The sequence below is a fragment of the Pseudomonas sp. NPDC078700 genome (genome assembly GCF_044542375.1).
Lineage (GTDB): Bacteria > Pseudomonadota > Gammaproteobacteria > Pseudomonadales > Pseudomonadaceae > Aquipseudomonas.
Genome location: NZ_JBITUI010000004.1, coordinates 461,374 through 517,185, shown reverse-complemented (window position 1 = coordinate 517,185; position 55,812 = coordinate 461,374). Strand labels below are relative to the sequence as shown.

58 protein-coding genes (2 of these 58 cut by a window edge) are annotated in these 55,812 nt (G+C 54.5%); 18 read left to right on the top strand and 40 right to left on the bottom strand.

From position 1 onward, the window contains the following. Positions 1-2,863, bottom strand: partial view of a response regulator gene (locus ACIGCM_RS16520; protein WP_397503156.1) — the 5' portion only. Its footprint begins 641 nt before the window's first position; only the first 2,863 of its 3,504 coding nucleotides appear in the window; it begins with the start codon at positions 2,861-2,863; its stop codon lies off the left edge, out of view. A gap of 221 nt (positions 2,864-3,084) precedes the next feature. On the opposite strand from ACIGCM_RS16520, the gene ACIGCM_RS16515 reads away from it, so the two are divergent. Together ACIGCM_RS16515 and ACIGCM_RS16510 are read left to right on the top strand one after the other, a co-directional pair. Continuing rightward, positions 3,085-3,474: a response regulator gene (locus ACIGCM_RS16515; protein ID WP_397503155.1), complete on the top strand. Its 390-nt coding sequence runs from the start codon at positions 3,085-3,087 to the stop codon at positions 3,472-3,474. Between the two features lie 117 nt (positions 3,475-3,591). Further along, positions 3,592-4,002, top strand: a complete 411-nt coding sequence (locus ACIGCM_RS16510; RefSeq protein ID WP_397503154.1) for a DUF1330 domain-containing protein — start codon at positions 3,592-3,594, stop codon at positions 4,000-4,002. Between the two features lie 25 nt (positions 4,003-4,027). Here ACIGCM_RS16510 and ACIGCM_RS16505 read toward each other — a convergent pair whose 3' ends face one another. The 6 genes from ACIGCM_RS16505 to ACIGCM_RS16480 all read right to left on the bottom strand — a co-directional run bounded on the left by ACIGCM_RS16505 (position 4,028) and on the right by ACIGCM_RS16480 (position 9,710). Beyond that, entirely contained in the window at positions 4,028-4,810 is a 783-nt protein-coding gene (locus ACIGCM_RS16505) for an N-acetylmuramoyl-L-alanine amidase (RefSeq protein ID WP_397503324.1), read from the bottom strand. A 228-nt stretch (positions 4,811-5,038) separates the two neighbouring features. Further along, positions 5,039-7,069 carry a diguanylate cyclase gene (locus tag ACIGCM_RS16500; RefSeq protein ID WP_397503153.1) on the bottom strand — a complete coding sequence of 677 codons (2,031 nt, stop codon included), beginning with the start codon at positions 7,067-7,069 and terminating at the stop codon, positions 5,039-5,041. Further along, positions 7,070-7,948 carry an endonuclease/exonuclease/phosphatase family protein gene (locus ACIGCM_RS16495; protein WP_397503152.1) on the bottom strand — a complete coding sequence of 293 codons (879 nt, stop codon included), beginning with the start codon at positions 7,946-7,948 and terminating at the stop codon, positions 7,070-7,072. 24 nt (positions 7,949-7,972) lie between these two features. After that, on the bottom strand, positions 7,973-8,602 hold the full coding sequence (locus tag ACIGCM_RS16490; RefSeq protein WP_397503151.1) for a thiol:disulfide interchange protein DsbA/DsbL: 630 nt from the start codon (positions 8,600-8,602) through the stop codon (positions 7,973-7,975). Between the two features lie 165 nt (positions 8,603-8,767). Continuing rightward, positions 8,768-9,373 (bottom strand): c-type cytochrome, encoded by a 606-nt coding sequence (locus ACIGCM_RS16485; RefSeq protein WP_397503150.1) that lies wholly within the window; start codon positions 9,371-9,373, stop codon positions 8,768-8,770. A 46-nt stretch (positions 9,374-9,419) separates the two neighbouring features. Further along, positions 9,420-9,710: a c-type cytochrome gene (locus ACIGCM_RS16480; protein ID WP_397503149.1), complete on the bottom strand. Its 291-nt coding sequence runs from the start codon at positions 9,708-9,710 to the stop codon at positions 9,420-9,422. A 260-nt stretch (positions 9,711-9,970) separates the two neighbouring features. Here ACIGCM_RS16480 and yihA point away from each other — a divergent pair, with 260 nt between their 5' ends. Continuing rightward, positions 9,971-10,642: a ribosome biogenesis GTP-binding protein YihA/YsxC gene (gene yihA / locus ACIGCM_RS16475; RefSeq protein ID WP_397503148.1), complete on the top strand. Its 672-nt coding sequence runs from the start codon at positions 9,971-9,973 to the stop codon at positions 10,640-10,642. Positions 10,643-11,026: 384 nt separating this feature from the next. On the opposite strand, the gene polA is transcribed toward yihA, so the two are convergent. Then, positions 11,027-13,828 (bottom strand): DNA polymerase I, encoded by a 2,802-nt coding sequence (gene polA / locus ACIGCM_RS16470; RefSeq protein ID WP_397503147.1) that lies wholly within the window; start codon positions 13,826-13,828, stop codon positions 11,027-11,029. A gap of 217 nt (positions 13,829-14,045) precedes the next feature. Between polA and ACIGCM_RS16465 the strand changes: the two genes are divergently transcribed. Then, entirely contained in the window at positions 14,046-14,330 is a 285-nt protein-coding gene (locus ACIGCM_RS16465; protein WP_339489237.1) for a DUF2782 domain-containing protein, read from the top strand. 44 nt (positions 14,331-14,374) lie between these two features. Further along, positions 14,375-15,325, top strand: coding sequence for a homoserine kinase (locus tag ACIGCM_RS16460; RefSeq protein WP_397503146.1), 951 nt, complete (start codon positions 14,375-14,377; stop codon positions 15,323-15,325). Positions 15,326-15,374: 49 nt separating this feature from the next. Here ACIGCM_RS16460 and znuA read toward each other — a convergent pair whose 3' ends face one another. Beyond that, on the bottom strand, positions 15,375-16,322 hold the full coding sequence (gene znuA, locus ACIGCM_RS16455) for a zinc ABC transporter substrate-binding protein ZnuA (RefSeq protein ID WP_397503145.1): 948 nt from the start codon (positions 16,320-16,322) through the stop codon (positions 15,375-15,377). Positions 16,323-16,388: 66 nt separating this feature from the next. On the opposite strand from znuA, the gene ACIGCM_RS16450 reads away from it, so the two are divergent. From ACIGCM_RS16450 to ACIGCM_RS16420, 7 genes are all read left to right on the top strand, one after another. Then, a complete protein-coding gene (locus tag ACIGCM_RS16450) occupies positions 16,389-16,874 on the top strand; it encodes a Fur family transcriptional regulator (RefSeq protein WP_397503144.1) in 486 nt (161 codons plus the stop codon). After that, positions 16,871-17,656 (top strand): zinc ABC transporter ATP-binding protein ZnuC, encoded by a 786-nt coding sequence (znuC, locus tag ACIGCM_RS16445; protein WP_397503143.1) that lies wholly within the window; start codon positions 16,871-16,873, stop codon positions 17,654-17,656. The genes ACIGCM_RS16450 and znuC overlap by 4 nt, the downstream gene beginning before the upstream one ends. After that, positions 17,656-18,444, top strand: a complete 789-nt coding sequence (gene znuB, locus ACIGCM_RS16440) for a zinc ABC transporter permease subunit ZnuB (RefSeq protein ID WP_397503142.1) — start codon at positions 17,656-17,658, stop codon at positions 18,442-18,444. The genes znuC and znuB overlap by 1 nt, the downstream gene beginning before the upstream one ends. A 52-nt stretch (positions 18,445-18,496) precedes the next feature. Next, positions 18,497-19,372: a hypothetical protein gene (locus ACIGCM_RS16435; RefSeq protein ID WP_397503141.1), complete on the top strand. Its 876-nt coding sequence runs from the start codon at positions 18,497-18,499 to the stop codon at positions 19,370-19,372. 276 nt (positions 19,373-19,648) lie between these two features. Next, positions 19,649-20,656, top strand: a complete 1,008-nt coding sequence (locus ACIGCM_RS16430; RefSeq protein WP_397503140.1) for a methionine ABC transporter ATP-binding protein — start codon at positions 19,649-19,651, stop codon at positions 20,654-20,656. Further along, positions 20,656-21,321 carry a methionine ABC transporter permease gene (locus tag ACIGCM_RS16425; protein WP_397503139.1) on the top strand — a complete coding sequence of 222 codons (666 nt, stop codon included), beginning with the start codon at positions 20,656-20,658 and terminating at the stop codon, positions 21,319-21,321. The genes ACIGCM_RS16430 and ACIGCM_RS16425 overlap by 1 nt, the downstream gene beginning before the upstream one ends. Before the next feature lie 92 nt (positions 21,322-21,413). Continuing rightward, positions 21,414-22,187, top strand: a complete 774-nt coding sequence (locus ACIGCM_RS16420) for a MetQ/NlpA family ABC transporter substrate-binding protein (RefSeq protein ID WP_397503138.1) — start codon at positions 21,414-21,416, stop codon at positions 22,185-22,187. 111 nt (positions 22,188-22,298) lie between these two features. Here ACIGCM_RS16420 and ACIGCM_RS16415 read toward each other — a convergent pair whose 3' ends face one another. The 3 genes from ACIGCM_RS16415 to ACIGCM_RS16405 are packed head-to-tail and all read right to left on the bottom strand — an operon-like array spanning position 22,299 to position 23,831. Then, entirely contained in the window at positions 22,299-22,577 is a 279-nt protein-coding gene (locus ACIGCM_RS16415; protein WP_339489250.1) for an XRE family transcriptional regulator, read from the bottom strand. Positions 22,578-22,609: 32 nt separating this feature from the next. After that, positions 22,610-22,915 carry a type II toxin-antitoxin system RelE/ParE family toxin gene (locus tag ACIGCM_RS16410; RefSeq protein ID WP_397503137.1) on the bottom strand — a complete coding sequence of 102 codons (306 nt, stop codon included), beginning with the start codon at positions 22,913-22,915 and terminating at the stop codon, positions 22,610-22,612. Positions 22,916-22,967: 52 nt separating this feature from the next. Next, a complete protein-coding gene (locus ACIGCM_RS16405; RefSeq protein ID WP_397503136.1) occupies positions 22,968-23,831 on the bottom strand; it encodes a LysR family transcriptional regulator in 864 nt (287 codons plus the stop codon). Positions 23,832-23,941: 110 nt separating this feature from the next. Between ACIGCM_RS16405 and ACIGCM_RS16400 the strand changes: the two genes are divergently transcribed. Then, positions 23,942-24,367, top strand: coding sequence for a VOC family protein (locus ACIGCM_RS16400; RefSeq protein WP_397503135.1), 426 nt, complete (start codon positions 23,942-23,944; stop codon positions 24,365-24,367). Between the two features lie 52 nt (positions 24,368-24,419). Here ACIGCM_RS16400 and ACIGCM_RS16395 read toward each other — a convergent pair whose 3' ends face one another. From ACIGCM_RS16395 to ACIGCM_RS16375, 5 genes are read right to left on the bottom strand one after another with little or no spacing between them, the layout of a single operon-like run. After that, positions 24,420-25,055: an SCO family protein gene (locus tag ACIGCM_RS16395; RefSeq protein ID WP_397503134.1), complete on the bottom strand. Its 636-nt coding sequence runs from the start codon at positions 25,053-25,055 to the stop codon at positions 24,420-24,422. A gap of 11 nt (positions 25,056-25,066) precedes the next feature. Then, positions 25,067-25,966 carry a heme o synthase gene (gene cyoE, locus ACIGCM_RS16390; RefSeq protein WP_397503133.1) on the bottom strand — a complete coding sequence of 300 codons (900 nt, stop codon included), beginning with the start codon at positions 25,964-25,966 and terminating at the stop codon, positions 25,067-25,069. Between the two features lie 23 nt (positions 25,967-25,989). Beyond that, positions 25,990-27,048 carry a heme A synthase gene (locus ACIGCM_RS16385; RefSeq protein WP_397503323.1) on the bottom strand — a complete coding sequence of 353 codons (1,059 nt, stop codon included), beginning with the start codon at positions 27,046-27,048 and terminating at the stop codon, positions 25,990-25,992. A 30-nt stretch (positions 27,049-27,078) separates the two neighbouring features. Then, positions 27,079-27,675, bottom strand: a complete 597-nt coding sequence (locus ACIGCM_RS16380) for a hypothetical protein (RefSeq protein WP_397503132.1) — start codon at positions 27,673-27,675, stop codon at positions 27,079-27,081. Next, positions 27,650-28,381 carry an SURF1 family protein gene (locus ACIGCM_RS16375; RefSeq protein WP_397503131.1) on the bottom strand — a complete coding sequence of 244 codons (732 nt, stop codon included), beginning with the start codon at positions 28,379-28,381 and terminating at the stop codon, positions 27,650-27,652. The genes ACIGCM_RS16380 and ACIGCM_RS16375 overlap by 26 nt, the downstream gene beginning before the upstream one ends. A gap of 86 nt (positions 28,382-28,467) precedes the next feature. Between ACIGCM_RS16375 and ACIGCM_RS16370 the strand changes: the two genes are divergently transcribed. Then, positions 28,468-28,671, top strand: coding sequence for a twin transmembrane helix small protein (locus ACIGCM_RS16370; protein WP_397503130.1), 204 nt, complete (start codon positions 28,468-28,470; stop codon positions 28,669-28,671). Positions 28,672-28,757: 86 nt separating this feature from the next. Here the strand turns inward: ACIGCM_RS16370 and ACIGCM_RS16365 are convergent, their stop codons facing one another. The 4 genes from ACIGCM_RS16365 to coxB are packed head-to-tail and all read right to left on the bottom strand — an operon-like array spanning position 28,758 to position 32,962. After that, the gene (locus ACIGCM_RS16365) at positions 28,758-29,645 is read right to left on the bottom strand and encodes a cytochrome c oxidase subunit 3 (protein ID WP_397503129.1); all 888 of its coding nucleotides are present in this window, start codon (positions 29,643-29,645) and stop codon (positions 28,758-28,760) included. 34 nt (positions 29,646-29,679) lie between these two features. Then, the gene (locus ACIGCM_RS16360) at positions 29,680-30,234 is read right to left on the bottom strand and encodes a cytochrome c oxidase assembly protein (protein WP_397503128.1); all 555 of its coding nucleotides are present in this window, start codon (positions 30,232-30,234) and stop codon (positions 29,680-29,682) included. A 9-nt stretch (positions 30,235-30,243) separates the two neighbouring features. After that, positions 30,244-31,833 (bottom strand): cytochrome c oxidase subunit I, encoded by a 1,590-nt coding sequence (ctaD, locus tag ACIGCM_RS16355; protein WP_397503127.1) that lies wholly within the window; start codon positions 31,831-31,833, stop codon positions 30,244-30,246. A gap of 1 nt (position 31,834) precedes the next feature. Beyond that, a complete protein-coding gene (coxB, locus tag ACIGCM_RS16350; protein ID WP_397503126.1) occupies positions 31,835-32,962 on the bottom strand; it encodes a cytochrome c oxidase subunit II in 1,128 nt (375 codons plus the stop codon). A 528-nt stretch (positions 32,963-33,490) separates the two neighbouring features. On the opposite strand from coxB, the gene ACIGCM_RS16345 reads away from it, so the two are divergent. Next, positions 33,491-34,147: a hypothetical protein gene (locus ACIGCM_RS16345; RefSeq protein ID WP_397503125.1), complete on the top strand. Its 657-nt coding sequence runs from the start codon at positions 33,491-33,493 to the stop codon at positions 34,145-34,147. Between the two features lie 48 nt (positions 34,148-34,195). Here the strand turns inward: ACIGCM_RS16345 and ACIGCM_RS16340 are convergent, their stop codons facing one another. From ACIGCM_RS16340 to ACIGCM_RS16290, 11 genes are all read right to left on the bottom strand, one after another. Continuing rightward, positions 34,196-34,906 (bottom strand): carbonic anhydrase, encoded by a 711-nt coding sequence (locus ACIGCM_RS16340; RefSeq protein ID WP_397503124.1) that lies wholly within the window; start codon positions 34,904-34,906, stop codon positions 34,196-34,198. Positions 34,907-35,224: 318 nt separating this feature from the next. Continuing rightward, positions 35,225-36,166, bottom strand: a complete 942-nt coding sequence (locus ACIGCM_RS16335; RefSeq protein WP_397503123.1) for a carbohydrate kinase — start codon at positions 36,164-36,166, stop codon at positions 35,225-35,227. 85 nt (positions 36,167-36,251) lie between these two features. Continuing rightward, positions 36,252-37,736: a xylulokinase gene (xylB, locus tag ACIGCM_RS16330; protein WP_397503122.1), complete on the bottom strand. Its 1,485-nt coding sequence runs from the start codon at positions 37,734-37,736 to the stop codon at positions 36,252-36,254. Positions 37,737-37,843: 107 nt separating this feature from the next. Beyond that, positions 37,844-39,325, bottom strand: coding sequence for a mannitol dehydrogenase family protein (locus ACIGCM_RS16325; RefSeq protein WP_397503121.1), 1,482 nt, complete (start codon positions 39,323-39,325; stop codon positions 37,844-37,846). A gap of 21 nt (positions 39,326-39,346) precedes the next feature. Then, the gene (locus ACIGCM_RS16320; protein WP_397503120.1) at positions 39,347-40,447 is read right to left on the bottom strand and encodes an ABC transporter ATP-binding protein; all 1,101 of its coding nucleotides are present in this window, start codon (positions 40,445-40,447) and stop codon (positions 39,347-39,349) included. Between the two features lie 15 nt (positions 40,448-40,462). Continuing rightward, positions 40,463-41,296, bottom strand: coding sequence for a carbohydrate ABC transporter permease (locus ACIGCM_RS16315; RefSeq protein ID WP_397503119.1), 834 nt, complete (start codon positions 41,294-41,296; stop codon positions 40,463-40,465). Positions 41,297-41,306: 10 nt separating this feature from the next. Then, a complete protein-coding gene (locus ACIGCM_RS16310) occupies positions 41,307-42,233 on the bottom strand; it encodes a carbohydrate ABC transporter permease (RefSeq protein WP_397503118.1) in 927 nt (308 codons plus the stop codon). 82 nt (positions 42,234-42,315) lie between these two features. Beyond that, positions 42,316-43,626, bottom strand: coding sequence for an ABC transporter substrate-binding protein (locus tag ACIGCM_RS16305; RefSeq protein WP_397503117.1), 1,311 nt, complete (start codon positions 43,624-43,626; stop codon positions 42,316-42,318). A gap of 225 nt (positions 43,627-43,851) precedes the next feature. After that, on the bottom strand, positions 43,852-44,760 hold the full coding sequence (locus ACIGCM_RS16300; RefSeq protein ID WP_397503116.1) for an AraC family transcriptional regulator: 909 nt from the start codon (positions 44,758-44,760) through the stop codon (positions 43,852-43,854). Between the two features lie 132 nt (positions 44,761-44,892). Continuing rightward, complete coding sequence (locus tag ACIGCM_RS16295; protein WP_397503115.1) at positions 44,893-45,951, bottom strand: PA0069 family radical SAM protein; 1,059 nt, start codon at positions 45,949-45,951, stop codon at positions 44,893-44,895. A gap of 134 nt (positions 45,952-46,085) precedes the next feature. After that, complete coding sequence (locus ACIGCM_RS16290; RefSeq protein ID WP_397503114.1) at positions 46,086-47,090, bottom strand: bile acid:sodium symporter family protein; 1,005 nt, start codon at positions 47,088-47,090, stop codon at positions 46,086-46,088. An 82-nt stretch (positions 47,091-47,172) separates the two neighbouring features. Between ACIGCM_RS16290 and ACIGCM_RS16285 the strand changes: the two genes are divergently transcribed. Next, entirely contained in the window at positions 47,173-47,961 is a 789-nt protein-coding gene (locus tag ACIGCM_RS16285; protein WP_397503113.1) for an AraC family transcriptional regulator, read from the top strand. A gap of 34 nt (positions 47,962-47,995) precedes the next feature. Here the strand turns inward: ACIGCM_RS16285 and mazF are convergent, their stop codons facing one another. The 4 genes from mazF to prlC all read right to left on the bottom strand — a co-directional run bounded on the left by mazF (position 47,996) and on the right by prlC (position 51,146). Beyond that, a complete protein-coding gene (gene mazF, locus ACIGCM_RS16280) occupies positions 47,996-48,334 on the bottom strand; it encodes an endoribonuclease MazF (protein WP_397503112.1) in 339 nt (112 codons plus the stop codon). Then, positions 48,334-48,576, bottom strand: coding sequence for an AbrB/MazE/SpoVT family DNA-binding domain-containing protein (locus tag ACIGCM_RS16275; RefSeq protein ID WP_397503111.1), 243 nt, complete (start codon positions 48,574-48,576; stop codon positions 48,334-48,336). The genes mazF and ACIGCM_RS16275 overlap by 1 nt, the downstream gene beginning before the upstream one ends. 249 nt (positions 48,577-48,825) lie before the next feature. After that, a complete protein-coding gene (locus ACIGCM_RS16270; RefSeq protein WP_397503110.1) occupies positions 48,826-49,101 on the bottom strand; it encodes a YheV family putative zinc ribbon protein in 276 nt (91 codons plus the stop codon). Further along, the gene (prlC, locus tag ACIGCM_RS16265) at positions 49,098-51,146 is read right to left on the bottom strand and encodes an oligopeptidase A (RefSeq protein ID WP_397503109.1); all 2,049 of its coding nucleotides are present in this window, start codon (positions 51,144-51,146) and stop codon (positions 49,098-49,100) included. Before prlC ends, ACIGCM_RS16270 begins: the two co-directional genes overlap by 4 nt. Before the next feature lie 402 nt (positions 51,147-51,548). On the opposite strand from prlC, the gene ACIGCM_RS16260 reads away from it, so the two are divergent. Next, positions 51,549-52,091: a gamma carbonic anhydrase family protein gene (locus ACIGCM_RS16260; RefSeq protein ID WP_397503108.1), complete on the top strand. Its 543-nt coding sequence runs from the start codon at positions 51,549-51,551 to the stop codon at positions 52,089-52,091. 81 nt (positions 52,092-52,172) lie between these two features. Here the strand turns inward: ACIGCM_RS16260 and ACIGCM_RS16255 are convergent, their stop codons facing one another. Beyond that, the gene (locus tag ACIGCM_RS16255) at positions 52,173-52,565 is read right to left on the bottom strand and encodes a hypothetical protein (RefSeq protein WP_397503107.1); all 393 of its coding nucleotides are present in this window, start codon (positions 52,563-52,565) and stop codon (positions 52,173-52,175) included. Positions 52,566-52,573: 8 nt separating this feature from the next. Next, positions 52,574-53,887, bottom strand: coding sequence for a sulfite oxidase (locus tag ACIGCM_RS16250; RefSeq protein WP_397503106.1), 1,314 nt, complete (start codon positions 53,885-53,887; stop codon positions 52,574-52,576). Between the two features lie 235 nt (positions 53,888-54,122). Between ACIGCM_RS16250 and ACIGCM_RS16245 the strand changes: the two genes are divergently transcribed. After that, positions 54,123-54,788: an HAD family hydrolase gene (locus tag ACIGCM_RS16245; protein ID WP_397503105.1), complete on the top strand. Its 666-nt coding sequence runs from the start codon at positions 54,123-54,125 to the stop codon at positions 54,786-54,788. Here ACIGCM_RS16245 and ACIGCM_RS16240 read toward each other — a convergent pair. Together ACIGCM_RS16240 and ACIGCM_RS16235 are read right to left on the bottom strand one after the other, a co-directional pair. After that, positions 54,785-55,045, bottom strand: a complete 261-nt coding sequence (locus ACIGCM_RS16240; protein WP_397503104.1) for a DUF1161 domain-containing protein — start codon at positions 55,043-55,045, stop codon at positions 54,785-54,787. The genes ACIGCM_RS16245 and ACIGCM_RS16240 overlap by 4 nt on opposite strands. Positions 55,046-55,127: 82 nt before the next feature. Then, positions 55,128-55,812, bottom strand: partial view of an aminopeptidase gene (locus ACIGCM_RS16235; RefSeq protein ID WP_397503103.1) — the 3' portion only. It continues 389 nt past the right edge of the window; 685 of the gene's 1,074 nt are visible here — the last part of the coding sequence; the start codon falls outside the window, past its right edge; the stop codon is at positions 55,128-55,130.

The window sequence follows — 55,812 nt, the reverse complement described above, 5'->3', positions numbered from 1 at the left end:
CCTGCATGTCGGGCAGTTTGAGGTCGATGATCATGCAGTCGAACACTGTGGTGCGCAGCAGCTCCAGAGCTTGCTGACCAAACTCCACGGCGGTGATTTCGATATCGTCATCACCAATCAAGTGAGCAATGCTTTCGCGCTGCAGGGCGTCATCTTCAACGAGCAGCACCCGCTTAACTTGTTGGGAAAGCTTGGCTTCGAGTTTGGCAAAGACCGCTTTCAGGTTTTCACGGGTGGTGGGCTTAACCGCATAACCAATAGCCCCGAGTTGCAAAGCCGCCTCCATACGGTCTTCCACAGAGATCACATGCACTGGGATGTGTCGGGTCATCGGGTTGTTTTTCAGGCGCTGCAGCACGGTTAGACCAGAAGCATCGGGCAGGCGCATGTCGAGCAGAATGCCACGGGGCAACAACTTCGACGCCAGTTCGACACCTTCATCGGCACCGTGGGCGACCAGGCAGCTGTATTCGAGTTCGTGGGCCAGGTCATAGAGGATTTGCGCAAATTTAGGCTCATCTTCAATCACCAGCACGCAGCGACCCGCCTCTGAAACGCGCTCACGGTCATCGGCAAAATGCGGCAGCATCACCGGCGCGGTCACAACCGGAACAGGTATCGAAGGTTGCGCTACGATGCTGGGCTGCGGTGCGGGCGTTGCTTCTGCGCCGGTGCCGGTAATTGCATTGGCAGCCGTTTCGTCATAGGTTTCTGGCAGCAGCAGGGTAAAGGTGCTGCCCGCCCCCGGTGTGCTGGAGATACTGATTGAGCCACCCAGCAAGGCCGCCAGATCACGCGAGATGGACAAGCCCAGCCCGGTGCCACCGTAGCGTCGGTTGATGGCACCATCGGCCTGGCGGAAGGCTTCAAAAATGCTTTGTTGCTGGTCTTCACGAATGCCAATGCCAGAGTCCTGCACGGCGAAGGCAATGCCTGCTCCCGGCTGACGGCTCACGGTAAGTGTGACACAGCCTTTTTCAGTGAACTTGATCGCGTTGGATAGCAGGTTTTTCAGGATCTGTTCAATGCGCTGCTGGTCACTGAACATTGCGTCTGGAACGCCGGCAAGCAGCTCAATGTTGAACTCAAGGTTCTTGTCGTTGGCCAGCGGCTCAAAGACATTTCGCATGCCTTCAATGACACGCTCGATCTTCAACTCATGCAGGCGGACTTCAAGTTTGCCTGCTTCTACTTTGGAGATATCGAGGATGTCATTGATCAGGTTGAGCAGGTCATTGCCGGCCGAGTAGATGGATTCGGCAAACTTGATCTGTTCAGCGCTGAGGTTGCCATGGGGGTTGTCCGCCAGCAGCTTGGCCAGAATCAGCGAGCTGTTAAGTGGCGTACGCAGTTCGTGGGACATATTGGCAAGGAATTCAGACTTGTACAGGCTGGCGCGCTGCAACTCTTGCGCCCGCTCTTCAAGCAGCACTTGCACACGGCCAAGGGAAGTATTGCGCTCATCAAGGGTGTCGCGTTGATCCGCAAGAATCTGTGCTTGATCAGCCAGTTGCTCGTTGGTTTGCTCAAGTTCAGCTTGTTGGGTTTCAAGATGAGCTTGTGATTCTTTGAGTACGCGCGATTGCTCCTCAAGCTCCTCGTTAGCCGTGCGCAGCTCTTCCTGTTGAACTTGCAGTTCCTCGTTGAGCTGCTGGGTTTCTGCGAGCATTTCTTGCAGGCGCTGGCGGTTGCGCACCAGGTCAATCGAGGTGCCAATGGGTTCGGCAATCAACTCAAGGAACTCGATCGCCCGTGGTTCAATCGGTTGTAAAAAGCCGAGTTCAAGTACGCCATTGACTGAGTAACCGTTGGTGATAGGCAGCAAGACAATGCTCACCGGTGCAGTGCTGCCCAAGCCTGAAGTGACTTTCAGGTAAGCATTGGGCAGGTTGTCCAGCTTCAGCAGTTTGTTTTCGCTGGCGGTCTGACCCACCAGAGACTCAGTGCTGCTGAAGTCTTGAGGCGCATTTTCAAGCTCACGACTGAAGCCATAACTGGCGGTGCGGCTGATATCGCCCTGCTCCGAGCGCACATAGAACGCGCCAACGGAGATGTTCAGGTATGACGCCAAGGTATTCAGCGCATTGCGGCCTAACGCCTGCAGGCTGGTCTGCCCCAGGATTTGTTCGGCCAACAGTGTTTGGCCGGTGCGTAGCCATGCCTTCTGCTCTATGACTTCGGTGCTCAGGCGCTGTTGGTCAAGAATCTGAGCATGCTCTGTAGCCAGTCCGAGTAGGTCGCGACGGCCGAAATAGGCGAGCAGAGCACTTAAGGTCAGGCTGCCTAAAATGTATAAAAATACATACAAGGTGACCGAGTCGTTGACCCTCTGGTTACGTACTTGGCGGCGCTGTTGTTCAATTTGAATAAAGTTGTCGTATTCGCTGCGGGTGTTGTCCGTGATGCGCTTGCCGCGTCCGGAGCGCACGGCACTGACAATGTCGGCGCCGTCATCACGCAGTTTGATCATGCCCTTGGCGTAGCTGTCCCAATCATTGTGCAGGGCCTGGATGCGCCTTAAGCGCGCGGTCTGGTCAGGGTTGTCTTTGACCATTTCCTTGAGGTTATCCAGCTCAGCCTTGATCAGAGGCCGGGCTTGCTCATAAGGCTGTAAAAAACTGTCTTCGCCGGTGAGTAAATAACCACGCAAGGAGGTTTCCAGGTCAACCGTCAGCTTGATCGACTGGCTGGCACTGGTAATCACTTGATCGGTGAATTCAACGTTCTTCTGCGCGTTGATCAAGTAGGAGATCAAACCGATAAAAAATACGGCCGTAACCAAACCGATACCAAGCGGCAGCGCGATGTTGCGGCGAACGAGCTGACGAAAACTCTGTTCACTGTTGGGTGCTGGGTTGGTCATGGTTAGCCCTAAAGGTTAAAAGCTCAGATTTTGCAGGAATATGCGCAGATAATGATACTTAAGAACAGTGACAAGTGAGAAAATACAAGAGTTGCAATGTTGCACTATAAATTTATTAACCATTGCACATAACCAGCAGTGAGGCCTGAGCCGCAAGTTTGCGCTTCAGATGCTGCTAGAACGCCCCTCATATAAGTACCGTTCACTTACAAGGTCAGCACATGCAAAACAGCTCCGACGCCTCAAGCGCAAATCCGCATGCCATTTTGGTGGTTGAAGATGATGCCGTGGTCAGAACATTGACCCTAGAAGTGCTTGAAGCGTTCGGCTATCAAGTATTTGCCGCCGAGGATGGTGACAGCGCTTTAGGTATTTTGCGTAGCGAGCAGGCCTTGAGCCTGCTGATGACGGATATTGGCCTACCGGATATCAGCGGCATTGAGTTGGCGCAGCAGGCTAAGACACTGCGCCCAGACATTGCCGTACTACTGGCCAGCGGCTATGACGCCCAGCAGCATCAAGATCTGGCGAGTCATGGTGTCGTGGCAACCATTACCAAGCCATTCCAGCTTGATCAGTTGCGTAACACCTTGCAGGCAATACTGGCGTAATTCCTCGTACGGGCGAATCTATTGCAATGACAGTTCACCCATAAGCCCGGTCAATTAGGCTTGACCTAGATACTGGCTCAGGCACTGTTGGTCCAGTTTCATTGTGGATAACTACCTATGCCAAGTTTAAACCCAAGCCATGAGCAGCTTGCCGACTTTGTCCAGCGCATGCCCGACGATACGCCAATCCTGATGCTAAACCTGCTGCGCTTCAATGCGCAGGCTAAGTACCCCGAGGGCAGCAGTCAGACGCCTTGCACAGGTCAGCAAGCCTATGGGACCTACAGCAAGACGGCCTTGCAAAAGGTGCAGGGCGTTGGCGGCAGTGTTGAGTTGCTGGCCAATGCTCATGTCGCGCTGATTGCGCCTGACGATGAGCACTGGGATCAGGTGTTGTTGGTGCGTTACCCGTCGAAGCAAGCCTTCTTGAGCATGATCAGCGATCCGGAGTATCGAGCTGTTACCCAGCATCGCACAGCCGCTCTGGCTGACTCTCGTTTAATCGGCACAACCCCCGCCAAGCGTTAGTGTTTCTGCCCGCGATTTGCTGCTGTTAGCCTTCAAGTTTGCTGTTAAGTACTAACAATAGGGCGGCGGTTTCTGCATCCGCTTGGCCCGCATAATTGCTCGGCCGGTACTTCATCTGAAACGCGGCCAGTACTTTGCGGGTTTGTGTATCCAGTTGGCCGTTCTCGATGATCTCGTACCCCTGACGGGCCAGTTGGTGCTGAAACCACGCAATGTTTGGCAAGTTGGCAGCGAGCTGTACTTGCTTACGCGTGACCTCGCTGGCATCTGGCCAAGGCACCAAGCCTGCGTCAGCCAGCCGCTTCCACGGGAAGTACGGACCAGGATCTACCTTGCGCTGCGGTGCTACATCGCTGTGGCCGATGATGCTCCCAAGTGGCAGGTCGTGGCGTTTGACGATGTCTTTGAGCAAGCTGATCAAGGCTTGAATCTGATCTTCGCTGTAGGGTTGCCAAACCCGGCCGGCAGGGGTGTCTGTGTAGCCTTTGTTGACCAACTCGATGCCAATGGTGGTGCTGTTGAGCCAGGTGCGGCCTTTCCATGAACTAACACCTGCATGCCAGGCACGGCGGTTCTCATCGACCAGTTGGTAAATGGTCGCAGGCTCTGAATTAATCAAATAATGACTGCTGACATCTTTGGTTGTCAGCAGCTCCATCGAGCGCGAAAAGCTGGTGGAGGTGTAATGCAGCACAACATACTGAACACGGCTGCTTTGTCCGGTTGCTGTATGGCTTTTATCGATGCTTGGGCCGCTGGAGCAGCCGGCTAGTAAGGCCAACATCAGGGTAATACAGAATAATTTCATGGTTTGATTGGTAGCACGCTTTGCGGGTTGTTCGGCACAAGGTCGATAACTCCATGCATGTAATACCCATGCATCACGCCACCGTCCTGGGGCTAGTTTAGTCATCTTCGGCGCAACATTGTTTGTTGGGCGTTGATTTATTGAGTTCGAGCTGCGCGTATAAGTGCCTCAAGGCATGGTGCCTGCGCTCTGTTAGCCGGGGTATGGTCGTTGTAACAAGGGTGACAGTTAGCCCTGTTCGACTCGGTTACGGCCCTGATTTTTAGCACGATATAGGGCTTGGTCAGCGCGCTCGAAGACTTCATCGCTACGCTCGCCTTCGGCGAAGGCGCTGATGCCCGCCGACAGGGTGATTGTTACAGGCTCGCCTTTAAAGTGAAACGGACACATTTCGATAGCGTTGCGTAGGCTTTCGAGTAATTCCAAGCCGCCTTCGAGTGGTGTTGAAGGCAGCAGCAGGACGAATTCTTCGCCGCCAAAACGGGCCATAAAGTCAGTCGTACGCATGCGTTTGTGCAGTTCGTTGGCGATGATTTTAAGCACTTTATCGCCGGCCAGATGGCCATAAGCGTCGTTGATTCGCTTGAAGTGATCGATGTCGATAATCGCCAGCAGCAGGTGGCCGTTGTAACGCTGCCAGCGGGCCAACTCAATTTCCAGGCGCTCGCTCCATGCGGCGCGATTCGGCAGCCCTGTGAGCGGATCGATCAGGGCTTTTTGACGCTGCTCTTCAATGTGCTGACGGAAACCGGTCGCCTCTTGCTCCATGCTGGCAACGCGCTCAACCAGCGCCTGCAAACGCTGGGTGACTTGTTGCTCGCGCTCATCGCGCTGGGATTGATATTGCTCCATGGTGCCAAGCAAGCCACTGAGGCGGTTTTCAACCAGGCCTTTGAGATTATTGAGGTCGGTGGCTTCCTGCACGCTGACATTCAGACCGTCAACTTGTTCGCGTAGCTCGGTGTCCAGGGCGCGCTCAGAATTAACCGCTTCAACGTAGCCTTCATGCGTATCTTTAAGCGAGCCTTGGAAGTGAGCAAGGCGCTCGTTGAGCTGTTTTAGATAACCTTCAAACTCTCGCTGACCGACATCGGCGATCACGCGCATCAGCACGGCGAGATCATCGAGTACAGGGACCAGTTCATACATATTCAGGCCAGCGCGAATGCGCTTGCTGAGCGCTTCCGCTTGTACCTGGTGATGCTCTGGTAGCGGCAGTTCGGCGAGCAGGTCGAGGAGTGTTGCCTCAACGTGATCCGCAATGGCGCTGTACACCGGCTCATCTTGCTGCTGGGTATCAGGCTCGGTAGCCGGCGCTGCATTGCCTGCCGTTGGGGCCTGGGGCGCGAGTTCGTTAGGCACCTCTATTGTTTCAAGTGCGATGGCTGCATCCGCCTCGGCAACTATTGGCTCTTCAGCGGCATCATTCGCGGCGATGGCATCCGCGTAAACTTCGGCAACCTTCTCTGGGGTTGGCTGCACTTCACTCGTCGAGTCGGCCAGTTCAGTGGGCGACTCATCTGCAAACTGCTCGGTTTTGGCGGTGGTGTCCAGCGCGTAGTGGTCTTGGGCCTGCGCTTCACCTTCTGCCGATTGGGCAGGCTCGGGCTCGGTCTCAGTAATGACTTCAGCAGTGCTCGCTGGCGCTGGCAATGTTTGCGCGGCTGCGGCGTTGCTCTGCGCCAGTTCAACCGGCGCTGGCGGAGTGTCTGTGGCTAGATGACCCGGTGCGCTCGCTTGCTGGCTGCCAAACAAGCGCTGCAGAAAACCCGGACGATGGCCTTCCTTGTTCTCCAGTGCTGCCAGAGTTTGTTGTTGCAGCGTACTGAGCTCATTGAGGAGGCCGGGCAGCTCACTGGAGTGTTCGTATGAGCGCTCCAGTTTTTTGGCGAAGGCTTTTAGTGGCTTGGCCACTTCACGTGGAGGCTCGAGACGAAACAGTTGGTCGACCAGCGCGGTCAAGGCGGCGGTGACGCGATCGGCGCGCTGTTTACGCTGTTTTTCCGAGTCGAGCACCGTGCGTTCAAGGTGCGGAATAAGATTGGACAGGCCCGCGTCGATATCATTTTTGCGCAGCACGGCGCGTAGATCTTGCATGCATTGGTCGACGGCTTTATCCGCACCTTCGGCTGCGAGGCTGCTACGGACTAAGCCACGGCGCAGCAGATCGAGACGCATATCCCAGCGCCGCTCCAGCTTTTCCTGCTGTTCGAGGCCGGATAGATACTTGTCTTTCCAGTGCTCAGCATCAGTGCTCATTCAAGACTTCCGCGCAGATGATGTAGTTACCATAGGCGGCTTTGCGGCGTTTGGCATGTTCGGTAAGCCAATCTCAACGGCAACCGGTAAGTGATCAGAGATAGGTTGCGCCAGCACTTCCACGCGTCTGAGTTCAAGGGTTGGGCTGAGCAATATATGATCAAGGCAACGCTGCGGACGCCAGCTCGGAAACGTTGCCTCAACTTGCGGGGCCAATAAGCCCAGGTCGCGCAATGGCGAATTGAGCAGCAAGTCACTGGCATGGGTGTTCATGTCGCCCATTAATACGTGATGGCGATAGTCACTGAGTAGCTCGCGGATATACGCCAGTTGCCGCGAGCGCGTTCGAGCGCCCAGCGACAGGTGCATCATCACCACTGCGACCGCATCATCGCCTTCGCCGATACGCAGCAATATTGCGCCACGACCGGGTGGGCCAGGCAGCGGGTGGTCTTCGATTAACGTCGGACGAATACGGCTCAACAAGCCATTGCTGTGTTGGGCAAAGCGGCCAAGATTGCGATTGAGCTGTTGATACCAGAACGGAAAGGCGCCGAGGTTGGCGAGGTGTTCAACCTGATTGATGTTGCCAGAGCGCAAGCTGCCGCCGTCGGCTTCTTGCAAGGCCACCACATCGTAATCGGCCAATAGCGCACCGATGCGTTGCAGGTTGAGTGAGCGCCCGGCATGGGGCAATAGATGCTGCCAGCCGCGGGTGAGGTAATGGTGGTAACGTTCGGTGCTGATACCGACTTGAATATTAAAGCTGAGCAGGCGCAAACAGTCGTTTTCAGGCCGTTCGGGTACCGGCTCACAGGTCAAGTTAACTTGCGGGTCACACAAGTTAACTTGCCGTGTTTTCTGCCAGCGGCGCAGCATGCTAACGCCTCAGGGCGGGCGCGCTTACTGCGCAGCCCGCTCCTTGGCAATGAGTTGATCAGCCACGTCCAGCGCTTGCTGTGGGCCACCCGAGCTGCTGATGTCGAAACGGTATTTACCGTTAACAATCAGGGTCGGTACTCCGCTGATCTGGTAGGCCATGGCCAGTTTCTTATCCTTTTCCATCTGGCTCTTCACGCCGAAGGAGTTGTAGGTTTTAAGAAACTCTTCACGGTCAACACCTTGGCTGGCCAAGAAGTCAGCCATCTCTTCTGGAGTAGCCAGTTTCTTGCCTTGATTGTGGATTGCATCGAACACTGCCGAGTGCACATCGTGCTCTACGCCCATGCTTTCAAGGGTAATAAACAGTTGGCCGTGAACATTCCAAACGCCGCCGAACATGGCTGGAACGCGAACGAAGTTGACGTCATCCGGCAGTTGCTTGATCCACGGGTTGATAGTCGATTCAAACTGGTAGCAATGTGGGCAGCCGTACCAAAACAGCTCAACCACTTCGATTTTGCCTGGTTTGGACACAGGGACTGGCGTCGACAGTTCGACATACTGTTTGCCCGCTTCAATTGGCTCGGCGTGTGCAGAAACACCAAACAGGCTTGCAGTGACTAGGGCGGCGCTAAGAATCAGGTTACGCATGCAGAACTCCTTGAACAAATAAGCGATGTCTGGCGGCAGATCGCAGGACGGTCAATTCGACCGGCAGTCTTTTGCGAGGTTCCAGCCATTGTAGCGGCGTAACAAATGGAAAAGGGTGGCCATTGCCACCCTTTTTTAACACTTCATTTCATCAGCGTGCACAACTCAGTGCAGGCCTTGGACATAGCTCGAAATGGCAGCGATATCCTTGTTGCTCAACTTGGCAGCGATTGAGCGCATGATCATTGCGTCGCCATCGTTGGTGCGGTTGCCCTCACGGAAGTCTGTCAGCTGTTTGGCAACATAGGTCGCATGCTGGCCGCTCAGGTGTGGGAAACCTGCCGCAGCGATACCGGCGCCGTTCGGTGAGTGGCAACCGGTACAGGCAGGCATGCCATCTTCCAGTTTGCCGCCGCGGAACAGTGCTTCGCCGCGCTTAACCAGTTCAGGGTCGGCTGCGCCAATGGTCATCTTCTGGCTGGAGAAGTAAGCCGCGATATCAGCTATATCTTCCTCAGAAAGGTTATCCAGAATACCGGTCATTTCGACAACGGTACGGTCACCATTCTTGATGTCGTGGATCTGCTTGAGCAAATAGCGCTCGCCTTGACCCGCCAGTTTAGGAAAGTTTGGGGCCGGGCTATTGCCGTCAGGACCATGACAGGCGCCGCAAACAGCGGCTTTGCTTTGACCAGCAGTAGCGTCGCCAGCGGCATGCGCCACACCAGTGATACCAAGGGTCAACAGCAGACTCACGAGTACTTTGTTCATCAGCTAATCCAATAACGGCTAAGAGAGAAAGAGTAGTAGACCGAGTTTATTCGGTCATCAATTTGATGACCGCTTTGTAATCCTCGGCCGTGCAATCCATGCACAAACCGCGTGGCGGCATGGCATTCAGACCATTGGTGACGCTCGCAACCAGAGCATCAGTACCTTTGGCCAAACGCGGCTCCCACGCAGCCTTGTCGCCTTTTTTAGGCGCCATAGGCAGTTGACCGTTATGACAAGCGGAGCACGCTTTCGCGTAAACAGCTTCAGGGTCTTGGGCAGCCTGGGTGTTCAATGACAGTGTCAGTACACCTGCAGCTAGCAACATTTTTTTCACGAGATCAACCTCATCAGCGAGGGGACGTCCTGCATTCTATGCGCAGATAATCTTATTGTTCCCCGTGAACACTTGTCTAAGTTAAGGACAAAGCGCACACAAAATCTGCGGCATTATATACTGGCAGGACTGAAACGGAAACGACGCGACTTGCCCGATGTGGTTATCACAGGCAGGATGCGCGCAAATGTCGCAAGGGCCACACCCTTTAGTGGCGCAAAATATGCGCTGCACTCGCCCAAGCTCTTACCGGATATCTCATGCAACCCAAGAACCCAATCATCGGCCTGTGCCAAAAAGCTACTTTTCAGATCAGCGCCGCAAAAGTTGATCAATGCCCGTCTGACCACGGCCATGAGGTGGCTTTCGCAGGGCGTTCAAACGCCGGCAAATCGAGCGCGCTGAACACCATCACTCACGCAAGTCTGGCGCGCACCTCGAAAACGCCAGGGCGTACACAGTTGCTGAACTTCTTTCGTTTGGATGATGAGCGTCGCTTGGTTGACTTACCAGGTTATGGCTACGCCAAGGTGCCTATTCCGCTGAAGCTGCACTGGCAAAAGCACTTGGAAGCGTATCTGGGCAGCCGTGAAAGCCTGCGCGGGCTGATTTTGATGATGGATATTCGCCATCCGCTTACCGAGTTCGACCAATTACTGCTCGACTGGTCGAAAGCCAGCGGCATGCCGCTGCATATTTTGCTGACCAAAGCCGACAAGTTGACCTTTGGTGCCGCCAAGAATGCACTGCTTAAAGTTCAGCAGGAAATTCACAAGCGTTGGGGAACACAGGTCACCATCCAGCTGTTTTCTGCGCCCAAGCGCTTAGGCGTCGAAGATGCGCAAGCCGTTCTGGCTGAATGGTTGATGCTCAATGAGCCTGAGCCTGAGCCTGAGGACGAAGAGCCGTCGCAGGACGAAGTCGAAGATTAATGCGCTTTTGATGCGGGCTAGTTATTGCCCGCATGATTTGCTCCAGTCCAGTCCAGTCCAGTCCAGTCGTGACGCGGCTTGCGGGGAGATATGGCGCGCGCCCGAACTTTTCTTCAGGCAAAAAAAACTCCGAGCTTCATATGGGGAGGGAGAAGTTCGGAGTTTAAGGGTCTGAACCGCTAGGGCGGGGTTCAGATGTCTGCCAACACTTAACACAACAAAGGAGCATGAATGGCTTTGCGGGCCATTCATAAACTCTGACTGGTTGCTGGAAAAGAAAGTTCAGCCATTTTAAAAAATCTTTTAGTCATAAGCCTGTGCTTTTAATAACTTTGTGATCTGTAACACGGACACCCTTTGGCGTCCGTGTTCAAGCCCTTGTTTTTAGTGGGCTTCATCCCAGTTATTGCCCACGCCAACCTCAACCAGTAATGGCACATCCAGCGTGGCCGCGCCGCTCATTTGCAGTTTTATTTGTTCACGAACCTCATCAACCTGATCTTCGCGAACCTCAAGGACCAATTCATCGTGAACTTGCAGAATAACTCTGGCATCGAGCTGTGATTGCGCCAGCCAGCTATCCACCGCAATCATTGCACGCTTGATGATATCGGCTGCGGTGCCTTGCATTGGGGCATTAATGGCCGTGCGTTCTGCACCTTTACGCAATGCTGGGTTTTTCGCGTTGATCTCCGGCAAATACAGGCGTCGACCGAAGATGGTCTCAACGAAGCCCTGTTCGGCAGCCTTTTCGCGGGTGCTTTCCATATAGGCCAGCACGCCCGGATAGCGCGCGAAATAGCGGTCGATATAGGCTTGCGACTGTTTGCGGTCGACACCAATTTGCTTGGCTAAACCAAAGGCGCTCATGCCGTAGATCAGGCCGAAGTTGATCGCCTTGGCGCTGCGCCGCTGGTCGTTGCTGACATCTTCAAGTTCAACGCCAAAGACTTCGGCAGCGGTTGCTTTATGCACATCCAGGTCGTGGCGGAATGCATCGAGCAGGCCTGCGTCCTGGGCCAGGTGCGCCATGATGCGCAGTTCAATTTGCGAGTAGTCGGCCGCCAGCAGTTTGTAGCCTTTCGGGGCGACAAAGGCTTGGCGAATGCGCCGGCCTTCGGCGCTTCGAATTGGGATGTTCTGTAGGTTTGGGTCACTTGAAGACAAACGCCCAGTGGCAGCGACGGCTTGATGGTAGCTGGTGTGAATCCGGCCAGTGCGCGGGTTGATCTGCTCGGGCAGGCGGTCAGTGTAGGTGCTCTTGAGCTTGCTCAGTGTGCGGTACTGCATCAGCACTTTGGGCAACTCGAATTCTTGTTCAGCCAGCTCGGCGAGCACGGCTTCGGCGGTGGATGGCTGACCCTTGGCGGTTTTACTGATGATCGGCAGGCCGAGTTTTTCGTAAAGAATCACCCCGAGTTGCTTGGGCGATGCCAGGTTGAACTCTTCACCGGCAATGTCGAAGGCTTGTCGCTCAAGCGCTACCAGTTTTTCACCCAGTTCGCGGCTATGTTCGCCAAGTAGCTTGGCATCGACCAATGCGCCTTGGCGTTCAATGCGCGCCAGGACAGGCACCAGTGGGATTTCAATATCACTGAGCACAGCCATCAAACTCGGTGTTGCTGAGAGTTTCTCCCACAGGGTTTGATGCAGGCGCAGTGTTATATCTGCATCTTCAGCGGCGTAAGGGCCTGCTTGCTCGAGGGAGATCTGGTCGAATGTCAGTTGCTTGGCACCTTTGCCGGCAATATCTTCAAAGCGGATCGTGCTGTGGCCAAGGTACTTCAGCGCGAGGCTGTCCATATCATGGCGCGTTGCAGTCGAGTCATAGACATAGGACTCAAGCATGGTGTCGAACTTGACGCCCTGCACATGAATGGGTGTTGAGGCATTGGCCAGTACATTGATGTCGTACTTGGCGTTCTGCCCAACTTTGGCTTTGTTCGGGTCTTCCAGGATTGGCTTCAGTGCTTTGAGCACTGCATCGCGGTCAAGCTGCGTGGGGACACCCATGTAGGAGTGGGCCAGCGGCACGTACGCGGCTTCGCCTGCGCTAACGGCAAATGACACGCCGACTAGCTGAGCCTGCTGGGCATCAATGCTGGTGGTTTCAGTATCAAAGGCGATGAGCTCGGCTTTATTGAGCTTCTTTAGCCAGGCGTCGAATTCAGCTTGCTCAAGGACGGTTTGATACGCTTCAACGGCGGGTTTTTCTTCGCTGGCAGCCGCTGTCGACTCAGCTGCATCTGCGGGCAGTGCAAACAAGTCACCTGCTGGCGCTGCGGCAACTTTGGCGGCCACTGCTTTGTGTTTGCGCTGCAGTTCATCGCGCCAGGTTTTAAATTCAAGCTCTTCATAAAGCTCAAGCAACTGCTCTACATCGGCGGTTCCCGGGTGCAGCGCTTCAATTTCAACATTGAGTTCAACGTCGAGTTTGATGGTTGCCAGTTGATAAGACAGGTACGCCATGTCGCGGTGTTCTTCAAGCTTGGCGGGTAAACCTTTGGCCCCGCGAATAGGCAGGTCAGGGATTTTGTCGAGATTGGCGTAGATCACGTCCAGGCCGCCACCCACACCGACCAGCAGGCCCAGGGCGGTTTTTTCACCGACACCTGGAACGCCCGGAATGTTGTCGACCTTGTCGCCCATCAGCGCGAGGTAGTCGATGATCAACTCAGGACCGACTCCAAACTTCTCTTTTACGCCTTCTATGTCGTAGACGCTTCCGGTCATGGTGTTGACCAAGGTAACGTGCTTGCAGACCAGTTGGGCCATGTCCTTGTCGCCGGTGGAGATCACCACATCGCGGCCTTCGCCAGCTGCTTTGCGGGCCAGTGTGCCGATGACATCGTCGGCCTCGACCCCTTCAACGCAGAGCAGCGGCAAGCCCTGAGCGCGGACGCTGGCATGCAGCGGTTCGATCTGCACGCGTAACTCATCAGGCATGGAAGGGCGGTTAGCCTTGTAGTCGGCATACATGTCATCGCGGAATGTGCCGCCTTTTGCATCGAAAACCACGGCGAAAGGGCTGTCCGGATATTGCTTGCGCAAGCTCTTGAGCATGTTCAACACGCCTTTGACCGCGCCAGTAGGCAGACCTTTTGAGGTGGTCAGAGGTGGCAAAGCATGAAAGGCGCGGTACAGGTACGAGGAACCGTCGACCAGAACCAGAGGGGTTTGACTCATGTGCAGGTTTAACCTTTTGACGGGGGCAGTCTTAATGAATTCAGCGCGTAAACAGGTTAGCCGAATTGTTCGGCCTTTTTCTAAGGAACCTTTGAAAAACGACTGCGCTCGCGAGCTTTTTCAAAAGCACCCTAAAACGAACGAACTTCAATTAACCCTATAGACCGACTAACCACTAGAATGACTGCATCGTTGACAACAAAAGGACAAGGTTACCATGCGCACACTCAACTGCCTGTTATTGGCTGGTTTGCTTGGCTTTAGCGCAACAGCGGCGCGTGCCGAAGATCCGGTTAGTGCTGATCCTGATGTAACCATCCGCCAAGAAGGCGACCGCACCGTGCAGGAATACCGGGTAAACGGCTTTCTTTACGCGATCAAAGTCATTCCGAAGAACGGCAAGCCCTACTTTTTGGTGCGTTCTGACGGCAGCGACGGCAATTTCATCCGTTCCGATGACCCTGACATGCTGATTCCTGCGTGGGAAATTTTCAGCTGGTAATCGAGCAACACAGATAACGCTTTAGGCGCAAAGGCAGTTTTGACATGTCCGTGTTTACCCCTCTGGAACGTCCAGAGTTAGAAGTATTTCTCGCTCCCTATGGTTTAGGTCGCCTGCGCGACTTCCAAGGAATCGCCGCGGGCAGCGAGAACAGCAATTTTTTTATCAGCCTGGAGCAAGGCGAGTACGTCCTGACCCTGATTGAGCGCGGGCCAAGTGCTGACTTGCCGTTCTTTATCGAGTTGCTTGATGTGCTCCATGACGCGGGCTTGCCTGTGCCCTATGCGCTACGCACAACCGAGGGTGAGGCGTTGCGTAGCTTGGCCGATAAGCCCGCGTTGCTCCAACCGCGCTTGAATGGCAAGCATGTCAGTGAGGCTAATGCCCATCACTGTCAGGAAGTTGGTGAACTGCTGGCGCGTATTCACTTGGCAACACGGGAGCAGCCGATCGCTCGAAAAAGTGATCGGGGGCTTGATTGGATGCTGCAGCAAGGGCCGCATTTGGCCGAACACTTGCCGGCGGAATCAGCCATTCTGCTGAACGCCGTACTGGCTGAAATAACCCAGTTCAAAGCGCAGATTCAAGCGCTGCCGCAGGCCAACCTGCATGCCGACCTGTTCCGTGACAATGTGTTGTTTGACGGCCCGCACTTGGCGGGGGTGATCGACTTTTACAACGCTTGCTCAGGGCCAATGCTTTATGACCTAGCGATTACCCTCAATGATTGGTGCTCAGAGCCAGACGGCCAGCTGAATTTGCAACGCGCCCGTGCCTTGCTGGGTGCCTACGCCGCGTTGCGCCCGTTCACTGCTGGTGAAGCTGAGCTTTGGCCGGTCATGCTGCGGGTGGCCTGTGTGCGGTTCTGGCTGTCGCGATTAATCGCCGCAGAGTCATTCGCCGGTCAAGAAGTGCTGATCCATGACCCCGATGAATTTCGTCAGCGCCTGAGTCATCGCCAGCACGTGGACTTGCACCTGCCTTTTGCGCTGTAACGCTTTAGTTGATGGCTTGCCTGCGTTTAGCCGCAGGCAAGCAAGTCGGTTATTCTGCTGACGGTAAATTGCCAAGGCACTGGGTCAGCTCGTTGGCCAGGTTGTCCATCAACGTCTCATAGCCTGTTGCATTAGCCTCAAGCTCTGCGCCCATGGGGTCGAGTACCGCCAGATTGACTGGCAAGCCTGCGGTTAGTGTTTTCGCCAGGCGCGGTACAAAGGGTGGCTCACTGAACACGCAGGAGGGCCCTGCTTCCTGCAAGCGCTCACGCATCGCATCGACATGCTTGGCACCGGGTTGCACCTCACCTAAAACGCTAAATACCCCGGCATGTTCAAGGCCGTAGGCATGTTCGAAGTAGTTATAGGCTTCGTGGAAGACGAAATAGGGTTTGCCTTCAACCGCGACCACCTGCGTTTTAAGGCGTGCATCAAGGGCCTTTAGGCGCTCGCTGAAAGCGGCCAGATTGGCTTGATAACGCGCCGCGTTGCTTGGGTCGGCGGCGCTTAAGTCAGCAGCCATACGTGCTGCAATCACTTGAGCATTGACTGGGTTCAGCCATAAGTGCACATCAAGGCTGCCTGGCTGGTGGTCATGATCGTGCTCGTCAGCGTCGTGCCCATGCCCCTCGTGCTCATCACCGTCATGCTCCTCGCCGAAATGCTGCAACTTCAGCCCAGGCAGGGTTTGCACTGCAACACTGGGTTGCTTGCGTTGGGCTATTACCCGTGGCAGAAAGTTTTCCAACTCAGGGCCAACCCAATACATCAGTTGGGCATCGCTCACCCGGCGGATATCCGATGGGCGTAGCGCGTAATGGTGCGGCGAGGCACCAGGCGGTAGAAGTACCTCAGGCTTGCCAACGCCATCCTGAACGGCTGCTGCAATCAATTGCAGAGGCTTGATGCTGGTCAGTACCTGTACTTGCGCTCGGGCAGCAGTGCTGCACAGCAAGGTGGTTAGCAATAAACACGCGATGGAGTAGACACGCAACACGATAAATACTCGATAAGCACAAAAGAGGTTATATAATAACGTCTCTTAATCAAAACGTCGCTGCCCATGACTCAGACCCCGATTGCATCTCGCCCCCACGACCATTCGCACTGCGTCAGCCATGCTTTGGCTGAAGCAGAAAATATTTGCTTACGCCAAGGTACGCGCCTGACTGCGCTGCGAAAGCGCGTGCTTGAGTTGGTCTGGCAGAGCCATAAACCGCTCGGTGCTTACGATATCCTCGGTGTGCTGAGTGAAGAAGATGGACGCCGTGCAGCCCCGCCAACGGTCTATCGAGCGCTGGATTTCCTGTTGGAAAACGGCTTGGTGCACCGCATTGCCTCGCTCAATGCTTTTGTCGGTTGTAATCAGCCCGAGCACGCGCATCAGGGCCAGTTTCTAATTTGCCGTGATTGTCATATCGCGGTAGAGGTTGAGCATGAGAAAATCAGCCAAGCCATCGTTTTGAGTGCCAAGAGTATTGGCTTTACGGTCGAGAGCCAGACCGTCGAAGTAGTGGGTTTGTGCGCTGCCTGCCAGGAGCCCGCATGAGTGACACGCTGATACGGCTAGAAGATGTCGGCGTCCACTTTTCAGGCCAGGCGGTTCTTGAAAATGTGCAACTGAGCGTCAACCCTGGCGAAATCGTGACCTTGATCGGCCCTAACGGTGCTGGCAAGACTACGCTGGTGCGCGCCGTGCTTGGGCTATTGAAAATCGACACCGGTAATGTCTGGCGTAAGCCCAAGCTACGCGTCGGCTACATGCCGCAAAAGCTCCATGTCGACGCCACCTTACCCCTTACTGTGCTGAGGTTTTTGCGTCTGGTGCCGGGTGTGGATCGCAGCAAAGCCTTGGCTGCCTTGGCTGAAGTTGGCGCTGAGCAAGTTATCGACAGCCCCTTGCAGACCGTTTCCGGTGGCGAGTTGCAGCGGGTTTTGCTGGCGCGGGCGCTGTTGCGTGAGCCTGAATTGCTGGTGCTTGATGAGCCTGTGCAAGGTGTTGATGTGGCAGGTCAGGCCGAGCTTTACCGGTTAATCACTCGTTTGCGTGACCGCCATCATTGCGGCGTGCTGATGGTGTCCCATGATTTGCACTTGGTGATGAGCACCACCGATAAAGTGGTTTGCTTGAATCGTCACGTATGCTGTTCGGGGCATCCGGAACAAGTCAGTGGCGATCCAGCATTTGTCGAGCTTTTTGGCCAAGATGCCAAGAGTCTCGCGGTCTATCACCATCATCACGACCACGCTCATGATCTTCACGGCGGCGTTGTAACCCCTCATGTACATGGCCCCGATTGCGGGCACGCGCCGGGGAGCGTGGAACAATAATGGCTGACTTTTTAATTAATGCGCTAATCGCTGGTTTGGCATTGGCGTTGGTGGCGGGGCCGCTGGGTTCGTTCGTGGTCTGGCGACGCATGGCTTATTTCGGCGATACCTTGTCGCACGCGGCGTTACTCGGTGTAGCGCTGGGCTTGATGCTGGATGTCAGTCCAATGCTTGCAGTCACTGTCGGCTGCGTATTAATAGCGGCGCTACTGGTGACTTTGCAAACCCGCCAGCCGCTGGCTTCCGACACGCTGCTGGGGATTCTTGCCCATAGCACCTTGTCCCTTGGGCTGGTGGTTTTGAGCTTTATGCATGACGTGCGCATCGATTTGATGGGCTATTTGTTCGGCGACTTGCTGGCTGTCGGCCCGACTGATCTTGCCTGGATTCTTGGTGGCAGCGCATTGGTACTGGTGCTGTTGGCCATACTCTGGCGACCTTTACTGGCAATTACTGTGCATGAGGAACTGGCCAAGGTTGAAGGCTTGCCCGTGGCAGCGATTCGCCTGAGTTTGATGCTCTTGATTGCAGTGGTGATTGCCGTGGCGATGAAAATCGTCGGGGTCTTATTGATCACCTCATTGCTGATTATTCCCGCTGCTGCGGCTCAACGCCATGCTCGAACGCCTGAGCAAATGGCATTCGGCGCGAGTCTTTTGGGGATTGTGGCGGTGTGTTGTGGCTTGAGCCTTTCATGGTTTGAGGACACACCGGCCGGCCCTTCAATTGTGGTATCTGCCGCCAGTTTATTTTTGCTTAGCTTTGCCTTGCCTAAGCGTCATGCTTGAGGTGCTTTGGGCGGCAGATTCGTGGTCTGGCGGGTTGCTGGTGTAAACTTGCGTGTTTTTTGTTCAATTCGAGACCAACAGCATGATGTTTTTAGCGTTACGTCGCCTGTTTATCGTCGCGACTTTGCTGGTGTTGGCGGCCTGTCAACACACGCCTCAAGAGGCTAATTTACCGACTGATCCACTGGTCAGCGGTTTCAACCAGCTTGATCAAACCTTGAGCAATGGCGATCTGGCAGCGGCTGAGCAGCAGCTCGATATTTTGAAGCTAAGCGCAGCGGGGGACACTCGCCTTGAGGCCTACCAGCGGCAACTGGCAGAGGCCTACTTGCACCAAGGCCAACAAGCCCTGCAGAGTGGCGATCTAAATACTGCAACCACCGCCCTGGGTCGTGCGCGCAGCATGATGCCTCAAGCACCCGCACTGACCACCGGTCTCGATGGGGCTATCGCCAAAGCCCGCGAGACTGAACTCAACGCCGCCCAAGAGCAGCGTGCAGCTGGCGCCAAGGCTGACGCCGCACGTCTTGAGCAAGCCCAGCTATTGCGCCAGGCGGCTGAAACCCAAGCGGCTGTATTGGGTGTAGCACGTTTAGCCGAGCCGCCAGTGGCTAGCCGCACGCCCGGTAAACCTAAAGCGCAAGTGATCAATCCATCCGAGGCTAACAGCCTGGTATTGATGCCGATGCTGGATAACCAGGACAACGACAGCTTGCGTCGTTTGCTCGACCAAGCGGCGTCTGATGTCGTGCATTTCAACTGCGCCGTGCATATTCAGGTTCGCGAAAGCAAAGATTACCCCTGGGTTGCCGCGCTACTCAACGCGCGCATCAAGCGTATTGAGCCGAATTACAAGGCCAGCATGAGCTACACCATCAAGGCTGATTCGGTCCCGCGGTTACTGCTCAGCCCACGGCCGAACCTTTAATTCGCCTATCCGTTTACCAAGGCGGGCCATGCACTTGCCTGCCCTGTGCGTTTATTGAGCAGGGCTGTTAACGGCTGTGCAGGGTATGCAGGCGTTGTTGGTCTGCAGGGTATTAATTGAGCCGCCAGCTAAACTGCGCTAAATACCACGATCGTTAGTTCGATTTCGTTATAACCATAGGTCTACAAAGATTTTTGAGACCTATAGAGCTGCGGGTAAACTACGCAACCTTTTTGCGCTCACCCGCGCACTTTGAAAACCCAAAAGGTTTACCGCGTGATCAATTTTCAACAGGTCCATAAGGCGTACAACGTCAATGGCCAAGCGATAACGGCGCTACAGCCGACCGACTTGAACATCGCCAGAGGCGAAGTGTTTGGCATTATCGGCCATTCTGGTGCCGGTAAAAGCACCTTGCTGCGCCTGATTAACCGCCTTGAACAGCCTTCAGGTGGACGCATCGATATTGACGGTGAAGAAGTCACCGCCTTGGATGCCAACGGCTTGCGTGGTTTTCGCCAGCAGGTCGGGATGATTTTCCAGCACTTCAACCTGCTGTCCTCGAAAACCGTTGCTGACAACGTTGCCCTGCCGCTGAAACTGGCCGGCAAGTTGTCACGGGCTGATCTTGATAAACGTGTTGCCCAGCTGCTCGCCCGTGTTGGCTTGAGCGACCACGCCAAGAAGTACCCGGCACAATTGTCCGGTGGACAGAAGCAGCGTGTGGGTATTGCCCGCGCCTTGGCCACTGAGCCGAAAATCTTGCTGTGTGATGAAGCCACCAGCGCACTCGACCCGCAAACCACTGCGTCGGTCCTGCAACTGCTGGCCGAGATCAATCGCGAGCTAAACCTGACCATCGTTTTGATCACCCATGAAATGGATGTAATTCGCCGTGTTTGTGACCGCGTTGCTGTGATGGATGCGGGGGTGATTGTCGAGCAGGGACCAGTGGCTGATGTGTTCCTGCACCCGCAACACAGCACCACCAAACGCTTCGTGCAGGAATCCGAGCACGTCGATGAGCAAGAGCAACACGATGACTTTGCCCATGTTGAGGGCCGCATTTTGCGCCTGACCTTTCAAGGCGACGCCACTTATGCGCCTCTGCTGGGTACGGTTGCCCGCCAGACGGGCGTGGATTACAGCATTCTGGCCGGTCGTATCGACCGGATTAAAGACACGCCCTACGGCCAACTGACTTTGGCCCTGACCGGCGGTGATCTGGACGCAGCCATTGCTTGCTTCGCAGCGGCTGATGTTCACTTGGAGGTGTTGCGCTAATGGAAAGCCTATTTCCAAATGTCGACTGGGTCGAAATCTGGCAGGCCAGCCTCGATACCCTGAGCATGCTCGGCGGCTCACTCCTATTTACCGTATTGCTCGGTTTGCCCCTTGGCGTGCTGTTGTTCCTCACCAGCCCACGGCAAATGTTTGAGCAAAAAGCCTTCTATGGCCTGCTTTCTCTGCTGGTTAACATACTGCGTTCAGTGCCCTTTGTGATTTTGCTGATTGTGATGATCCCGGTGACCGTGGTCGTTACCGGCACTTCATTGGGCGTCGCTGGGGCCATTCCACCGCTGGTGGTGGGTGCCACGCCATTCTTCGCACGGCTGGTCGAGACCGCCCTGCGTGAGGTCGACAAAGGCATCATTGAGGCGACTCAAGCCATGGGCGCGACAACCAGGCAGATCGTCATCAACGCGCTGCTGCCAGAAGCTTTGCCCGGCATCTTTGCGGCGATCACCGTGACCGCAATTACCTTGGTTTCTTACACCGCAATGTCCGGCCTGATCGGTGGCGGCGGTCTTGGCGACCTCGCTGTGCGTTACGGTTATCAGCGCTACCAACCCGACGTAATGCTGGTCACCGTGGTGCTCTTGCTGGTGCTTGTGCAGGTTCTGCAGAGTGTTGGTGACAAGCTGGTGGTGCACTTTTCACGTAAATGATTGCAGCAAGCCCGACCCGCTTGCGATGGAATTGAATTAATAGAACAGTGCGGTTATCAGCCGCCGCTTAACATCCCACAAGGAGATACATGATGAAAAAGTTGCTCGTTGCTGCTTTCGCAACCGTCGCTGCCTTTGCTGCTCACGCTGAAACCCTGAGCGTTGCGGCTACTGCTGTACCACACGCTGAAATCCTCGAGTTCGTGAAGCCAGCACTGGCAAAAGAAGGTGTTGATCTGGACATTAAAGTCTTCACTGACTACGTCCAGCCAAATGTTCAGGTTGCGGAAAAGCGTCTGGACGCCAACTTCTTCCAGCATCAGCCGTACCTTGATGAGTTCAACAAGAGCCGCGGTACCAAGTTGGTAAGCGTTACCGGTGTGCACGTTGAACCTTTTGGCGCTTATTCGACCAAGTACAAGAGCCTGGATGAGCTGCCACAAGGTGCTACGGTGGTCATTCCTAACGACGCCACCAACGGTGGCCGTGCATTGTTGCTGCTGGAAAAAGCCGGTCTGATCAAACTCAAAGACTCGAACAACATCCTGGCAACACCAAAAGATGTGGTTGAGAATCCTAAGAACATCAAGTTCCGTGCGCTCGAAGCCGCTACTCTGGCCCGCGTATTGACTCAGGTCGACCTGGCGCTGATCAACACCAACTACGCGCTGGAAGCCAAGCTCAACCCAACCAAAGATGCACTGGTGATCGAAGACAGCAACTCACCATACGTGAACATCCTGGTTGCCCGTGAAGACAACAAAGACAGCCCAGCCATGCAGAAACTGGCTAAGGCCCTGAACAGCCCTGAAGTCAAAGCCTTTATCGTTGATAAGTACAAAGGTGCGATCGTTCCAGCCTTCTAATTGAGTGCTGAAGCCCTGATGCAGTGAAAAGCCGCTCTTAATGAGCGGCTTTTTTTATTGAAATCCATCGTTGCGCTGATCGGTGTTACCTATCCGATGGCTTACCAGTGCTTAGGCCACTTGTGCGATTTGTAGCTCTACATGGAGTCCGGCCGTGGTCAGCATATTGATTAGCGTATCGATGCTGAACAGCGTGATCTTGCCGCGAAGCAGGTCAGAGATGCGCGGTTGAGTTACGCCTAACAGCTTGGCGGCCTGAGCCTGCGATAAGCCTTTAGCTGCGATGCAGTCCTTCAACGCGATCATCAAGGCGGAGCGCAGTTTCATGTTTGCAGCTTGGACCGGGTTGTCTTCAATGGCATCCCAGACACTTTCAAAACTCTGGCTCACTGGCCTAACCCCTTTATCAAGTCTTTGAGTCGTTAGGTAGCCAGCACTATGTCTGCACGGCTGGTCTTCTGGGTCTTCTTCTGGAAACAGTGCAACACGTAAATGGCGTTTTCCAACCTCGTCACATAGATCACTCTGTGCGCTGTTGATGTGTCATGAATACGTATTTCACCAACACCTGCACCGATGCTTGCCATCGGTCGCCAATCATCTGGGTCACGACCTAGCTGAATATGATCCAGTTGGTGGCCAGCTTCTCTGCGGACCTTTTCTGGAAAGCTGCACAAATCCTTGAGGGCATTTCCACAAAAACGCAGGGGCCTATGAGTTCCTTTCATAAGTCATGACCATACAAAATTTTGTATTAAATAAACAAGCCCCTTTTGTCGATCAAGGGTTCACACCGCTTAAACACTCAAGCAAACAGTCCAGCGCTGGCTGGCGTTGGGCGCGGCGGAGCAGGGCAACCAGTTCGCGGTGGAAGGTTAGCGGGCCGAGCTCAATCACTCGTAGCTGGGTTGGTCGTTGCAACCATAAACCGGCACGCGGGATCAGTGATACGCCCATGCCGTTTTCAACCATACGCACTATGGCCTCAAGCTCATCGAGTTCTAAGGTATCGCGCACTTCAATATGCTGTTCACGCAAGAATTTACTGACTAATCGGCCGCCAAAGGAGCGTCGGTCGTAACGAACGAAGGGGTGTTCGGCGAGTATCTGCAAAGGCTTATTGCAGGTGACGGACAGGGGCGTGATCAGCACAAAGGGTTCGCGTACCAAGCTGACTTCGAGCAGCTCTTTGGGCAATTCGAAAGGTGGCTTGATGAGCAATGCCAGATCCATTTCGCCAGCATCGACCTGGCCGAGTAGGTTCAGGGAAACCCCAGGGATGATTTTAACTTCGACCTGCGCCGCCTGAGCACGAAATTTCGGTAAGGCATCAGGCAATATCCCGGTTTGAACGCTGGCAATTGCCCCGACTTTCAGCTCTCCGCGCCATTCTGCCAGTGCTGTGGGTACGGCCATTTGTGCATATAAGCCAAGCATTTGTTCTGCCAACGGCAGTGCGTGGCGGCCCGCAGCATTGAGTACCGCTGAGCGGCCGCTGCGGTCAAACAACCGTAACCCCAAACCTTGTTCTAGCACGCGCATTTGCGCGCTGACGGCTGACTGAGTCAGACCCGCGTGCTGGCCTGCAGCAGCGAAAGTGCCGTGTTTTGCGACCAACAAAAAAGTCTTTAGCTCGCGGAGCATATAGCACCTCAATTGATCATTTTTATTTGAGCTTGGGCGCAATAATATTCGCTTTTAATCATTTTTACTGTAGCTAAACTGAAGCCATTGAATCTCAACAGGACATCAGCATGGCACTCGCCCCGTTCCACTTGGCTATCCCCGTTTATGACTTAAACGCTGCACGGCACTTTTATGGTGAGGTTTTTGGTTGCCCTGAAGGTCGCAGCAGTGAGCATTGGGTCGACTTTGATTTCTTTGGCCACCAACTCGTGATCCATGAGAGCCCGAAGACCGATTCGCAATCGCAGGCGCAGAGCAACCCCGTCGATGGCCATGACGTGCCGGTGCCGCATTTTGGCGTGGTCTTGGGGTGGCAGGATTGGGAGCAACTGGCGCAGCGCTTGCGCGACCGGCAGACCGAGTTTGTGATTGAGCCTTATGTGCGCTTCAAGGGGCAAGTCGGTGAGCAAGCCACTATGTTCTTGTTTGACCCTTGCGGTAATGCGCTGGAGTTCAAAGCTTTCAAAGACTTGTCACAGATGTTCGCCAAGTAAGCATCTGTTGGCCCGCGCAAAGCAGAGGGTTATTTTGCGCGGGTGTGGCTGCTTAGTCTTTTTGCATCAACAGCGATGGTAGCTCAGCCGCAAGTTTCTGATTGTTCAGTGGCGAACGAATAAAACCGCGCTGCCTGCCGTCGGGCCCAATCACCACCAAATTACCGCTGTGATCAACGGTGTAATTTGGCTTGCTGGTGTCGGCTGGAATAAACGGAATGCTGACGCCGTTGGCGAGCTTTTCGATAACTTTTTCATCGCCGGTCAAACCCATGAAGCTGGGGTCAAAGTAACCGAGGTATTTCTTCAGTTGCTCCGGAGTATCGCGATGGGGGTCGACGCTGACCAGCACCACGCGCAAGTTATCCACAGCCTCTTTGGGCAGCATTTTTTTCAGTTCACGCAGCTCCGCCAATGTTGCCGGGCAAATGTCAGGGCAAAAGGTGTAGCCAAAAAACAGCAGGCTCCACTTGTCTTTCAACTGCTCGGTCTCGAATGGCTTCCCATCTTGGTCAACCAGATCGAGATTCGGTACATCTCGGCCTTGAGGCAACAATACAATACCGGCATCAAGTAATTTGGTTGGGTCAGCCTGACCCTTGCTGTTAAGTACTTTATTTACCGTGAGCCCTAATACCAGAGCAACGACAGCGACAAGAACAAAAACGGTAGTTTGAGTACGGGTCATGGCACCAAAATCTATAGGTTGAAGAAAAAGTAGTGGTCTACCAGCAGGGCGATAAACAACAGAAATAAGTACCAGATACTGTACTTGAAGGTGTTGATCGCTGCGTGCGGTTTGCTGTCACGGTACAGCACCAGTGACCACTGCAGAAAGCGCGCACCCAAGATTACCGCACAGGCCAGATACAGCAACCCGCTCATATGAATGGCGTAAGGCAGTAGGGTAACGGCGAACATCATGCAGGTGTAAAGAATGATGTGAACCTTTGTGTAATGTTCACCGTGGGTGACTGGCAACATCGGAATGTCGGCCTTGGCGTATTCCTCTTTGCGGTGAATGGCCAGCGCCCAGAAGTGCGGCGGTGTCCAGGCGAAGATAATCAACACCAGCAGCAAGGGTTCGGCACTGATGTGCCCAGTGACCGCCACCCAGCCAAGCAGCGGCGGTGCTGCGCCAGCCAAACCGCCAATGACGATATTCTGTGGGGTCGCCCGCTTTAAAAAGCCGGTGTAAAGCACTGCGTAGCCAAGCAGGGAGGCGAGTGTCAGCCAAGCCGCCAGCTCGTTAGTAAATGCCAAGAGTAAACACATGCCGCTCACGGCCAAGAGCAGGGCAAAGCTCAGTGCAAGCACGGGCGACATGCGTCCAGAGGTCACCGGGCGTTTGTGGGTGCGCGCCATGATCGAGTCGATTCGCCGGTCAACGACATGGTTCACCGCAGCCGCAGCACCTGCGCATAAACCAATGCCAAGGTTACCGAAGATCAAGACCTGCCACGTCACTCCTGCTCGCGTAGCGAGAAACATGCCCACCAGGGAGGTGATCAACATCAACACCACGACACGTGGTTTGGTCAGTTCGAGAAAATCTCTCCAACTGAGTTGGGTTGTTTGTTCACGTAATAGAGTTGCCATAGGGTGACTCCTTTTACTTGTTCTTATGCGTTAGACGCCTGCAAAGCGCCTGACTTGTGCCGCAAAGTGGGTTGGTTTTCTTTGACCTGTGCGCTCAGGGTAGCCGGCGCTCTCACGCAGTAATTCACCAGAACAGTGCATAGCAGCAACACCGCGCCACCTGCGTTATGGGCCACTGCAACCACCAATGGCAGATGAAAGATCACATTGCTGATGCCCAAGCAAACCTGCACTGCCAGTGCCAGCAATACACCGCCTGCCAGCCGGCGCAGACCTGAAACGCGTAACCGCCACGCCAATATCAGCAGCATGCAGGTGACGAGCATTGCGCCAACACGATGAGTCATATGGATAGCGGTACGGGCATCACTGTCGAGTTGGCCGCCAAGGTAATTCGGACCAATGTGTTGGCTGAGGTGAAAGCCATTGGCAAAATCCATTGCTGGCCACCACTCACCGTGGCATCTGGGTAGGTCGACGCAGGCCACCGCTGCGTAATTACTGCTGACCCATCCACCTAAGGCAATTTGTCCAATCACCAAGGCCAGTGCCGCACCGGCGAGTAGCCTTAAACGTGAAGGTATTGCAGGTATTACCGGCGCGCGACCTGACAGACGCAGGGTTAATAAAAACAGTAGGCTCAGGGTGGCAAAGCCGCCGAGCAAGTGCAGGGTAACAACTTGCGGCCAGAGTTTAAGAGTGACCGTCCACATACCGAAGGCGGCTTGTACAATCAACAAGCCAAGTATCAGCAGTGGCAGCTTCATCGGTTGAGCAGCGCGCCCATGTTGCTTCAGGGCATGCAAGGCCAGGCCAAAAATGACCAGGCCGAGGGTGCCGGCAAAGTAGCGGTGGATCATTTCCGCCCAGCCTTTGGCAACCTCGACTGGCGCCTCAGGGAAGCGCGTTGCTGCCAGCCCTTGAGTGTGTTCACTCATGGGCACGCCGATAAACCCGTAGCATCCAGGCCAATCCGGGCAACCGAGCCCTGAGTGACTGAGGCGCGTGTAGGCACCCAGTATCACCACAACGGCTGTAAGCAATGTGGCAAACAATGCAAAGCGATAGCCCGGTTTAGTCATCACGCACACTCCTTAAGTGCACATCCGTTTTTAGCCAATGCGCGACAGTTTGAGCATATAAAGCAAGTCTTTGAGTGCTTCTTTACCGGTGTTGCTGCTGTCATAACGCAGCACTAGGTTGCCGTGTGGATCGACAATCCACAGTTGCGCTTCAGCTGCTTTGGCACCTGTGTGCTCTAAGGTTTTCTGGTAGTGAGTCAATTGCAAGGCATGTTGGGTCAGTTGTGGATATTCGCGCTTGAGCTGGTTGTTGTATTCGTGGCTGATCGGTTGGCTGGTGGCGAGCGTATGGGTTGCTCGTGTGGCCTCGCGATTTAGGCCGATATTGATTTGGCGGGCTAGAAAAACCAGCTTCTTGCAGTCATCTGCGCAATCGTTTGGTGCGGTCACCAGTAGCTGCCAGCGCTTATCTGCGGCATCGCTTACGCCCAGACTGTCGAGGTTTTCCCCGGTAGCCAGTAGTTCGCCGTGATAACTGCGGCTCTGGGGCAGCCAGAATTTGCCGTAATACATCGCGGTTGCCAGCACCATAGGACCAATCACGATGGCCAGTATCAACAGCAACTGTAAGCGTCCGCTAAGCCGACTTCTCGGCAGCGTATCAGGCATGGTGATGCTTGGGTTCATTGCGAGGCTCCCGTGCGTTATGCACACCTAGGTAAATAAATAATCCGACTAAGGTCAGCGCCATCGCGAACCACTGCACGGCGTAGCCAAGGTGCTTGTCAGGACTCATCGAAACCACCGGCCATTGGGTTTCAAATGCTGCGAGGCCGGGTTCTATTCTCAGCTCTTCGGCCAAACCGGCGCGGCCGAGTTGCTGCCACAGCGATTTCGCGTCGACTTTGGTAATAAGCGTTGGCCATGCGTTAGCAGGTCCGCTGTCTTGCAGTTGCAGGCCATCACCCAAAGACACATAGACTGAGGCGTTGAGCTGAAGTGTTGAACCTGGCGTGCTGAAGGTCGGCGGGGTACGTCGGTCAGGCCATGGTATCCAGCCGCGATTGAGTAGCACCCATAAGCCACTGATTTGATCGTAAAAGGGTTGCAGCACCTCAACGCCTGCATGGCCATCACGAATGCGGTTATCCAGCAGTAGGCTGTGTTGGTTGTCGAAAGAGCCTCGTAGCTTTACGCGCACATAAGCCCGGTCAGTTTTGCCTTCAAGTTGGTCAAGGCTGATTGGCGCAGCGATTTCTTGCAGTTGGTGGGCCGCGAGCATTTGTCGTTTCTGTTCGGCGCGATCGAGTTGCCAAAAACCCAGGCTGACCAGTACGGGCAGCAAAACAAGCACTGCAACGCTCGGAATCACGCCCGGGCGAAAACCGCTCATGACATCCGCCTAAGTGACCTGACGGAGCTGGCTATACTGCAGGTTAAGCGCATCTATCTCCCCCCGGAGTCTTTTAGGAGTCACGCATGCTCAAAGCCGCGATCATCCTGCTACTGCTTGCGACCCTGGTCAGTTTGTTCAGTGGCCTGTTCTTTTTGGTTAAAGATGAAGGCCATGGCTCGCGAGTGGTCAACTCGCTGACCATTCGAGTCAGTTTGGCCGCTGCAACCCTGGCACTTATCGCCTGGGGGTTTTACAGCGGTCAGTTGGTCAGTCATGTTGCTTGGTAAGGTTCTGGCAGGCCGCTGAACTCTGCTCGGTTATTTCTTCAGCGGTTGCCTGCCCTTGCGCCTTAACGCGAGCTCTTTGGCTAAGGTCAGAGCACATAGACGAAGATAAACAAGCCGAGCCAGACCACATCAACGAAGTGCCAATACCAGCTGGCGGCTTCAAAGCCGAAGTGTTTGTCCGGGTTGAAGTGGCCCTTCATGATGCGCATCAACATCACGAACAGAATCAGCGCGCCCATGGTTACGTGCGCACCGTGGAAACCGGTGAGCATGAAAAACGTTGCCCCATAAATGCCTGAGCCTAGGGTCAGGCCAAGGTCGTTGTAGGCTTCGTGGTATTCGTAAGCCTGCAAAAACAGGAAGGCCACGCCGAGCAGAACTGTCAGTGCCAGCCAGGCTTTGAGTGCGCCGCGATGGTCTTTCTTCAGGGCGTGGTGAGCGAAGGTCACCGTGAAGCTGGAGCTGACCAGCAAGATGGTGTTGATCAGCGGTAAATGCCAAGGGTCGATCACACCACTTGGTGGCGGAAATAGCTTTGGATCGGGTGTGTGCAGCAGCGGCCAGCTGAACTCGAAGTTTGGCCACAGCATATTGGCAACGCCTTTAGCGCCTTCGCCGCCAAGCCAAGGTCCAGCAAGGTGGCGAACATAAAAAAGTGCGCCGAAGAATGCAGCAAAGAACATCACTTCTGAAAAGATGAACCAGCTCATGCCCCAACGGAATGAGCGATCCATCTGCGGGCTGTAGAGGCCACCGTGACTTTCTTTGATCACGTTGCTGAACCAGCCAAACAACATATAGGCCATGAACAATCCGCCAATAAAGAAGATTAGCGGCCCATGGGAGTCCGTGCGGTTTGCGGACATATCATTGAACCAGGTGCCAACCCCGAAGACACTAATCAGCATGCCTAGCGTGGCAATGATTGGCCACTTGCTTTGTGGTGGTACGTAATACGTTTCGTGAGACGCCATCTTTGTTCTCCTTATTAAGGCGAAACTACGCTCATTACTTATGACTAACCTGCGCCACCGGCGGTATGCGATCGGTGACATCAAACAAGGTGTAAGCCAACGTCAGGTGATGCACGTCGGCGGGTAGGTCTTTATCCACGATGAATCGCACTGGCATTTCGATGCGCTCACCGGGCTGGAGTATTTGCTGGCTAAAACAGAAACACTCAGTCTTGTGAAAATAGGCGGCGGCTTCGGACGGCGCGATACTCGGGATAGCTTGAGCTGTCATCGGCTTGTCCGTTGGGTTGCTGGCCACAAACAGCATCTGGTTGGTGCCGCCTGGGTGTACAACGATGTCATCAGCCATGGGCTTGAACACCCACGGCATGTCGATGTTGTTGGTGGCCAGAAACTGTACCCGCACTTCTCGCTGGGTATTCTCAACTTGAGCGCCCTCATAAGCAGCGCCGCTGGTCTTGCCATTGATGCCGAACGCTTGGCACATCACGTCATAAAGCGGCACTAAGGCAAAGCCAAAGGCAAACATTCCCACCACCACACCTAACAGGCGGAGTACAAGACGGCGGTTGGGTGTTTGACTGCTCATAACGGCTCCTTATTTAACTTCAGGTGGCGTGCTGAAGGTGTGGTAAGGCGCAGGCGAGGGAATCGTCCACTCCAAACCATCGGCACCGTCCCAAGGCTTGGCGGGCGCAGGCTTCCCGCCACGTATGCACTTGATGACAATGAACAGGAACAGCAACTGAGTGGCACCGAACATAAATGCGCCAATCGAGGAGACCATGTTGAAGTTGGCAAACATCAGGTTGTAGTCCGGAATCCGCCGCGGCATGCCAGCCAACCCAACGAAGTGCATGGGGAAGAAGGTCATGTTCATGCCGACAAAGCTCATCCAGAAGTGCAGCTTGCCTAGCGTTTCGTCATACATATGGCCGGTCCACTTTGGCAGCCAATAGTAGGCCGAGGCAAAGATGCCGAAGATCGCCCCTGGGACCAGTACATAATGGAAGTGGGCCACCACAAAGTAGGTGTCGTGGTATTGGAAATCAGCCGGTGCAATCGCCAGCATCAGTCCGGAGAAACCACCGATGGTGAACAGGATGACGAAGGCCACGGCAAACAGCATCGGTGTCTCAAAGGTCATTGAGCCTTGCCACATGGTGCTGGCCCAGTTGAACACCTTGACCCCGGTCGGCACCGCAATCAACATCGTTGCGTACATAAAGAACAGTTCACCGGTTAGAGGAATACCGACGGTGAACATGTGGTGCGCCCAGACGATAAACGATAAGAAGGCAATCGAGGCCGTCGCGTAAACCATCGAGGTATAGCCAAATAATGGCTTGCGTGCGAAGGCCGGTATTATCGCGCTGACGGCTCCAAATGCCGGCAGAATCATGATGTACACCTCGGGGTGCCCGAAGAACCAAAACACATGCTGGAACAACACCGGATCACCCCCGCCAGCAGCGCTAAAGAAACTGGTGCCGAAGTGAATATCCATCAGCATCATGGTCACCACCCCCGCCAGTACTGGCATTACGGCAATGAGCAGGAATGCGGTGATGAGCCAGGTCCAGACAAACAACGGCATTTTCATCAGGGTCATGCCGGGTGCACGCAGATTAAGGATGGTCGCAATAATATTGATCCCACCCATGATCGAACTGACCCCCATCAAGTGGATGGCGAAGATGAAAAAGGTCACGCTTTCAGGTGCGTATGTGGTCGACAGTGGCGCGTAGAAGGTCCAGCCAAAGTTCGGCCCGCCGCCCGGCATAAACAAGGTGCTAATCAACAAACCAAAGGCCGCTGGCAGGAGCCAGAAGCTAAAGTTGTTCATTCGCGGCAGGGCCATGTCTGGCGCGCCAATCATCAACGGCACCATCCAGTTGGCCAGCCCGACAAATGCAGGCATCACTGCGCCGAAAACCATGATCAGGCCATGCATGGTGGTCATTTGGTTGAAGAATTCCGGCTGCACAATTTGCAGGCCGGGTTGGAACAGTTCAGCACGAATGACCATGGCAAAGCTGCCGCCAAGCAGGAACATGGCGAAGCTGAACCAGAGGTACATGGTGCCAATGTCTTTATGGTTGGTGGTGAGTACCCAACGCATCAGGCCTTTAGCAGGGCCGTGGTGATGGTCATGTCCTGCATGACCGTGGTCGATCACTGCACTCATGTCATTGCTCCTCGGCTTGCTTAAGCTCTAGCACTTCTTTTGGGGTGACCATATCGCCCATCTTGTTACCCCAAGCGTTTCGCTCGTAAGTAACCACTGCAGCGATATCAACCTCAGACAATTGCTTGCCGAAGGCGGCCATCGCTGTGCCGGGTACGCCGTGGAAAACTTTACTGAGGTGATCCTCTTTGGGTCCCGTAGCGACTTTCGAGCCATCCAATGCCGGGAACATAGGCGGTAAACCTTGGCCTTCTGGTTGGTGACATGAGGCGCAGGTGGTGTGGTAAATCTTGTCGCCGCGGGCAACCAGCTCTTCAAGTGTCCAGTCTTTCTCGGTCAGCTCTTTAAGCTTTGCGGTTTCGGCTTTTTGTTCCGCTAACCACTTCTCGTAGTCAGGCTTGGACTTGGCCTCAACCACAATGGGCATAAACCCATGGTCCTTGCCGCACAGTTCAGCGCACTGTCCGCGGTAAATTCCGGGCTTATCAATGCGGGTCCATGACTCATTGATAAAGCCGGGAATAGCGTCTTTTTTTACTGCCAGTGCAGGCACCCACCACGCATGGATAACGTCGGCGGACGTAATCAGAAAGCGGATCTTCTCACCCACCGGGACCACCAATGGCTGGTCGACCTCAAGCAGGTAATGTTCGCCTTTATCCGCTTTGTTGTGGATCTGCTCGGAAGGTGTCGCCAGGTTGCTGAAGAACTCAACATCCTGACCCAGATATTTATAGTGCCATTTCCATTGATAACCGGTGATCTGGATATCAACGTCTGACTCAGTGGTGTCGTAGATATCTATCAGGGTCTTGGTCGCAGGAATGGCCATTAATACCAGAATCGCCAAGGGCACTATGGTCCAGAGAATCTCGACTGTGGTGCTTTCATGGAAGTTGGCGGGTACTTGGCCGGTCGAGCGTCGGTGAATGAACATCGACCAGAACATAGCGCCGAACACGATTACACCGATAACTACACAAATCCAGAAAATGGTCATGTGCAGGTCGAAAACAGTGCGGCTTACCTCGGTAGCGCCTTGCGTCATATTGACGGTCCAGCTCGCCTCAGCGGTGCTGAACGCCAACCACAGCAGCAGGCCCATCCAAACACGTGGATGTCGCGACATTGCGGGTTCCCCTTATCATTCTTGTTATCCCGCCGGCGTAGCCTGCGGCAAAGGGATCAACTGCCAAGCTCTAGCGCGTGTGTACGGCCAGAGTCTGTGGCAACAACTGTCAAGCCCTCTCCGTGCCGAAGCCCGTCCGGTTCCATCAAGCAGTGCCTATCGCTCTGGAGTATAGTCGGCACCTAGCAGCCCGCAATGTCAAAGCTGAAATGTCTAGTACTGGCTTAGACCTGTGGCTAACACTACGAATGGCGGGGCTTTGGCAACGCCATCAATCTAGCGTTATAGCTGGTTGCTATATGAATTATCGGATTTATGATAATCGCGTCTTAGGCTTTTGCAGGCAGCAACTAGGGTTGCATGGGTCTGTTAAACCTAGGAGTCGGTAGCCGATAAAGTATCTGTAATCTAAAGATCCAACCTTTGTCTATGGAGTGACTACCCACTAGCAGTTGATCGCCGTGCCGGATGGTTATTGGCCTGCGCGCTGCCACTTAAGCACTAAAGCCCTCGCTCGAAGGAGCTGCCATGAACACCCCCGCTTTGCGTGAACTTATAAAAAAAGCACAGCAACATGAGGCTAAAAGCGGTCAACTTGCCGCCCATTTACAAACTCAGATCAAGCACATTCATCCCAGTATTCGCTTGCCAGAAGCCAACCCCTTAGCGGCGCTTATTGGTTTTGTGACGGCTTATATCGAAGAAGTCCCGCAAGTAATTGATGCGGCGACTGAAGTTGCAAGAGAGGCCGGGATAGAAGACCGCATAAAGCCTGTGCTCAAGGTAGCTGAGCAATATTTTCTACAACCACCGGCGCTGATGTCTGGCCATGAAGGCTTGGATGGCTTGCTCGATGAGGCTTATTTGGCGCATCGCTTGGTTGAGGAAGTGAATGATCTGTATATCACTCATCTTGGGCAACCGTTGATCCCCTTGGATACTACGGTTGCTAATTTAATTGCCCACCAGTTGATTGGCGAGCCGTTTGCCAATCAACTCGATGAAGCGGTGCATCGCACTGTAGTGGGAATGCTCAATGAAGACAGCTTCAGGCAGGACTCTGTGGTTGCTTATCGAGAGCGTCTGAGCGCGCCGAATACCGAAGCCGCGTGGCAACGCTGGCCTTGTTTCTCGGAGCAATTAGGGGTTGAGCTGGTGCTGGATGGGCAGCGCGTCAGCCAGTAAAAAGGTCGGCGATAACAGCGCTAAATGCGGTTATCGCCTGCCATTCTGTTAGTCGTGACGATAGCGCGCCCGTGGTGTAGCCAACGGCATCGGGCCTTCATCAATCGAGCGAAACTCACCCAGTTCAGCATCATAGGCGACGATCTCACTGGTCTCGATGTCATACACCCAGCCATGCACAAATAGCTGACCACTGGCGATTTTGGCTGCAACTGAAGGGTGTGTGCGCAGGTGGTCGAGTTGGGCGAGCACGTTTTCTTTGGTCAGTATGCCCAAGGTGTTGTGACCGTCACAGCCGCAGTTCTCAGCGACTACGGTTTTTGCCACTTCAGCATGACGCAGCCAGGCTTTAACTGTTGGCATTTTTTCCAGCGATTCAGGGTTGAGTACCGCCTTCATCGCGCCGCAGTCAGAGTGGCCACAAATAATGATGTGGTGCACATTAAGCGCCATGACCGCGAACTCGATAGCGGTCGAAACGCCGCCCATCATTTGGCCATATGGCGGAACCACGTTGCCAACGTTACGGGTGACGAACAAGTCGCCAGGATTGGTTTGGGTAATCAGTTCAGGAACGATGCGTGAATCGGCGCAGGTGATAAACATGGCGCGGGGCGTTTGCTCGTGCGCAAGCTTCTTAAACAGCTCCTCTTGCTGAGGAAAAACTTCCTTACGGAAGCGGCGGAAACCATCAACAATGTACTGCAACGCCTCATCAGCGCTTTCTGTCGCAGGGGCGTCTAGTTGTTTTTTATCCATGCTGCCAACCTCGAAAACCACGGAAATATCAAAGCCTGCCGGCTCAGATTAATCGTCTGCCGGTTTTATCAGGCCAATACTGGACAGCTAAAAAAGTCTACAGGTCACAACTTTCGATGCTATATCGCAGCGTAGCAGTGCTTGCTTGCTAGTCCGTATCAAACTGCCAGATGTTGACTCTGACCGCCGAGTTTACGGGTCTGCTGCATCAAGAAAAATGCTTTTTGTAACCTGATTTAGCCGAGCTGACGGTTGGAAAATCAGGCTAAGACAGTCTTCGCAGGCCTAGCATGAACCAGCGCATTGATGGCTGCACCACTAGAGGCCTTCGACCTCGGCCAAGAAAGGCAAATCAGGCCCTGTACGCGAGCAGGTGATTGCCGATGCCTGCACTGCCAGCTTGAGCATGGTATTAATTTGATTACGGCTGATGGTGCGCAGTGCTGCAGGAGAGTCGAGCTGATTGCGCTGTAGGTAGGCGAGTAGAGCGGCCTGAAATGTATCGCCAGCGCCCACGGTATCGCGCGTGATGACTTTGGCTGCGGGTAGCGCCCAATGACCATGTTGATAACTGAACACGCTTGCACCCTGCTTGCCGCGGGTTAGAAAAATCAGCTGGCAACGTTCAGTTAGCCAACTGTTAACCAGAGCATATGGGTCATGCTCTGGGTAAAGCAGTTCAAGGTCTTCGTCGCTGACTTTAATCATGTGGGCGTAGCCGATGAAGGTTTCCACGCTCTGTCTCCACAGCGCAATATCGGGTTGCGGGTTAAGCCGAACATTGGGGTCGTAACTGATCAGGCGTTGCTGGTGATGAGCTTTGACCAACTCAAGAAATGTAGCTGCCACCGGCGTTACCACCAACGAGTACGAGCCGATATGGATGCCCCGAACGTGCGCGCCAAGTGAGGGTAAGTGTTCACTGGCCACTTGCCGGTCTGCACAACCTTCACCGCGAAAGGAGTAGTGTGGTGAGCCCTGTTCATTAAGCCCAACCATGGCTAAAGTGGTTGGAGCATCTGAGCCTATCAGGTAGTCATCGGCAACCCCTTCCTCTGCTAGCACACGGCGTAACCGCAGGCCAAAATAGTCGGTCGAAATGCCGGTGAACAATGCAGACTCAGCCCCCAGACGACGTAAACCAATTGCCACATTGAAGGGCGAACCACCGGCAACTGCCTTGAACTCAACCTCGCTATTGCGCGGGCTGGGCTCCACACTGAAAAAATCGAATAATGCTTCGCCACACACCAGATACATGTTTGACTCCCTCAGATGCGTAGTTAAATGCACAGGCCGCAAAAGCGCTCAGCCAATGGGTAACCACGACCAAGCAGAAAATGACTTACTGATACTGCTTCAGGTGTTCATAGTAACGTTGATAAACACTCTCATATTGCGCGCTGCGTTGTGGGTCTGGTTTTGTGTGAGCGTGTTGATCAAGCCTTACGCAGGTGTTGCAGAGCTTTTCGAGTGAAACTGCTTCGCCTTTGAGTGTGGCGACGCACCACGCTGCTTGAATCGCCGCACCGAGCGCTGCGGCTTCAGTGTGTTCAGGGCACACCAGCGGCGTGGCCATTATGTCGGCAACGGCTTGACGCCACATTGGGCTTTTAGCCGCGCCGCCAATCAAACGGATATCGCGACTCTCAATGCCACTGTCACGCAACAGGTCAAGGCCGTAACGCAGGCTGAATAGTGTGCCTTCTACCACGGCACGGCAGAGGTTTGCGCGGTTGAGGTTTTCACTGGTCATGCCGCTTAAGCTGGCAGTCGCATGGGGCAATGCTGGCACGCGTTCGCCGTTGAAAAACGGCATCATCAGCAGGCCTTCAGCGCCAATTGGAGCGGATTCTACTAGGCTGGAAAAGTCATTCAGATCGAGCGCCAGCAGTTGTTGAATCAAGCCGCTGGCACTGGTTAGGTTCATGGTGCAAATCAGTGGTAACCAGCCACCGGATGAGGAACAGAACGCAGCGACTTGTGGGTGCGCGCTAATTACGGGCTGGTCGCCATAAGCACATAAAGTGCCTGAGGTGCCAAGGCTCATAGTGATTGCACCAGAGCGAATATTACCGGTGCCAATGGCTCCCATCATATTGTCCCCGCCGCCGCTGGCAACGATGACATCAGGGTTTAACTGCAGACGTTCGGCGGCCGCGGTGCGCAAGGTCCCAACAGCCTGGTCGGCGTCGATTAGCTCTGGCAACGCTGCGGTTAGACGTCCGCTCGGGTCTATATGCTCCAGCAGCTCACAGTCCCACGTACGCGTGCGAATGTTGAAGTAACCCGTGCCAGAGGCATCACCATATTCACTGCAGCAGCGCCCAGTCAGCCAATAGTTGAGGTAGTCGTGGGGCAGCAGAATATGAGCAATACGGGCAAATAGCTCAGGGTGATTTGCCTGTGTCCACAGTAATTTGGACACCGTGTAACCGGGTGCGATTGCTACACCTAGGCGTTCGATAGAACCAGCTTCACCGCCCAAGTCATCGAGTAGCCTCTGGTTTTCGGCAGTTGATTCGGTGTCGCACCAGAGCTTGGCCGGGCGAAGAACCGTTCCTTGCTCATCGAGTAATACCAAACCATGCTGCTGGCCTGAAACCGCCATGCCTTTTATGGCTTGGCCCGAAATGCCAGCTTGCTGTAAAGCTGCATGGGTGGCCTGTTCAAGCGCTATGAGCCACTGATCAACGTCTTGTTCGCGGCGTCCGTTTGCTCCGCTGATCAATCGGTGTAAAGCACTGCCCTGACCTAGAACCTCACCCGTTTCTGGGTTGAGTATCAGTGCTTTAGTGCCTTGGGTGCCGCAATCGATACCTAAATACATGGTTGTTTTACCGCGTGTACCGCCGAGGTTTCAGTGCTCAGCGCAATGCTAATTTGAGCGATGCGTCAGCCAGTGGAGAAGGCTCTAACGCATGCTGTTCATAAGCGCTATGCCTCATCCGCAAGCAGTGCTTGCAAGGTTCCGCTTACACCCAAGGTGCGCAGCCGCTGCAGGTTGCGCTCGAAGGCTTGAACAAACGCAGGCGATGCTGTCAGCTCAGGGCCGAAGATGCTTTCGGCGCCTAACACACGCTCAGTCAGTCGTGCGTCGTCGCTGACCAGCGTGCGGCAATAATCTGCACGCGGGTCGATCATGCTGTAGCGCTCGCCTTGTTCGTCCACTTCTTTGAGGTACAGCGCCCATGCGGCAATGACCAGCGCAGCAGAGTCCAAGGGCTTACCCTCGGCGATCAGCTGGTTGAGGGTCGGCACGATAAATTTAGGGAATTTTGACGAGCCATCTGAGCACACGCGCTCCAGTTGGTCGGCAATGGCCTGATTTGAAAAACGCTCGATCAAGGTGTCTTTGTAGGCACTCAAATCGATACCAGGAACTGGTGCCAACTGCGGCGTCACATCCACATCCATAAAGCGGCGGATGTAGTTGCGCATCAGCTCGTCGTTCATGGTTTGGTGAACGAAGCGGTAGCCCTTGAGAAAGCCCAGATACGTCAGTGCCAGATGGCTGCCGTTAAGCAGCTTGATCTTCATGTCCTCATAGGGTGTGACGTCGTCGGTGAACTGTACGCCGACCTTTTCCCATGCTGGACGGCCATTGCAAAACTTGTCTTCCAAGACCCATTGCACGAAGGGTTCGCAGACCACTGGCCAGGCATCTTCAAGGCCGTGCTCGGCTGCTAGTTGTTGGCGGTGATTGTCTTTGGTCATCGGTGTAATGCGATCGACCATGGCGTTGGGGAAGCTGACGTGCGCATCAATCCAGTTGGCCAGATCATGGTTCAACAGGTGGGCAAAGCTGAGCAAGGCTTTGCGCGTTACCGAACCGTTGTGCGGCAGGTTATCGCAGGACATCAGGGTAAAGGCCGGAATGTTCGCCGCACGGCGGTTGGCCAGTGCGGCGCAGAGAAAACCAAAGACGCTGCGTGGCGCTTGCGGGTGCGCGAGATCATGCTGGATTTGCGCCAGGTCAGACATAAACTCGCCCGTGCTGTCGTCCATGCAATAGCCACCTTCGGTGATCGTCAGCGAGACGATTTTCACCTGAGGCTCACTGAGCTTGTCGATCAGCGCCTGTGCTGAGTCATCAGCCAATAGCATGTTGCGGATCGAGCCGATTACGCGGACCTCGGCGCCGGGCTCATCCGCCAGTTGAACCAGTGTGTACAGGTAGTCTTGCCCTGCCAAGGCATCGCGCATTGAGCGATCCTCTGCGCGCAAACCGACGCCGCAGATGCCCCAATCAGCCGCTTCACCTTGGTTAATCAGGGCATCGGTATAGACTGCCTGATGAGCTCGATGAAAGCCACCGACACCGATATGGACGATGCCTTCAGCTACAGCCTCTAAGCGCTCACTGGGTTGGCCAATATCTGCTGCAAGCCTGGGTAAATTCTGGCGATTGAGTTTCATCGGAGTTCCTTAGCCAGCGGCTTAAGCGGCTGATTGCGTGCGTTTGTCGATGGCCTGCCCCTTGTCATCAAACAGATGGCAGTGCGCAGGGTCGAAGCCAATATTCAAGGTTTCGCCGAATTTGGGTGCGAAGTCGCCACGTACTCGCACGGTCAGCATTTCGCCTGATTGGGTGCGGACATGGCAGTAAGTGTCACTGCCGAGACGTTCGCTGACATCGGCGGTGACGCTAAAAACGCCTTCATCAGCTGGCACGATATTCATGTGCTCAGGACGAATCCCAAGCGTCACCTTTCTGCCAGCGGCAAGCGGTGTTGTCAGCGGTAAAGTGATACTGGCGGTGGCATCAAGTTTGATCTCGGATGTGTCGGCACCGGTCTGCCCCAATTGCCCGGCTAAAAAGCCCATGGTTGGAGTACCGAGGAAGCCGGCCACAAACAAGTTGGCCGGATGGTGATAGAGCTCAAGCGGTGAGCCGACTTGCTCAACACGGCCACCGTTGAGCACCACCACTTTGGTCGCTAGCGTCATCGCCTCGACTTGGTCGTGGGTGACGTAGATCATTGTCGCTTGCAGCTCCTGGTGCAGGCGCGCCAACTCTAGGCGCATCTGTACGCGTAACGCCGCATCGAGGTTGGAGAGGGGTTCATCGAAGAGAAAAATCTTCGGGTTACGTACAATCGCGCGACCAATGGCTACACGTTGGCGCTGCCCGCCGGATAATTGCTTGGGTTTGCGTTCCAGTAAGGGATCGAGCTCGAGGATACGTGCTGCGTTTTCAACCTTCTCTTTAACTTCTTGCTTGGGCGCGCCCGAGAGGTCGAGACCAAAGGACAGATTTTTGCGCACGGTCATATGGGGATACAAGGCGTATGTCTGAAACACCATGGCCAAGTCACGTTTGGCTGGGGCGACTTCGGTGATGTCTTTGCCATCGAGCTCAAGAGTTCCGCTGCTGACATCTTCGAGCCCTGCAATCAAGCGCAACAGGGTCGATTTACCGCAACCCGATGGTCCGACAAACACCACGAACTCGCGATCATGAATATCCAGGTCGATACCTTTGATGATCGAGAACCCTTCAAAGGCTTTTTGCAGATTACGTACTTTTAGATCAGCCATAGCAGAATCCTCTTGTTATTTGACGGCGCCGAAGGACAGGCCACGTACCAGTTGTTTCTGGCTGATCCAGCCAAGAATTAGAATCGGCGCACAGGCCAAGGTTGAAACGGCTGAAAGCTTGGCCCAGAACAGCCCTTCAGGGCTTGAGTAGGAGGCGACTAGAGCGGTCAGTGGCGCGGCTGCGGATGAGGTCAGGTTGAGTGACCAGAACGCCTCGTTCCAGCACAAGATCAGTGATAACAGCATGGTCGAGGCCAAGCCACCACGGGCGATTGGCAGCAGTACCCGACTGATTTCCTGCCGCGTGGTTGCGCCATCCAAACGTGCCGCTTCGAGGATATCGACCGGGATGTCTTTGAAGTAGGTGTACACCATCCAGATTATGATCGGCAGGTTGATCAAGGTGTAAATCACGATCAGCGCCAGGCGCGAATCAAGCATGCCTAAGCTCTTGCAGATCAAGTAAATCGGCATCAAAACACCCACCGGCGGGAGCATCTTGGTCGACAACATCCACAACAATGTGCCCTTAGTGCGCTTGGTCTCAAAGAAGGCCATCGAGTAGGCTGCCGGCACCGCAATCAGCATGCACAGTGCGGTGGCTATAAACGAGATCAGTACCGAGTTCCAGGCGTAGCTGAAATAGTCGCTGCGCTCATTGATATGCAGGTAGTTTTCCAGGGTTGGGGTGAAAATAAACTGCGGCGGCGTGGCAATCGCTGCGAGCTCGGTTTTAAAGCTGGTCAGCACCATCCAGAAAATCGGGAAGAAGATCAGCGCGGCAATCAGCCAGGCGGCGCAGCCCACTAGGAAGCTCTGTAGGCGACGTGTTTGTTTCAGGGTCAGCATGGTCAGGCCCTCACTGTTTGTCTGTGAGGCTTTTGCCGATCAGTCTGATCAGCACGAGCGCCGCAATGTTGGCAATCACAACCGCGATCAAACCGCCTGCCGACGCCATGCCGACATCAAACTGCAGCAGCGCCTGGTTGTAGATCAGGTAAGCCAGGTTGGTCGACTCAAAGCCCGGGCCGCCGCTGGTTGTGGTGAAAATTTCGGCAAAGATCGACAGCAGGAAAATGGTTTCAATCATCACCACCACAGCAATCGGGCGAGCCAGATGTGGCAGCGTCAGGTGCCAGAAAATCGCAATGGGTCCCGCTCCTTCAAGACGCGCAGCCTCCTTCTGTTCTTGATCCAGCGATTGCATCGCAGTCATCAGAATCAAAATGGCGAACGGCAACCATTGCCAAGAGACAATCATGATGATTGAGAACAGCGGGTGTTGTGCCAGCCAGTCCACCGGTTGCGCGCCAAAGAGTTTCCACACCGCCGCGAGAATCCCTGAAACCGGGTGAAAAATCAGGTTCTTCCACAGCAGTGCGCTGACCGTAGGCATGATGAAAAAGGGTGAGATCAGCATGACCCGCACGATGCCACGGCCCCAGAACTCGCACGCTTCAAGCAATGCTGAAATCAGCACGCCGAACACCACACTGATCAGCAGTACGCTGCCGACCAACGTCAGGGTGTTTAACGCGCCGGGCATAAAGCCTGGGTCGGTCAGGAAGTATTCAAAGTTTTCCAGGCCGACAAAATTTTCTTCACCTGGGTACAGCAAGTTGTAGCGGATTGTCGAAAAGTAGAGGGTCATGGCCAGCGGCACGACCATCCAAAGCAGCAACAGCAATACGGATGGGCTGATCAAGAACCAGCCAACTTTGAACCCCCGCTTCTTGGCTTTCGGTTCTGCAGGTTGCGGGTGTGTGTCGAGGGCCGAAGTAGTCATGGCAACTCCAAAAGTGAGCAGGCTGAACAACGCCCGACTCCGGCGCTATATCCGCGCCGAAGGGGGAGGCTGCCTAGGAGAATTACTTCAGATAGCCCGAGCGCTTCATTTGCCGTTCAGTCGCAGTTTGTGCGCCCTGAAGTGCCTGCTCGACGGTCATTCCACCGGTCAATGCAGCGGCAAACAGTTTGCCAACCTGAGTGCCAATAGCCTGGAATTCAGGAATGGTCACTAACTGCACACCCACATAGGGCACCGGCTTGAGCGTTGGCTTGCTGGGGTCGATCGATTTCAGTGATTCAAGCGTGACTTTGGCAAAGGGAGCTGCTGCCATGTATTCGTCAGAGTAAGTTGATGTGCGGGTGCCAGGCGGCACAGTGGCAATGCCGTCGGTTTTAGCAACCAGTTGGGAATAGGCCTTTGAGGTTGCCCACATGCTGAAGGTTTTAGCCGCGTCTTTTTCTTTGGAGCTGGCCGGGATTGCCAGTGCCCAGGAGTACAACCAAGACGAACCTTTATCGGTGGTTTCAGTCGGCGCGAAGGTGAAACCGACATCCTCGGCCACTTTGCTTTGGTTCTTGTCGGTGACAAAGGAGCCAGCGACGCTAGCGTCTACCCACATTGCACATTTGCCACTGTTGAACAGTGCCAGGTTCTCATTGAAACCATTGCTGGAGGCACCGGGAGGGCCGTATTTCTGCATGGTGTCGACATAGAAACTCAGTGCATTCTTCCACTCGCTACCGGTAAATTCGGGCTTCCAGCTTTCGTCAAACCAGCGCCCGCCAAATGAGTTGGCGATGGTGCTGATCAGCGCCATGTTTTCGCCCCAACCGGCTTTACCGCGTAGGCAAATTCCGTATTGGTCCTTTTCTGGGTTATGCAACTTGGCGGCAAACGCTGCCATCTGGCTCCACGTCGGGCGCTCGGGCATCTTCAGGCCTGCAGCATTGAACAGGTCTGTGCGGTAATAGGTAATTGAGCTTTCAGCGTAGAAGGGCAAAGCGTAGAGCTGGCCTTTGACTGACAGGCCTTCACGGACCGAAGGGAATACATCGTCGAGGTCATATTCGGCAGTGAGATCTGTCATGGGTTCGAGCCAACCTTTGGCACCCCACAATGAAGCCTCATACATGCCGATGGTCAACACATCAAACTGACCACCCTGAGTGGCGATATCAGTGGTCAGGCGCTGGCGTAATACGTTCTCTTCAAGCACCACCCACTTCAGTTTGATGTCGGGATGCTCAGCCTCAAAGGTCTTTGACAGGCGCTGCATGCGGATCATGTCGCTGTTGTTGACCGTAGCAATCGTCAGTGTTTCAGCTGCTTGGCTTAAACCAGACAGCGAGAAACAGGCGGTGGCAGCAAATGCCAGAGATAACTTATTCATTTATTGACTCCTCTTCTGCTCCCGTCCTGGCCACAGAAGATCGCTATTATTTTTGTCGTGCTCGCCCCGATTACACCGCTGCAAGGGCGGCATAACAAATCCTTGCCTGCACAGATACTGATACTTTTTTGCACTGAATAAATAATTGCCGAGTAAAGAAAACCCTTCAAGGCTCAGCAAATTAGGGGTTTTTGCTATATATGTTGTTTTTTAGCGGGGTATGAATCAGTACAGGTTTGCTTCATAAAATCGATGAGCAACCAGCTTTCGGTAATGCGAAGGCGTCATGCCCTTGAGCTGCTGGAAGCGCCGGTTGAAGTTTGAGATGTTGTTAAAGCCAGACTCGAAGCACACGTCGGTAATGGGCTTGTCACTGCGCGTCAGTAACTCGCATGACTTACTCACCCGCAGGCGGTTAACGAACTCAACAAAGCCACGTCCGGTTGCTTGCTTGAAGAAGCGCGAGAAGTAAGTAGGTGTAATGCCGAGTACCGCCGCCACATCGTCCTGGTTTAGCTCCTGCGCGTAATGGCTAAAGATGTAATCCACAGCAAGGCTAATGCGGTCGACATGGTTTTCATCCGCCAATTGCGAAGACGTGACCCCGGATAACAGCTGGTAATCCTCGGTCTCAGCCAGCAGCTCAAGCAAAATCAAAAAGTGCCCGAGCCGCTTGATGCCTTGTGATTGCGCAATCGAGGTCATCAGCTGTTTCGCTTGAACAATCACTTGAGGGTGATGGAACTCAATACCAAATTGTGCCCGCGCCAATAGGGGTGTCAGGGTTTCCAGCTCGGAAAACACACTGGTGCCACTGCCAAGCACTTCGTGGGTAAAGTTCACTAACATATCGCGGTCAGTCACTTCTTGATCTGCTTCGTCGAGCTGGCTGATCCAGTTATGCGGAAGATTGGGGCCCGTCAGAAATAAGCTGTTTGGCGCGAAGTTGCCGATGTAGTCACCGATAAATACCTTGCCGGAACTGGCGGTAATCAGGTGCAGTTCGAATTCTTTATGGAAGTGCCAGCGCACCAGCGGACTCGGAAAGCCATGCTGACGATAAATCAGCGAGTGACCGCCGTGATCGTCCATTAGCTCATACGAGGGGTCTGTTACGCGGGCAATACGAGTCATAGTGTTTGGCTATTTGTGAATTATCCAAACGGTCCTGAGCACTGCGCGTGACGATACTGTCTCAGGGGTTCAGTGGTTTTGTAGCACAGTCTGCTATTACGACCTATGACCGCATAGATGGCGTGCGGTTGTCTACAGCAGCGCCAATTGCCCCCCGGGCGGGCAGAACTGTGAGCAGTCCAGCTTGAAGTCGTCTCGCTGGCTTAATCCAAAGCGCCTTTTGGCCAAGGCAAAGCGTTTGGCCAAGAGCTCAGCAAAAGCGCCTTCTCCGCGAAAGCGATGGCCAAAACGACTGTCGTAGAGTTCACCATCGCGGCTTTGCCGTATCAAGCTCAATACATGTTCAGCACGCTGTGGGTAATGGGCGTGCAGCCACTCTTCGAACAACGGTGCGACTTCTCGCGGTAAGCGCACAAACATATAGGAAGCGCTCTGCGCGCCAGCCTGCTTGGCTTCATCGAGTAGTTTTTCCAACTCCATGTCGTTGATCATCGGGATCATTGGCGAGCACAGCACGCCAACAGGAATGCCTTGCTCACGCATGACCCTGATCGCTCTCAAACGCGCTGCCGGTGACGCTGCGCGTGGCTCCATGATGCACTTGAGTTGGTTGTCCAGCGTGGTCAGGCTGATCATCACAGAAACCAGTCGTTGTTTGGCCATCTCGCTGAGGATGTCCAAGTCGCGCAGAATCATTGAGCCTTTTGTGACAATAGTCACTGGATGGCGGTAGCGCAGCAGCACTTCGAGGATTTTGCGTGTGAGCAGGTGCTGGCGCTCAATCGGTTGATAAGGATCGGTATTGGCCCCCAGATTGATTGGTGCGCAGCGATATCCGGGTTTACTCAGTTGCTGTTCGAGCAGGGCAACAGCGTTGGTCTTGGCGATCAGTTTGGTTTCAAAGTCGATGCCCGGCGACATATCCCAGTAAGCATGGCTGGGCCTTGCGTAGCAATAAATACAACCGTGTTCACAACCGCGATAGGGGTTGATTGAGCGGTCAAAGGGCAGGTCAGGCGACTGGTTGCGGGTGATGATGCTCTTGGCTGTTTCAAGGCGCACTTCGGTGGCGGCGGTTGGCGGTACTTCTTGGAACCAGCCGTCATCAGCCGCAATCACCTGCGTGGGTGCGAAACGGTTAAACGGGTTGCTGGCCGTACCACGCCCGCGTGGAGGTAGAGAGGCTGACATCGCGGAGATCCATGCACAGGTTGGGGGGATGTAATTAACTGTATATTTATACAGTTAAAAGTACACCCACGCCAAGCGCCTTTAATGCACCGCTGATCAGTGGTGCATTAAAGGGGATCTCTCAACAGCAGCCATTAACGGACCAGGGGTGGCTCCGTATCAAGCTGATCCGTTACTTCAGGTCGCCGCGCATAGCGTTGAGCAAGTACAGCACAGACCATGAGCTGAATTTGGTGGAAAATCATCAGCGGCAAGATCAGCAAACCAATGGTGCTGCCGGCAAATAACACTTGCGCCATGGGTACGCCGGTGGCCAGACTTTTCTTTGAGCCACAAAACACAATGGTGATGCGATCTTCAATGTTGAAGCCCAGCCATTTGCCCAGCAGCTGCGTGCCGAGCAGCGAGAAGGTCAGCAATACGCAGCAGGCAAACACCAGGCCGGCCAGTTCAACCAGCGGCACTTGATGCCACAAACCTTCGATTACCGCCTCGCTGAATGCGGTGTAGACCACCAATAAAATTGAGCCTTGATCGACGAACTTCAGCCAGTTTTTATTACGGCCAACCCAGTCTCCAATCCAGTTCCTGGCGATTTGGCCAGCGACGAAGGGCACCAGCAGTTGCAGGGTGATCTTGCCGATTGCATCTACTGTTGACCCGCCATCCCCTTGCACGTTCATCAGCAATGCGACCAGCAATGGTGTCAGGAAAATACCGAACAGGCTCGATGCTGCTGCGCTGCAAATAGCGGCAGGAATGTTGCCACGCGCCAGCGAAGTGAAGGCAATGGCCGATTGCACCGTAGCCGGTAACGCACAGAGATACAGCATGCCCAAATACAGCTCATTACCCACCATGGGTGAGAGCACTGGCTTGAGCGCCAAGCCCAGCAGCGGGAACATGACGAAAGTGCAGGCGAATACCAACAGGTGCAAACGCCAGTGGCTGGCGCCTGCAATAATCGCCTGACGTGACAACTTGGCGCCATGCAAAAAGAACAGCAAAGCAATGGCCGCGTTGGTAATCCAACTGAAGGCCACGGCGGTCTGGCCGCTGGCGGGTAACAGGCTGGCGATAGCGACTACTGCGATCAGGGCGCAGGTGAAGTTATCGGGCATAAAACGCTTGAGTGACATGTTCGAATCTCGTGCTTGCAGACAGTTATAGGCAGACACTACTCTGTTCTCAGCTTTCCGACTAACGCCAAAGAGCCAGCGAATGTCGCCAATCAGACAAGAACAGATTATTCATCGCTCGCTGCCGGAGCTTCAAGCCTTACCGCGCCCGCTCTATGGCCGTGTTGAATCGCTGCCTAATCGGGCGCTGACCTTCCGCCACAGCCATCCCTGGGTGCAGCTGTCCTATGCCATTGCCGGTGTGCTTGAGGTGCAGACCGACAACGCGCGCTTTGTCGCGCCGCCGCAGCGCGCGGTCTGGCTGCCAGCGGGGTTGGAGCATCAGGTTTCCAGTTCTTCGCGCACTGAGATGCGCAGCCTTTACATCGACTGTTCAGTGGTGGCCTGGGCACCAGATACGTGCCGAGTGTTATCGGTGAGTCCGTTGTTGCGTGAGCTGATCAATCGTTTCAGTGATGTGCCGGTGGAATACGATGAAGCAGGAGCCGACGGGCGCTTGGCCAATGTGCTGCTTGATCAATTGCGCGTTGCAGCAGAAGTGGATCTGGTGCTGCCAATGCCCCATGACTTGCGTTTACAGAAGCTTTGCTTGAGCTTGCAGGAAAACCCGGAGCAACATGCCACGCTGGCGCAATGGAGCGAACATTTGCAGGTGTCGGAACGCACCTTGAGCCGCTTGTTTTTACAAGACACCGGGCTGACTTTTCGTGCTTGGCGTCAGCGTTTGCGACTGCTTGGGGCCTTGGCACCGCTGGAGCAAGGCGAACGCGTCACCGATGTTGCCTTGGCGTGCGGCTATGATTCGATTTCAGCCTTTATTGCCGCCTTCAGGCAGCACTTTGGTGCTACGCCGGGAGAGTTTTTTCGTTAGTTGACGAGGCGCTTGATCGTCAGTGCTCAAGAACCTATGGCTTGCCTATCAGGGCGATGGCGCGCACGCGTACGGCGCTCAGTTCAACCTGCGAAACCTTGCCTTTGAACTCAACTTTGTGAGCTTTCCAGTCGAGGCTTTTGACTTGATCCGCCAAGACGGCAGCTGCACGTTCACCATCAATCTCGACCTCAAAAGGATAACCTTTGAGCTGGGACGTCATGGGGCAGCACAACATTAAGCCTGTTTTGTGGTTATACGTAGCTGGGCTGAGCACTAATGCGGGGCGGTGGCCTGCCTGTTCATGCCCTGCTTGTGGGTCGAAGTAGAGCCAAACAATATCACCTGAGTCAGGTATGTAGCGGCGAACCATCAGAAAGCTTCCTTGCCAACGGGGGCATCAAAATCAGCCTCGGCGTGCAGATTATCCGTGGTGATGCCTGCAACTAGCGAATCCAGATCGATCTCACGGGGATAGACAGGCTCAATGATAATGCGTCCATCTTCAACGCGAACGTCCACCAATGTGTCCAGCGATAGCTTTGCCAGTTTCATCACAGCGGCAGGGATGCGAACCGAGGGACTGTTGCCCCATTTTTTGATAATAACTTGCACGCTACGACCCTCTGTATCAACAATGAAGATACAGTAGCGAATCTTTGCAGGCGTATCAACAGTGTCGATACAGATTGGTGGTGGCCTGTGCTGATGTTCTCTACCCGACCACATCCTGCCGCGAATACTGTAGGCATGGACAACGCAAATGCAGCTGCGCTTAAGACTGGGTCGATATCAGGTTGTGGTTATACAGAGGCAGGCCACACCTGCCACTGCATTGTCGCCACAGACCAAGTGCCAGATAGCTTATTTCTCTGGCTTTTTCAGCTTTGGGTTTGGGAAAAACTGTACGGTCTGCACCTTGCTTTCAGCAGGTTTAGTTGCGACTTTATTGACCCGTGTGCCCAACTCAATCGGCACGGACTGGCCTTGGGCGTTTAGCAAGTCGGTAAAGCCGCACGCCACACATTCGCGGTGTGGCACGCCGTCTTCGTCCCACATCTTTACCGTATCAGTAGCGCTGCACGCCGGGCACACGGCACCGGCGATAAAGCGTTTTTTGCGGGCGTTGCTGTCCGTCATGCGGCCTCCTGACTCAAGCCCAGGTGACGCAGCAGCGCATCGATGCTGGGTTCACGGCCGCGGAAATCAACAAACAGCACCATCGGTTCCTGTGAGCCACCGCGCGCCAGAATGGCTTGGCGGAACGCCCGACCGGTTTCGCTGTTGAATACACCTTCTTCTTCAAACTTGGAGAAGGCATCGGCAGACAGCACTTCGGCCCACTTGTAGCTGTAATAGCCTGCGGCATAACCGCCGGCAAAGATATGCGCGAAGCCGTTCGGGAAGCGGTTGTACTGTGGCGGCCGCATCACTGAGACCTCAGCGCGGATGCCTTCAAGTACCTCCAGTACGCTGCGTCCGTCACCGTGGGTGGCATGCATTTCGAAGTCAAATAAGGAAAACTCCAACTGGCGCACCATCATCAGGCCTGATTGGAAGTTTTTGGCTTCGAGCATCTTGTTCAGTAGGTCTTGCGGCAATGCTTCGCCGGTCTGGTAATGCCCGGAAATCAATGAAAGACCTTCCGGTTCCCAGCACCAGTTTTCCATAAACTGGCTTGGCAACTCGACTGCATCCCACGCCACACCGTTGATGCCTGAGGCACCGGCGTGCTCGACTTGAGTGAGCAAGTGATGCAAGCCATGACCGAACTCGTGGAACAGGGTCGTGACTTCATCGTGGGTCAGCAGGGCCGGTTTGTCGCCCACCGCTGGGGTGAAGTTGCACACCAGATTGGCCACCGGGCTGATTAACTCACCTGCAGCGCTGCGGCGTTTGTCACGGGCGCCGTCCATCCACGCACCGCCACGCTTATTGGCGCGTGCATAAAGGTCAAAGAAGAAACGCCCAACATGCTGGCCGTTTTCGCTGATTTCGAACAGGCGGACATCGGGATGCCAGGTGTCGAAACCACTGAGTTCTTTGATCTGAATGCCATAAAGTTTTTCAACAATGGCGAACAGGCCTGTGAGTACTTTATCGGTCGGGAAGTAGGGCCGCAGGATCTCTTGCGAAATGCTGTAGCGTTGCTCGCGGAGTTTTTCGCCGTAGTAACCCGCATCCCAGCTTTGCAGATCGGTGCAGCCTTGCTCGGCGGCAAAAGCTTGCAGCTCTTTGAGGTCTTGAGCAGCAAACGGCTTGCTGCGCACAGCCAAATCGCGCAGAAAGCTCAAAACTTGCTCATTATTTTCAGCCATCTTGCTCGACAAGCTCAGCTCGGAGTAGTTAGCGAAACCGAGCAGCTTGGCCAGTTCTTGGCGCAGGTCGAGAATTTCCTGCATTACCGGGCTGTTGTCGTTTTGCCCGGCATTTGGGCCTTGGTCAGACGCGCGAGTGCAGTAAGCGGCGTAGACCTCTTCGCGAAGCTCGCGGTTGTCGGCATAGGTCATCACGGCGTAGTAGCTTGGGAACTCCAGCGTAATCAGCCAGCCTTCGAGGTCTTTGGCTTTGGCCGCTTCAGCCATTTGCTGCTTGGCCGAGTCGGTAATGCCCTGCAATTGCGCTTCGTCGGTAACCAATTTGCTCCAGGCTTGAGTGGCATCAAGCAGTTGGTTGGAGAAGTGGCTGGCCAGCTCGGAGAGGCGCATTTGAATTGCGCCATAGCGCTGTTGCTCTGCTTCTGGCAGGTCAATACCGGACAAGCGGAAATCACGCAGGGCGTGCTGCAAGATGGTTTTTTGCGCGACATCAAAGGTTGCCGACTCAGGACTGGTCGACAAGGCTTTGTAGGCTTCAAACAGGGTGCGATTCTGGCCGATTTCGGTGAAGTATTCGGACAGCTTCGGCAAACAGGCCTCGTACGCCTGACGCAATTCAGGGTTGTTGCGCACCGCATTGAGGTGACTCACTGGGCTCCACGCCCGATCAAGACGTGAGTTAAGCTCGTCAAACGCCAGCACCATTCCAGCCCAACTCGGCGCGTCAGCATGCTGCTTGAGCAGCTCAGCGATGGCGGCGCGGTTTTCAGCAAGAATGGTATCGACCGCTGGTTCAACATGCTCAGGGCGAATGCTTGAGTAAGGCGGCAGATCAAAGTTCTGGAGCAGCGGATTGCTAGCGGTCACGGGCAGGCACCTGTCGTTTGAAGGCAAAAATAAAAAACTGATGGTTCAGTTATTGGGTCGAGAAGACCAATTAACAACCCATAGGCTTAGCATCTTAATTAGAATCGTGAGTATTAGGGTCTGTTGACGTTTCATCGCGAGCAGCGTTGCAGCGTAAAATCTCGTCAGGCTAGGCGGAGAATGCCGGTAATGGTTGTTCCCTTGCCAAGTTCTCCAACACTGCATGACGAGATCTTACGCGCAACCCATAGGGCCGGGCCTGTTTTCGCGCGATACTGCGTTTCTCGACACTCATTTGGAACACCAAACTTCATGTCTCGTGCCTTGCCTCGCGCTAAAGCGGGCTCCGGCGCGGCCGTGAATGAAACGCCAACAGACCCTGGCAGCCAAGAGGAATCTATCGTGTCTATTCGAACTTACCAGCACTTCACTCCGCAACTCGGTGCGCGCGCTTTTGTTGATAGCTCCGCTGTGGTGCTGGGCGATGTTGAAATTGGCGATGACAGCTCAGTCTGGCCGCTGACTGTGATTCGCGCAGACATGCACAGCATCCGCATTGGCCAACGCACCAGTATTCAAGACGGCTGTGTTTTGCACATTACTCACGCAGGCCCATTCAACCCAGCTGGCTATCCGCTGAATATTGGCGACGATGTAACCATCGCCCACAAAGTGACCTTGCATGGTTGCAGCATTGGCAGCCGGGTATTGGTTGGCATGGGCAGCATCGTCATGGATGGTGCCGTGATCGAGGATGAAGTGGTGCTCGGTGCCGGTAGTCTGGTGCCGCCGGGCAAGCGGCTGGAAAGTGGTTTTCTCTATGTAGGTAGCCCAGCCAAGCAAGTGCGTGCGCTGAGTGACAAAGAGCGCAGCTATTTCTGCTACAGCTCTAAAAATTACGTCAATCTGAAGGATCAGCACTTGATGGAAGGCTACGGGCAGTAAGCGCCATCAGTAAATACTGGACCCAAGGTATACACCGTACGCTGTGGATGCGTGGTTTATACCTTGGGTCCGGCGCAGTTTTTAGTTGGATTTCTGTTGCGCAGCTTTAGGTTTGCGCAGCGGGTTTTCCGGCAGTTGCTCGGCCAATAGTGCTGGGCGGCGCGTTTCGAGTTTAGCGCCGTAATTACTGCTTAGATAAACCAAAATGGTGTCTTCGGTTTTTGCATCAAAGGGCCATAACCCTTGCTTATCCTGCATCCAGCGAATCAGTGACAGCCAATGCTCGCGGCTGCCGCTATTCTGCGTGACCAGTTTGGCTGAGTGACAAGCCGTGCAATTATTGCGCACGGTTTCCCAGCCGGGCGCGATAATAAAACCGCTGGCAGGGTCGACCTGGGCATCGCTTTCGGCCGCTTGGGCGGTCCCTGATAATAGTCCGATCAATAACAGACTCAGGGCGGTTGTATGGGCCATGGGTCCTCCTAGACTATCTGCACGGCGATACGGTGGCAGGCGTTGTTCAGGTAACCCTTGGGGTTCCAACCCGGCACCAGCATAGGTTGTGATTTGCCCTGGCTATCAACGGCCCGTGCCCAGACTTCGTAGTAACCTTTTTCACTAAAGCTCAGCTCCGCGCTCCAGTGTTGCCATGCCAGGCGATTAACCGGGGCCTTAAGTTTTGCGGGTTGCCAGGTCATACCGAAATCGGTTGAAACATGTACTTCGCTCACTTCAAGATCGCCCGCCCAAGCGTGGCCACGAACCTGCAGGTTTTGTTTAAGCGGTTGGCTGATGCCGGATTTGGGGAACGTAATCAGTGATTTGACCGGCATCGACTGAATAATCTGCATGTCTTCGACAGGCACTTCGCTGCCCGGTGCGACTGGATACTTAGGCATGCTATAGGACGGCGCGGCCATCTTGTTGCCATCGTGAATCTTGTTGCGCACAACAATCTTATTTAGCCATTTGCCCGAAGTGGATGCTGGCCAGCCGCCGCAGACCAAGCGCAAAGGCTGGCCATTGAGGTAGGGAATGGGCTGGTCATTCATCGCCCAAGCAATCAACGTCTGATCTTCCAGTGCTTTATCCATCGGTACGCCACGTGAGATTGCGTGCTTGGTCGGGTCACCGCTTGGGTGCGTATCTGCACCGTAATAGCCTATGTAAACGGCATCTTTTTTAATCCCGCAGGCTTCGAGTACATCGCGTAAGCGCACCCCGGTAAAGGTTGGGCAGCCGACAGCGCCGACCGTCCATTGGTTGCCGCTGGCAGCGGGCACGAATTCACTGCGGCCATTGCCGCCGCACTCGATCACCAGTTGGTAGGTATAGTGCTTGAAGCGCGATTGCAACTGCGCAACGGTGAAGGTAGTCGGTGTGACACATGATTCACCGGCGATTTCCAGTTTCCAGTTGGCCACATCCAATGTTTTGACTGCGGGTGGTATGCCGTTATTGCGTACGAACAAATGCCGCGCCGGGGTGACTTCATCATCGAGCAAGTGGGCGGGTGTTTCGGCGTTTAATGGCCGGTCGTTAAGCACTTTTAGGCCATCTTTGCCTTCAATGCCATTGGGTTCCGCAGCCTGCGCTAGCCCCAGAGGCATTACACCCAAGGGCAGGAAGCGGGCGTATGGAATGCTTGCACCTAGGGCAGAGGCCATGGCGAGTAAGCTACTGCGTTTTAGAAACCCGCGGCGGCTTGGCTCAGCCTCACGACCCTCAAGCAGCTTTGGTGCCTCGATTGGGTCTTGCCCCTGTGACTCATGATTGCCAGGTTGGTCTTTCGACATACTCGGCCTCTCCTTGCCAATTATTATTGTCAGAGGCGACCGAGAATGCTTCCGAACGCCATGGGTGTCCCTTGACCCTAGTTGGCCAAGGCGAATTTCACAATGGCCAATTTCGGATCGTCTTTCGGTCCAGATGCTGGCCTTGAGCATCACTCTGAAGAGGCTTTTGGTTTGTTCGGCGCATTATTTTTTGTATGGTGTGCGCTCTTTCAGACGGCGCTTAGTGGGCGGCTCAATGCATTATCAAAACATCCTGTTTGACCTTGACGGTACGCTCACGGACCCACGTGAAGGTATTACCCGATCGGTGCAGTACGCCTTGAGCAAGCTGGGGATTGATGAGCCTGATCTACAGGCGCTTGAGCACTTTATCGGCCCGCCGCTGTTGCAGTGCTTCATGAGCACCTATGCGCTCGATCAAGCGACGGGCTGGCAGGCGGTTAATTTTTATCGCGAGCGTTTTGCTGAGGTTGGCTTGTATGAGAACCAGATGTTTACGGGTATCCCGCAGTTGCTCAGCCTGCTCAATAGCCAGCAACGCACCCTGTATGTGGCCACCAGCAAGCCACAGGTGTTCGCGGCCAAAATTGCCCAGCACTTCGGTTTTGCCGAACACTTCAAGGTGATATATGGCAGCGAGCTGGACGGCACACGAACCAATAAGGTTGAGTTGATTGCACACTTACTTGAGCAAGAAGGTTTAGCGCCAGAAGCATGCTTGATGATCGGTGACCGTAAACATGACCTGATAGGCGCACGCAGCAATGGTTTAGATGCTGCTGCGGTCGGTTATGGTTTTGGTAGCTTCGCTGAGCTGAGCGATGAGCAGCCACGCTATCATTTCCAGACGCTTGGCGAGTTGCATCAAGCATTCAGCAGCACATTGACGAACCAGGCTTAGCCGTCGTTGCGCTGATAAATGATTTTCTTGGTGCCGCCGTCGCAGCTGCCGACCACCATGTTTTCGTCTTCAACATCTGAGTTGGGGACGACTTCCAAGGTGTAGCTCTGCACGCCAGAGGCTTGAATCTTTACCTCAATTTCCTGCTTGAGCTCGTCACAAGGCTTAACCGCTGCCTGAGCGCTTAAGCTGCCCAGCAAACCAGCGCCGAGTGTAATTAGGGCAACAACTGTGTGGGGTTTGATCCTGCTTAACATGATGCACCGCCTTGGGGAGCATTGGTTTTCAATAGGAATAATTTAGACGCATGCAACAACAACTAGTTCGGCTGCTGTGCTGTTAATTCGCCATTAGCCGTTGTTCAAGCGCTGCCTTGCGCTCATCTGCTGGTAATTCGCCGAGCTGCGCAACCTTTTGATAGAACCTTGGCCAGTCGCCATCTGCTTCGTTAAACAGTTTGGCAAAGGCCGGCACCCATTGATCATAAAGGCCAAAGGGCAGCAACTTGGCGTTGTTCATCGGTGAATTGATCCAACCATCATAACGGCCGGTGCCCCCCCACCGACGCTGACGCAGTTCGTAGTACTCGGTGCGTAAGCGTTGAAACTCAGCTTGTTTGCCTTGGCGCATCTGTTCAACTGATTTGCCACTGGCGTACAGCGCTTCCAGTCGCCCACGAGTTGCCAGTACGAGCTCGGTGAACTGTTCGCGTTGCTGATCAGCTGTTGGGTTTGCTGCGGGCTGGCCACGCTCTGCTCGCCACTGGCGCAGCCCTTGTTGCTCCACAAAAGTTGCGAAGGATTCATTGAACTCAGTGTCATCAGCAACATAGAACTGCTGATGGGCCAGCTCATGAAAAATCACCGAGACCAAACGCTCATCACTCCAGCGCAGCATGGTGTTGAGTAAGGGGTCATCGAACCAGCCCAATGTCGAATAAGCCTCGACACCGCCCATGTACACATCCAAGCCTTGCTGCTTGAGTAGCGCCGCCGCACCGCGCGCACGTCCTTGCTGGTAATAG

Coding starts and splice junctions, on each gene's coding strand:
- ACIGCM_RS16515 (WP_397503155.1), top strand. CDS start 3,085: ATGCAAAACAGCTCCGACGCCTCAAGCGCAAATCCGCATGCCATTTTG.
- ACIGCM_RS16510 (WP_397503154.1), top strand. CDS start 3,592: ATGCCAAGTTTAAACCCAAGCCATGAGCAGCTTGCCGACTTTGTCCAG.
- ACIGCM_RS16505 (WP_397503324.1), bottom strand. CDS start 4,810: ATGAAATTATTCTGTATTACCCTGATGTTGGCCTTACTAGCCGGCTGC.
- ACIGCM_RS16500 (WP_397503153.1), bottom strand. CDS start 7,069: ATGAGCACTGATGCTGAGCACTGGAAAGACAAGTATCTATCCGGCCTC.
- ACIGCM_RS16495 (WP_397503152.1), bottom strand. CDS start 7,948: ATGCTGCGCCGCTGGCAGAAAACACGGCAAGTTAACTTGTGTGACCCG.
- ACIGCM_RS16490 (WP_397503151.1), bottom strand. CDS start 8,602: ATGCGTAACCTGATTCTTAGCGCCGCCCTAGTCACTGCAAGCCTGTTT.
- ACIGCM_RS16485 (WP_397503150.1), bottom strand. CDS start 9,373: ATGAACAAAGTACTCGTGAGTCTGCTGTTGACCCTTGGTATCACTGGT.
- yihA (WP_397503148.1), top strand. CDS start 9,971: ATGCAACCCAAGAACCCAATCATCGGCCTGTGCCAAAAAGCTACTTTT.
- polA (WP_397503147.1), bottom strand. CDS start 13,828: ATGAGTCAAACCCCTCTGGTTCTGGTCGACGGTTCCTCGTACCTGTAC.
- ACIGCM_RS16465 (WP_339489237.1), top strand. CDS start 14,046: ATGCGCACACTCAACTGCCTGTTATTGGCTGGTTTGCTTGGCTTTAGC.
- ACIGCM_RS16460 (WP_397503146.1), top strand. CDS start 14,375: ATGTCCGTGTTTACCCCTCTGGAACGTCCAGAGTTAGAAGTATTTCTC.
- ACIGCM_RS16450 (WP_397503144.1), top strand. CDS start 16,389: ATGACTCAGACCCCGATTGCATCTCGCCCCCACGACCATTCGCACTGC.
- znuC (WP_397503143.1), top strand. CDS start 16,871: ATGAGTGACACGCTGATACGGCTAGAAGATGTCGGCGTCCACTTTTCA.
- znuB (WP_397503142.1), top strand. CDS start 17,656: ATGGCTGACTTTTTAATTAATGCGCTAATCGCTGGTTTGGCATTGGCG.
- ACIGCM_RS16425 (WP_397503139.1), top strand. CDS start 20,656: ATGGAAAGCCTATTTCCAAATGTCGACTGGGTCGAAATCTGGCAGGCC.
- ACIGCM_RS16420 (WP_397503138.1), top strand. CDS start 21,414: ATGAAAAAGTTGCTCGTTGCTGCTTTCGCAACCGTCGCTGCCTTTGCT.
- ACIGCM_RS16410 (WP_397503137.1), bottom strand. CDS start 22,915: ATGAAAGGAACTCATAGGCCCCTGCGTTTTTGTGGAAATGCCCTCAAG.
- ACIGCM_RS16405 (WP_397503136.1), bottom strand. CDS start 23,831: ATGCTCCGCGAGCTAAAGACTTTTTTGTTGGTCGCAAAACACGGCACT.
- ACIGCM_RS16400 (WP_397503135.1), top strand. CDS start 23,942: ATGGCACTCGCCCCGTTCCACTTGGCTATCCCCGTTTATGACTTAAAC.
- ACIGCM_RS16395 (WP_397503134.1), bottom strand. CDS start 25,055: ATGACCCGTACTCAAACTACCGTTTTTGTTCTTGTCGCTGTCGTTGCT.
- cyoE (WP_397503133.1), bottom strand. CDS start 25,966: ATGGCAACTCTATTACGTGAACAAACAACCCAACTCAGTTGGAGAGAT.
- ACIGCM_RS16385 (WP_397503323.1), bottom strand. CDS start 27,048: ATGACTAAACCGGGCTATCGCTTTGCATTGTTTGCCACATTGCTTACA.
- ACIGCM_RS16380 (WP_397503132.1), bottom strand. CDS start 27,675: ATGAACCCAAGCATCACCATGCCTGATACGCTGCCGAGAAGTCGGCTT.
- ACIGCM_RS16375 (WP_397503131.1), bottom strand. CDS start 28,381: ATGAGCGGTTTTCGCCCGGGCGTGATTCCGAGCGTTGCAGTGCTTGTT.
- ACIGCM_RS16370 (WP_397503130.1), top strand. CDS start 28,468: ATGCTCAAAGCCGCGATCATCCTGCTACTGCTTGCGACCCTGGTCAGT.
- ACIGCM_RS16365 (WP_397503129.1), bottom strand. CDS start 29,645: ATGGCGTCTCACGAAACGTATTACGTACCACCACAAAGCAAGTGGCCA.
- ACIGCM_RS16360 (WP_397503128.1), bottom strand. CDS start 30,234: ATGAGCAGTCAAACACCCAACCGCCGTCTTGTACTCCGCCTGTTAGGT.
- ctaD (WP_397503127.1), bottom strand. CDS start 31,833: ATGAGTGCAGTGATCGACCACGGTCATGCAGGACATGACCATCACCAC.
- coxB (WP_397503126.1), bottom strand. CDS start 32,962: ATGTCGCGACATCCACGTGTTTGGATGGGCCTGCTGCTGTGGTTGGCG.
- ACIGCM_RS16345 (WP_397503125.1), top strand. CDS start 33,491: ATGAACACCCCCGCTTTGCGTGAACTTATAAAAAAAGCACAGCAACAT.
- ACIGCM_RS16340 (WP_397503124.1), bottom strand. CDS start 34,906: ATGGATAAAAAACAACTAGACGCCCCTGCGACAGAAAGCGCTGATGAG.
- ACIGCM_RS16335 (WP_397503123.1), bottom strand. CDS start 36,166: ATGTATCTGGTGTGTGGCGAAGCATTATTCGATTTTTTCAGTGTGGAG.
- xylB (WP_397503122.1), bottom strand. CDS start 37,736: ATGTATTTAGGTATCGATTGCGGCACCCAAGGCACTAAAGCACTGATA.
- ACIGCM_RS16325 (WP_397503121.1), bottom strand. CDS start 39,325: ATGAAACTCAATCGCCAGAATTTACCCAGGCTTGCAGCAGATATTGGC.
- ACIGCM_RS16320 (WP_397503120.1), bottom strand. CDS start 40,447: ATGGCTGATCTAAAAGTACGTAATCTGCAAAAAGCCTTTGAAGGGTTC.
- ACIGCM_RS16315 (WP_397503119.1), bottom strand. CDS start 41,296: ATGCTGACCCTGAAACAAACACGTCGCCTACAGAGCTTCCTAGTGGGC.
- ACIGCM_RS16310 (WP_397503118.1), bottom strand. CDS start 42,233: ATGACTACTTCGGCCCTCGACACACACCCGCAACCTGCAGAACCGAAA.
- ACIGCM_RS16305 (WP_397503117.1), bottom strand. CDS start 43,626: ATGAATAAGTTATCTCTGGCATTTGCTGCCACCGCCTGTTTCTCGCTG.
- ACIGCM_RS16300 (WP_397503116.1), bottom strand. CDS start 44,760: ATGACTCGTATTGCCCGCGTAACAGACCCCTCGTATGAGCTAATGGAC.
- ACIGCM_RS16295 (WP_397503115.1), bottom strand. CDS start 45,951: ATGTCAGCCTCTCTACCTCCACGCGGGCGTGGTACGGCCAGCAACCCG.
- ACIGCM_RS16290 (WP_397503114.1), bottom strand. CDS start 47,090: ATGTCACTCAAGCGTTTTATGCCCGATAACTTCACCTGCGCCCTGATC.
- ACIGCM_RS16285 (WP_397503113.1), top strand. CDS start 47,173: ATGTCGCCAATCAGACAAGAACAGATTATTCATCGCTCGCTGCCGGAG.
- mazF (WP_397503112.1), bottom strand. CDS start 48,334: ATGGTTCGCCGCTACATACCTGACTCAGGTGATATTGTTTGGCTCTAC.
- ACIGCM_RS16270 (WP_397503110.1), bottom strand. CDS start 49,101: ATGACGGACAGCAACGCCCGCAAAAAACGCTTTATCGCCGGTGCCGTG.
- ACIGCM_RS16255 (WP_397503107.1), bottom strand. CDS start 52,565: ATGGCCCATACAACCGCCCTGAGTCTGTTATTGATCGGACTATTATCA.
- ACIGCM_RS16250 (WP_397503106.1), bottom strand. CDS start 53,887: ATGTCGAAAGACCAACCTGGCAATCATGAGTCACAGGGGCAAGACCCA.
- ACIGCM_RS16245 (WP_397503105.1), top strand. CDS start 54,123: ATGCATTATCAAAACATCCTGTTTGACCTTGACGGTACGCTCACGGAC.
- ACIGCM_RS16240 (WP_397503104.1), bottom strand. CDS start 55,045: ATGTTAAGCAGGATCAAACCCCACACAGTTGTTGCCCTAATTACACTC.